Raw genomic sequence first — 49,636 nt, 5'->3', positions numbered from 1 at the left:
ATCATTTTGCGGGGCTAAACGTGTCGCTACCTGTGTTAAAAAATTCTCATTTACGACTGCATGGATGCAGAAGGTAGAGCAATGCAGGAGCAATTGCCGAGAACAACTAAATAGCGAATTTTTTGCCTAGCTATCAACACGTTTTTCCAGCCTCAAAATAGATCACTTAATTAAGCGAATTGGTATTAGTCTTTATTATATCCCTCAATAAATAGCATTAACGTGCTTAACCATATAAAATTCGCGGCAATTAAATATGAGCGAAGCGACATTGTAATGAGTAGAAAGATTGAACTATTAGCCCCAGGCGGTGATGTTAACGCGGTAAAAGCCGCCATTGTAGCCGGTGCTAATGCGGTTTATTGTGGGTTAGATACCTTTAATGCACGTAACCGAGCGTCTAATCTTTCGTTTGATGAGCTTAACGGCGCACTTCGCCTAGCCCATGAATACGGCTGTGAAATATTTTTAACGCTAAATGTAGTTATATTAGAGCACGAAATGGGCGCGCTATTTAAGCTACTTAACCAACTCGTAAATACCACGCTCGATGGCATTATTGTGCAAGATTTAGGGTTGTTCAATATAGTTAAAAAGCACTTTCCTACTTTGCATATTCACGCATCAACTCAGTTAACCACCCATAACGAATCACAGGTTGAGTTTTTAGCGCGCATTGGCGCTACACGTGTAAATTTATCGCGCGAGCTTAACTTAACTGAAATTAAAATATTGACCGACGTAGCGCACAAATGCGACGTACTAACCGAAGTGTTTGTACATGGCGCATTATGTATTGCGTTTTCAGGGCAATGTTATTCAAGCTCAGTAAGTGTGGGTAACTCAGGTAACCGTGGTCGTTGCTCACAAGCATGTCGTGATGAATACGAGCCAACCGCCATGGGTAACAAACATCCGTTAAACTTAAAAGATAATTCAGCCTATTTTGATTTACCGGAGTTGGTAGCCGCTGGTGTTGACTCGTTAAAAGTAGAAGGCCGCATTAAAGGTGCTAACTACGTACATACAGTTATTGATAGCTGGCGCAAACAAATAGATACCTTTGTACAAACAGGTAATTTAATTGAAGACGATTCAAGCTTATACAAAGTATTTAACCGTAATTTTACTAATAAGTTTTTGCAAGGTGACATGACAAAAAACATGTTTACCGACAACCCGCGCGACCATAGCTTTGATCACGCTAACGAAAAGAGTAACGCGATTTCGGTTGTGCAAATTTACGATGCACAACAAGAGCTCGCCGCAGAAAAAAATGACATTGATACGTTAGTTAAAAAGAAGATTGAGTTTTTAGATATTTCAAAACGAGAACTACGCTTTGAGTTTGGGGGCCAATTAAACCAGCCACTTACAGTAACACTGACAATAAACGATAAACACGACAACACACTAGCAGAGCAAAGCGCCCTTCAACCTCTACGCTTTGAAGTTCAATCGCAAATGCCTATGCAAACCGCCGATAAATCGGTTGTTGATATTGCTGCCATTGATAAGCGCTTTAAAACCTTTAGTAATGCCAATTTTGAAATTAAAAATATGGATTACTCAAACTTAGGCAACAACTTAAGCATTCCGTTTAAAGAGCTTGCTCGTATTAAGAAGCAAGTCGCGTTTTTATTAAACGAAGGCAAAGACGTCCTCGCCCCTGTTGAACTGCCAAAACTAGTAAACCACCCTAAAGCCGATAACAAAACAACACTCTCTATTTTAATATCGGACATAAAAGACGTTCATCTATGTGATTTAACAGGTGGCGATGTTTACTTTAAATTACCAGAGAGCTTTAGAACCGATAACGATAAATACATTAATGTATTTTTAGAGCACCCACAGTTAATTCCGTGGTTTCCGGCGGTGTTAATTGGTAAAGATTTTGAAGAAGCGGTACGTTTGCTCGAGGTTGTAAAACCTAAGCTTATTATTAGTAACAACACAGGCGTTGCATTTAAAGCAGTACAAATGGGTATTGACTGGATTGCAGGCCCGTTGTTAAACACCACAAACTCTTATGCGTTACTAACACTACAAGAAGATTTAAACGCAAAAGGCGCGTTTATTTCAAACGAAATAAACAAACCACAAATGCGTAATATTAAACGCCCTAACAATTTTAAAATGATGTACAGCATTTATCATCCAATACTAATGATGACTAGCCGACAATGTTTTTTCCAGCAAACAGTAGGATGTAAAAAACCACGCATTGACGCAAGCTGTATGCTGAGCTGTAAAAAAGAAACCACCGTTACCAATGTTAAAGGTATTAGTTTTGCTATTGATAAACAAAAAGGCGGCTACCCAAGTATTTACAACCATGAGCAATTTTTAAACATGAATATTGTGAGTGACTTTGCCGACAAATTTGACGAGTTTATGATTGATTTAACCGACATTGGTTCAGGCGATAAAGAAAAGCTGGATAAAGCTGTGTTACTTGCGCATTTTCAAGATTTAATTAACGGGAAAACACAAGCGGTTGAACACTTAAATAGCTTGGTTAAAGTACAAACCCGCCAGCAGTATGTTGAAGGCCTAAACAGCTAAGGTAACTAACATGACATTGCCATTATTATATTCATTACAACACTGCCCATACGCAATGCGTGCACGAATGGGTATTTTAATGGCAGAGCAACACGTGTTACTACGCGCTATAAAAACTAAAAATAAACCGCCGCATCTTTTACAAATATCACCAAAAGGCACGGTGCCAGTTTTATTATTACCTAATGGCCAAGTAATAGATGAAAGCCTTGATATTATGCTATGGGCATTAGTGCAAAATGACCCGCATAATTTACTGCATACTCAAAACCCATTAGCACTTGAGCGCATGCTTGAATTAATTAAGTTAAACGACACACAATTTAAACCAGTGCTCGAAAAGTACAAGTTTTACGCTCGCACAAAAGACATGGCACAAATTTACTACCAAAAAGCCTGCGAAGAGTTTATTAAGCAATTCGAAGCAAAACTAACCACGCATAAATACTTAATGGGCAATGAAAAAAGTCTAGCCGATTATGCCCTGCTGCCATTTATTAGACAGTTTGCCCGTGTAGATAAACACTGGTACTTACAAAGTGAATACACGCATGTACGCGCATGGTTAAACGAGTTTTTACACGCCCCTATGTTCACCAAAGTCATGGCCAAATTTGATTTGTATATGGACTGCGGCGAAGAGTTTTTGTACGGCGTTAAAAAGCCTTAACTTAGCCTTTGTTTTATAAGGAATTACATTACTATAACTAGCTGTAAATCTTAGCATTGAATTATTCTCATCATCGGATTTAAGCCCTATATTTACGCTATACTGCCTCCCCATTATTAACAAACGCTATGCATTATGAACTACTCAAACTTTGGCACTAAATTTACACAACCCAACGGCATTACCCAATTAATGGAAGACTTAGGCGGGGCTAAAAACAGTAACAATCCTAATATTGTTATGCTGGGTGGCGGTAACCCCGCATTAGTACCACAAGTAAATGAGGTTTTTTTAAGTGAATTACAAAAACTTGTTGCCAGCAATAAAGTATCGCAAGTATTTGGGCTTTACGATGGCCCAACCGGTAACGACGAGTTTAGAGCAGCATTAGCTGGCCAGCTAAGTAAAGAGTACGCATGGGATATTAGTGCCGATAACGTAGCACTCGGTAATGGCAGTCAAGCTAACTTTTTTGTGCTGTTTAATATGTTGGCAGGCGAAATGCCGGATGGCAGCCATAAAAAGATTTTATTCCCCCTCGCGCCAGAGTATATAGGTTATGCCGATCAAGGTTTATCGGCTGATATGTTTGTTGCCATAAAGCCTGATATCGAAATTTTGAATACAGGCAGCACATCAAAACAGTTTAAATACGTCATTGATTTTAAAGCAGTTGAAAAAACACTAGCAAACGACCGCAGTATAAGCGCGCTGTGCGTATCACGCCCTACTAACCCAACAGGTAATGTAATTACTGACGATGAAGTAAAACACCTTGATTTGCTTGCTAAGCAATATGGTATTCCACTCATTATTGATAACGCATATGGCGATCCGTTCCCAGGTTGTATTTACACCGATGCAAACCTAACGTGGAACTCAAATATTATTTTATGTATGTCACTTTCAAAACTGGGCCTACCGGGTTTACGCAGCGGTATTGTGGTTGCCAATAATGAGATTATTAAAGCAATTGGCCGCGTAAATGGCAGCATGGTGTTATCGCCAAACAGTATTGGCCCAAGCTTAGTGACACGCTTAATTAACGACGACGAACTACTGCCACTGTGCCGTAATGTTGTACTGCCTTTTTATCGTAATAAAGCACACATAGCAATTGAGTTGTTTGACGAAGTATTTGCCGAACTGCCTGTTTATTTGCACAAAGTTGAAGGTGCATTTTTTATGTGGCTGTGGTTTAAAGATGCAAAAATAACAAGCGAGGTGTTGTATCAACAACTTAAAGAGCAAGACGTGTATGTGATCCCAGGTCACAACTTTTTTATCGGCATTGACGACAGCTGGGCGCACAAGCACGAGTGTATCCGTATTAACTATGCTACCGATGCAGATACCCTAAAAAAAGGCTTAGAAGCGATTAAAAGCCTAATAAAGTAAATATAAAGATGCCGATATAAATATCGGCATCAGTCATTTAACTCGCTTATATATTCGTTTGAAATTCATGCAAACGCACTGTATCCCCTTTAAATTTATATACAAGTTGGTATCCTACGTGCCCTTTTTTAACATATGCTTATAAAAAGAAATCGTCAAGGAGCGAATACTGCAGCAAGGCACTTACTGTAAGTGACAGCTTTAACACAACAGGCATCGCGTATAAATATTGGTTTTAAACGTAAGATGTAACTTTAAATAGCAACATGCAATAGCACTATTAAGGTCAATTATGCGATTAGGACCAGGACTACTTGTCACCGCTGCCTTCATTGGACCAGGGACCATTACTACCGCCAGCGTGGCAGGTGCAAACTTTGGTTTTGCACTTATATGGACGTTACTGTTTTCAGTAATTGCCACTATATTATTACAATCCATGGCGGCGCGCCTTGGCGTTACTACCGGGCAAGATTTAGCACAAGCTCTTAGAGCTAATATTCAAACGCCTTTATTTAAATCTTTAGCTATATTTTTAGTTATTAGCGCCATTGGCGTAGGCAGTGCAGCTTATGAAGCGGGTAACTTAAGTGGCGCTAGCATGGGGTTAATTGAAATATTCCCTCAAATTAACTCCCAACTATGGACACCACTTATTGCTTTGTTAAGTGCTGCTTTACTGTATAGCGGCAAACATAAAGTGGTTGAAAACGCGCTAATTTTACTCGTTATTTTAATGAGTTTAGTGTTTATCTCAACACTTGTAATGGCTGCCCCTTCGCTCGCTGATGTATTTGCTGGTTTTATCCCTAGTATGCCTGAAGGTTCTATTACAACTATATTGGCATTAGTCGGTACGACCATTGTGCCGTACAACTTATTTTTACACTCCGGCGTACTCGCTGCCAGACACGACAGTAGCAGCGATATGCAAAAAATGATTAAAGAAACAAATGTTGATACAGGCCTATCAATCACTTTAGGCGGTGTCATCACGTTAGCTATTTTATCTACTGCTTCCGTTGCATTTTATGGTACCGATGCGGGGCAAATTAGTGCGGCTAACATGGCCGTGCAACTAGAGCCATTACTTGGCGACGCCGCTCATTACTTTTTTGCTATTGGCTTGTTTGCAGCAGGTTTAACAAGCGCTATTACAGCGCCACTTGCCGGTGCTTACGCCGTATGTGGCATGTTAGGTTGGTCAAACGATATGGGTAACTTACGCTTTAAAGGCGTTGCTATTATTATTTTATTGTTTGGTACTGCGGTGGCCTCATTAGGTTTAGACCCAGTAGCGGTGATTATATTCGCACAAGCGGCTAACGGGTTATTACTCCCTATTGTTAGCACCTACCTTGTATGGCTGGTTAATCAAAAAGGGGTTATGGGAAACTACACAAATTCTTTGCTGTTAAACCTGGTAACCCTACCCGTTTTAATCCTAATTTTTGGGTTAAGTAGCTACAAACTGATTAGTTTAATTTTTTAATTAATTTCTAAAGGCCATATTTAAAGCCCGCTGTTTATAATAAACAGCGGGCTTTATTTATTAATCACTATATAACGTATAAACCGTACTTATATTCACACATCTAACACGCTTTTTGGTTTTTAGTTACTTTAAATAATTGCGAAAATGTAAAACCACCTACCGCGCCTGCAAGCAGTTGAGCATAAAAACCCCAGCCTCTTGCGCCCGCTATAATATGAATATTCATAATTGATTCAATGGCAATTAACACAATAGCAAATGCCACAATGCCAGCAATAACAAATAACTGAGTAGTGTATTTTTGAACCTTTTTATTAAGCTTTGCGGTAACAAAAAAAGCGATGGCAAGTGCTAGGGCAATAATAGCGCCGTAGGTAGGTAATAGGCCTAACCAATCATCAAGCGTTAAACTAGCCCGATCACTCAAGAGCACCACTACACCTACATTAACTAATTGATTGACAACGTATTGGCTATGAAACAAGCTAGCTAGTGTGAATGTAAGTAACCAAGAAACTAAAAATGAAGGCAATACACGTGTTAAAAACGACATGGTTATCTCAACTTAAAATAAAGCTTTTTTCTTATACTGGCCATGCTAGCAAAGGCTTGCCCGGTAAACAATGTATCTCTTTTTTTACTCTGCTTTCGCTTTGTGCGTTTTCTGTTAATGCAAGCGCTGCGCTACCAAAGGAGCAATACAGTACACAAACACTGGCTACGCAATTACAGTCTCCGTGGAGCATGGTTGAACTACCAAACGGCACATGGTTAATTACAGAGCGTGATGGTCATGTAGTTATAGTTAAGAACAACGTGCAATCAAGAGTAAAATTAAACCTTGAGGGCTTATACGTTGCGGGCCAAGGTGGTTTACTCGACATTGTTTTATCACCAGATTATAACGACTCAAAAGAAGTTATTTTTACTTATGCCCAAGGTGATGCAAGCGCAAACAGGCTGGTTGTTGCCAAAGCCACGTTTAATGGCACTGACTTTTCAAAGCCCAACGTTATTTATAAAGTAGCGACTGATAAAAACACACCGCAACATTACGCAGGACGCGCCCTTGTCTTACCCGACAATACATTATTAGTTTCAACGGGCGATGGGTATGACTTTAGAGAGCAAGCACAAGTTATCACCAGCCAACTTGGTAAAATATTACGTATAAACCTAGATGGCACCATTCCAACAGATAACCCATTTATTTATCATAAAAACCTAAATGCACATGCTGTCTACTCACTTGGTCATCGTAACCCTCAAGGCTTAGTTTATGATTACGATACGCAGCAAATTGTTAGCCACGAGCACGGCCCTGCAGGCGGTGACGAGCTAAACTACTTAACCGCTAGCACTAATTACGGCTGGCCGGTAATCACCTATGGCAAAGATTACTCGCAAGCGCGTATTTCCCCCTTTACCGAATATAAAGGCATGCAAAAACCAAGTGTTAATTGGACTCCATCAATAGCGCCATCAGGCATGGCGTATTACGGCTCTAAACATGCAGCTTTTCCTTCGTTACAGCAACATGTGCTTATCACTACCCTTGTTGATAAAAAGCTCTACAGCGTTAATCTGCTAAGTGGTGAATTTACACAGTCTCACGTATTTCCTAATGCCGCAGGCAGGTTAAGAGATGTGTTTATAACTGATAAGGGTAACGTCGCGGTATTAATGGATGGAAAAAATGCAGAGCTGATGTTAGTGAAGCCAAATTAGTTCACAAAGAGAGTTAAGGCGCTTCGCTTTTAGAGGATAATAGCGGCTTTAGGGAACCGCTTTAATCACTCACAATCAGACAATGGCTCACTAATTGTGAGTGTATGAGTACCAAAATTTAATATAGCTTGGTATTTTCTAAAAAATGGAGAGCCTAATAATCCATATATTGTATTGCCACCACCAGCAGCCTGTACATGGTCTCGGTTTAGTGATAAAAACTGTGTACTTTCATACAACTGGCATGCCAATTCAAATTTTAAAACGTCTAGTGAAAGCTAGGAAGTCCAACGAAAGCTGGTAGTGATCATAAATTCAATGGTGCGAGATAGTGTCATGCGGGATCCTAAAATCGTTTGAAATTAGGAATTGACACCATAGTCACTTGTTATGTGTATATTGCACTCAAGGCCAAGTTCTACAACTTAAAGAGTTACCACCTTTATCAAAACCCCAAGCAATTATGATTTCCGTTTTAGGATCAACATCGTAATAAATAAGACATTTACCGACAAAGTCTTTAATACTGTAATTCGGTAATACTTCTTGCCTGCTAAAATGGTATCTCAAAAAACCAGTATCTAATGTTGTAATATTGGTTAACCCTTCGCCTGCGATTAAATAATCCGATCTTATCAACTCACCAGCATCGGGTGATTTAGAAAGCTTTTGATTATTTATATTCTCACCAATATTCATATTCAGATATCTCTGATAGTCCTTATGACCGACAGTGCAACCCGAAAGGAAAAATAAAAGGAAAATACTAGCAATTATTTTCTTAAATTGTTCAAACACTGGAATATTGCACCATATAGATTTATACACATTACGCCCGCCTAAGCGGCAATTTAATAATGGGCTAAAATATTGAGCGCAGCGACAATAGCCCATTGTTAATTGTCCGAGCGAACTTAAGAGCGAATTGAGGCGCTTGTTATGTGTATTTTAAACTGAACCAAATATTTCTAGTTTATTGGTATCAAGAACAAAAATTGATAAAATCTCAGATTTAACTGAATAAATAAGTTTGCCCCCCTCTTTGAGCACGACTTTACCCAGTAACTGATTGAACAACCACTCCCTAGGCATAGATTCAGCAATAATTGAGGAATGAACCAATGCGTCACATTTATAAAGTTTTTGAACTAGTTGGAAAGTATTCAATTTATGATGACACTCAATTATGCAAGTGACTCCTTTTCGCTTCCAAGTTTTTTCAATATGAACCCATTCGTTTTTGAAGCCAGTGGATTTAAACTGTTCTATGGCATCAAACACTTCTGATTTCGGCAACTCAGCATATTTTTCAGCAACCTCAAAACCATGTTTTAGAATTTTCTCGAAAGCTAAATACTTTTCATCATCTGAGTGAATGAAACACCCTAAATCTTGTGAGATATTAACATGGGCAATTGCAGGATCTTTTCCCAGGCTAAACTCAGTTTCTACTGGTAACTTAGAGCAACTTATAACTAGTCTTGAAAATTTGCTACGAAAGTTAAGTGGGTATAAATGCCTTTCAATGAAATGAACCATAGATCTAGAATTCACAATCACAGTTTTTTGTTCTTCTTCGGTGTACGTGCTATCTAATACTAATTGAATATCCCAAAATCGAGTCATACTCACAACTTTCCCAATACACATAACGCCCGCTTAAGGGGCAGCCAACGCTACTACTAAGCTTCCGCATAACACCGTAATCACAAAAACCAACGCATAGTAAAATACCGCGCGTTGGCTGTCCCTCTTGAAGCGTTTGTTATGTTTTGGGCCAATTGGTACGATTTAGACCATAAACAGCATGATCTACAACTCGGCCATTCAAATTTTCTGCGCAACTGATTATGCCCTCAAGCGAGAAACCTAAACGTTCACATACATTACGACTTGGAATATTTTCGCTCGCTGCTGATATCTGAACCTTTTCCATATCAAATTCAGTAAAAGCCAAGTCGGTCAGTTTTAAAACTGACTTACTCACGATACCTTTACCTTGGTATTCAGAGCTTAACCAGTAGCCAATCTCTACTTTTTTCAGTTGACGGTTAATACTGTTAAAACTGATATTTCCAACCAACTTATCTTGGTAAATCATCCCACAAACTAAGGATTTTCCATCAGCATAATCATGCAATGAACTTTTGATAAAGCTAAGAAAAAACTCTTCATTGCTTGCATGAGGAGGCCAAGCTAACCATTGACTCAAATATTCTCGCTCTCGACTGACAATTTCAAGATAGGCCGAAGCATACTTGGGAGTAACCAAAGCCAGTTTCAGATCGGTATCAACATCCAATGTAAACATGATTTCCTCTTAAAAACATAACGCCGCATTAAGCGGAAAATTATAGTTGGCTAAAATGTTTGAGGAACGAAAAACAGCCAACTGTAAATTTTCCGTTTAAATGCCTTGTTATATGGCTACTTACTCTTATGTTTAATTAAATAAACAATGTATCGATAGCTAAACAGCACAGTAAACACTATTAAGCCGAATTGAAAAGGAACCCACTCCATACCTTTTTCAGCAAGACCAACTAAAATACATATTCGGTATAAAGGTTCCCAAACGATACAAACTAAAGAATAGGTAAAAGCATCTGGTGCTAACAAAATAGCAAATTTTAGTTTCTCTTTAAGTGAAATCAGCATCAATTCTCGATAGACATATAACGCCTCATTCAGAGGCAATAAAATAGTTGGTTAAAATAAGCGAGGCACGAGCAAAAACCAACTGTTTTTTGTCCTGCTGAAATGACTTGTTATATGCCTATATACGAATATGCTTTAACACTCTGTTTTTTAGTATTTTTACTAGCTCAGGTTGCATTCTATCGTAGTTATCGGGAATATCTAAGCACACCAGTTTTTTACCTTTAAGTAAATCTTTAAACTTTTTTGAGGTTTTATTGCGATGTGACTTTTCCATTACGAAGATAATATCCGCCCATTCAACTAGATCACCGCTAAGAGGTGTTTCAGCGTCTGAGTTAGTGCCACAACCAATAGAGTTAATCCCATCATATTGAGAGAATACCTCTTCACCCGTTGGGCTTCTTAATCTATTTTCAGAGCAAACAAATAGTAGATTCACACGATTCCTTTCTTGGCATATAACGCTTTGCTAAGGGGCAATTGACTGTTGGCTAAACTTGCGCGAAGCGCCAAGCCAACTGTTAATTGTCCCAGTGAGTTTACGAACGAACTTGAGCAACTTGTTATAAGCCATTAGTTGCCACTCTTTGCCCGCAATGGATACAAACAATTGAACCAGAAAACCAGCGCCAAACAACTTTATCCCAGCTACCACTTGATGCTGGATGAGGCTTTTTAAAACCTTGAACAGTTAAACATTTATCGCAATGTGGGCAACGGTTAAAAAATGCCAAAACAATATGAATTAAAACTGTGCAAAAGAATGCCCCAAACAAATAAACTAAATGACTAGCACTAGCGTTAGGTTCAGAAAACATTTTCCCATAAGCCAGAGATACAAAGAAAACTATTAAAAGTATCCACGCTGCAAACACGCTTAACACATCAAGTTTTCCAATTATCGATTTCATCACCGAACTTCCTTTGGCTTATAACAACTTTGTATCCGACATTTGTCGCTTTATAAACCGACAAATGTCCAAATATTACAAAGATTCTAATTTAACCAGCTAATAAGGACTTGTAAACAACTAGTTAGCCGATATTTAAGTTTCCTTGATGTAGAAATAGCTCAAAATGGTAGAGATCAGTAATATCGGACAAAAAAGTAATGAGCCATAAAATAGGTGTAAGCGATATTATTAATAAGATAACTTAAATTTTTCTCTAAGCTTTTGCCTTTAACCTAAAAAAAGCCGCTGTTCATTGCAAACAGCGGCTTTCGTCTTAAGATTTACAAGCTTAAAGCTTGCTTAACTTAAACTTGATTTTTATTGTTTACCAATCACTTCAAGTCCACCCATGTATGGGCGTAATACTTCTGGTACTACTACTGTGCCATCGGCTTGTTGGTAGTTTTCTAGTATGGCTACTAGTGTACGGCCAACGGCTAAGCCTGAACCATTTAGTGTATGTAGTAACTCTGGCTTTTTAACACCTTCACGACGAAAACGTGCTTGCATTCTACGCGCCTGAAAGTCAGCCATGTTTGAACATGATGAAATTTCGCGGTATGTATCTTGCGCAGGTAACCATACTTCTAAATCGTATGTTTTAGCTGAGCCAAAGCCCATGTCGCCCATACATAAAATTACTTTACGGTACGGAAGTTCTAATGCTTGTAGTATTTGCTCTGCGTGACCTGTTAACTCTTCAAGCGTTGCCATTGAGTCTTCTGGTTTTACAAGTTGTACAAGTTCAACTTTATCAAACTGGTGTTGACGAATTAAGCCACGCGTATCGCGACCATAACTGCCTGCTTCACTTCTGAAACACGGAGTGTGGGCAACTAAGCGAATTGGTAAATCGCTTTCGTCGTAAATTTCGTCACGGGCGCTGTTTGTAAGTGGTACTTCAGCTGTAGGAATTAAGCTAAAGCCGGCTTGTTGTTCGCCGTCATCGTTTACAAGGCCTAATGTGTGGAATAAATCGCCTGCAAATTTAGGTAATTGGCTGGTGCCATAAAGGCTTGCGCTATTTACTAGGTACGGTACATACATTTCTGTGTAGCCGTTTTTATCAGCGTGTGTATCTAGCATAAATTGCGTTAGTGCACGGTGCATACGCGCTACTTGGCCGCGCATTACAGTAAAGCGTGCGCCACTAATTTTAACGCCCATTTCAAAGTCTAAACCGTTTAGGTCTTGGCCTACATCAACGTGATCTTTAACTTCAAAATCGAATTTTTTAGGCGTGCCCCACGTTAAAATTTCAACGTTGTCGTCTTCGTCTTTACCGGCTGGTACTGACTCGTCTGGCAAGTTTGGAATTGCTAAAGCAATGTCGTTAATTGCGGCTAATACTTCATCTTGCTCTGTTTTAGCGGCATCTAGCTCACTGCCTAAGTTAGCTACTGCATCAAGTAGTGGCTGTGCGTCTTCGCCTTTAGCTTTGGCTTGACCAATTGCTTTTGCGCTTGCATTACGTTGACTTTGAAGTTCTTGCGTTTTTACTTGTAATGTTTTGCGTTTTTCTTCAAGTGCCGTTACCGTCGCTACATCGAGTTCGTAACCGCGCGCCGCTAAACGTGCTGCAGTTTGTTCGATGTCTTGACGTAAAAATTTAGAATCTAACATGTTAGTTTTTTAACCTTTTTGCATTACTAGCTGAAGGCCCAGCCAAGCCATAAAAATACACACCATCACGTTTAAGATGATATTGAGGGCCATTTTAATAAAGTGACCTTGTTGTAATAACAACAACGAGTCCATTGAGAATGTTGAAAAGGTGGTTAATGCACCTAAAAAGCCAATACCGATAAGGGTTTTGGCGGGGCTTGCGGTGATAATTTCTTTATCTATCAAACCGTACAAAATGCCCATTAACAATGAACCCAGAATATTAACCGTCAACGTGCCAAAAGGGAATCCCCTACCGAGGAGTTTTAGCATGCTTTCGCTAATAAAAAACCGTAAACACGCACCTGAGGCTCCGCCAAGGGCGATCATCATATAAAGTTTAATCATTTTCGTACCGTTTAAGTGGGCTTTGCGCATCGCGCTCTTTTAGGTAATCGAGTTTTTGTCTAATTTTTTGCTCAAGTCCGCGCTCGCTCGGTAAGTAATATTCTTTGCCGTCCATTTCTGGTGGTAAGTATTTTTCACCTGCGGCAAATGCGCCTTCTTCATTGTGCGCATAACGATACTCAGCGCCATACCCTAAGTCTTTCATTAAGTTAGTTGGGGCATTACGTAAATGCTCTGGTACTGGGTAACTTGGCTCGTTTTTGGCATCTGCTTTTGCTTGATTAAACGCCATATAAACTGCATTACTTTTAGGTGCGCTGGCTAAATACAGTGTGGCTTGTGCTATTGCACGCTCGCCCTCGCTTGGGCCAACACGTTGAAATATATCCCACGCGTTTAAAGCCACTTCCATCGCACGCGGATCGGCGTTACCAATGTCTTCTGTAGCTATGGCAAGTAAACGCCTTGCTACATACAAAGGGTCGCCACCACCGGCTAAAATTCGGCAATACCAATACAGTGCACCGTCGGGGGAGCTACCTCGTACTGATTTATGAAAGGCCGATATTAAATCGTAAAACTCATCGCCGCCTTTATCATATTTAGCTAAATGCGTGGGTAGCACTTGGCTAAGTACGTGCTCATCTACGTTGTATTGACCGTTTTTCTCGGTTGTTAAGTCAACTGCTTGTTCAAGTAAATTAAGTACTTTACGCGCATCGCCGCCACTTGCTTGGCACAGTGCCTTTTTAGCGTTGTCGGCAATAGTGATGTGTTTTTGGCTTAGCTGCTCGTCTTGTTTAAGTGCGCGCTCTATTACGGTGTATAAGTCGGTATCGGCAAGCGATTTTAAAACATACACGCGTGCACGCGACAATATAGCGTTGTTAAGGGCAAACGATGGGTTTTCTGTGGTTGCACCTACAAATATAAAGGTGCCGTCTTCTATGTGCGGTAAAAAGGCATCTTGTTGGGATTTATTAAAGCGATGAACTTCGTCAACAAACATAAGGGTGCGTTGGCCACGGCTTTCTAGGTTGTCCCGCGCTTGCGTTACGCTGTCGCGTATATCTTTTACGCCTGCAGTTACCGCCGACATTTGAATAAGTGAGGCATCAGCATGGTTGGCAATTATTTGCGCAAGTGTTGTTTTACCAACACCAGGCGGACCCCATAAAATTAAACTATGGCATCGCCCCGCGACAATGGCTTGATGCAGTGGTTTATCAGCACTTAATAAGTGCTGCTGACCAATGTATTCATCAAGCGTTGTAGGGCGCATACGCGCAGCAAGTGGGCGTACATCGGGCCCAAAATTAAAACCTAAATTACTCACCGTTACTCTGATCGTCTATTTCAACACCTTCAGGAGGCGTAAATTCAAAAGTGCTTTGATCAAGCGGCGTATTAACTTGGGCATTGTTAAACGTAAATGACGATAGCTGCCCTGAGTTGTCGGTAACCACTAGTTTAGCAAGCCCTTGCTCGTTACCCGCAAATGCTATATCAAGTTGTTCTACTTGGCTTTCTACGCCTTTATTTGGCGTTACGCTAAAGCCTGTACTTGTTGCAAGTACGCTGTATTTTTCCCACTGTGCTGGGTCTTTTGATGTCAGTAGCACAAATGGTGTTGAGTCGATTAGGCTGCTGGTTTTCATAATTGTTACTTGCTCAGCAAAGCTGTCGAAGTAATATGTTTTATCACCGTTTGATACAAATAACGTATCGTCTGGATTAGTTTGCTGCCAGCGAATCATCATAGGCTGTTGAAGCGCTATTGTGCCCTCGCCTTGCATAACTGCTTGGCCTTCTTTGTCTGTTACTTGTTGTGCAAACTGCGCTTTAAAGCTTTTTAAAGTGGCAAGTCTGTCTTGTAATGCTTGGCTGTCGTCAGCAAAGCTTGGTGCGGCAAGTACGCTGCCTAACACTAATAATAAGGCGTTAACTTTTTTCATGAATTTGCTCCATTAGGTACTAATACATCGCGAGCACCGTTATGACCTGGTGAACTCACGATACCCGATGTTTCCATTTGTTCTACTAAACGTGCTGCGCGGTTATAGCCAACACGTAATTTACGTTGCACTGACGATACCGATACTTTGCCGGTTTCAATTACAAACGACACAGCTTCGTCGTATAACGGATCAGATTCTTCATCTGCATTTTCGCTAGCTTCACCCGGTAATAAAATATCTTCAGTGGCATCGCCATTGAGTATTTCGTCAATGTAATTTGGTTTAGCACGTGCTTTCCAATCGTTTACTACGGCGTGTACTTCGTGGTCGTCTACAAACGCGCCATGCACACGCTCTGGTACGCTAGTGCCTGGCGGTAAATAAAGCATGTCGCCCATGCCTAGTAAGTTTTCTGCGCCTTGTTGGTCAAGTATTGTCCGTGAATCTATTTTGCTCGATACCTGAAACGCCATACGTGTTGGAATATTAGCTTTAATTAAGCCGGTAATTACATCAACTGACGGGCGCTGCGTAGCAAGCACTAAGTGAATCCCTGCCGCACGTGCTTTTTGAGCAATACGTGCAATAAGTTCTTCTACTTTTTTACCTACAATCATCATCATGTCGGCAAATTCGTCTATTACTACAACAATACTTGGTAATTTACCTAGCTCGTCGGGGACTTCTTTCATGCCATCGGTGTCTTTAAATAATGGATCAAGAATTGGGTAACCCGCTTCATTGGCTTCAAGCACTTTTTGGTTGTAACCTTTTAAGTTACGCACACCCAATGCTGACATTAATTTATAACGACGTTCCATTTCGCCTACACACCAACGCAGTGCGTTAGCAGCTTCTTTCATATCGGTAACTACTTCACACAATAAATGCGGAATGCCTTCGTATACTGAAAGCTCAAGCATTTTAGGGTCAATCATGATCATACGTACATCGTCAGGACCCGATTTGTAAAGCAAGCTTACTATCATGACATTAACGCCCACTGATTTACCTGAACCAGTTGTACCGGCTACCAATAAATGTGGCATTTTACCTAAGTCAGCACATACCGGCTGACCAGCAATGTCTTTACCAAGCACCATGGTAAGAGGCGACGGATTTTGCTCAAATTTAGGGGCGTTTATTACTTCTGATAAACGAACTATTTCACGGTGTTTATTTGGAAGCTCAATACCAACATAGGTTTTACCTGGGATAACTTCTACAACACGTACACTAATTGCCGAAAGCGAACGGGCTAAATCTTTAGCTAAGCCTGTAATTTTAGACACTTTAATACCTGGCGCTAAATCTAGCTCAAAACGCGTAACAACGGGGCCTGGGTATACCGCTACTACGGTTGCTTGTACGTTAAAGTCGAGAAGTTTTGTCTCTACTAGGCGCGATACGCTATCAAGCTCTTCTTGCGAAATTGGGTTTTTAGCTTTATCCGGTCTGTCGAGTAAATCGAGCGATGGTAATGGCCCCGGTGGTGGCTCTTGCGTTAATAATTGCTCAAACTTTTCTTTTGCCGTTGGTGGTGGTTGATATTGCGCTTTTGGTTTAGGCATTGGTCTTGCTGGCGATACCACCGTTGTAACTGGTTTTTCAGGCTCCACAACTGGGCTTTGATCAAGCGCATTTAATGCAGCAGCCGTGTCCATTGGTTCGTCATCTATTGCGCTAAAGCCAATTTCTTGATCGAGTATATCGTCAAGTTCATCAAACGGCATAAAGTCATCACTAATTTGTGGTTCACTAAATGGTGTTTGAGGCTTATCTATTGCTTTTTGTTTATCTGCTTTTTTAGCTGATGTAGGCAGCTCTATTTGCTCTTTTATATCGTCTTCAAAATGGGCGTCTGCTTCATCGTTATTATTTACTTTACCTGCAGTGTGTTCTCGGTGCATCCAGCCTTTTGCATACGATACAACATAGCGATAAAGCCTAACCATTAAATCGCCAAGGTAATCTACAAAATCAACCCACGATACTCCCGTCAATAAGGTAAGCCCTGCAAAAAAGAAACACAGCAATAATATAGATGTACCGGTAAAGTTAAACGCAGGCATCATGGCTGATGCAATAACATCGCCCACTACCCCACCCGATGAAAAGTTATAAATATCGTCGAAATTAATACTACTAATAGCGGTAGCTGAGGTAATAAATAAAGCAAAACCAATAACTCGCAGCGCTAAGGTAGTGTAATCAAGCTGTAAAATGCGGTGAGGTTGTTTAAATAGCAAGTAGCCAAATAGCTGAATGGCCGCTGGCACTAAGTAAGCCAACCAACCAAAGGTGAGTAATAAAATGTCGGCTATCCATGCACCGGCTGCTCCTGTGATGTTGCTTACTTCGCTAAAACTAGTTTGCGACCATGCAGCATCTGCTGGATCAAAGCTGATCAAGGCACATAAAATAAATATTGCCGTAAAGGTACTGATAATCAGCCCTGTTTCTAATAGTCTTTGCACACCGTTTAGGCGCATAGTTCCCTATTCCTCTTTATTATTCTATTTTTATTCACACTTACTTAGCAGTGAAATACCTTAGCAGGAAATGCAATTTGTTGCACTTTATCTTAACCTTGATGGCCTGATTATGAACAAGTTTTTATAATTTGAGCTTATATAAGCAAATGACGCAGTTAATATAAATAACCTCAAGTAATATAAGGACGAATAATTACGCCTTCTTCACCTTTTACTTCTTCCATTACTACATAAGTTCGGCTTTCACTTACGTTTGGCAGTTTCAATAGTATGTCGCCTAATACGCCACGGTATTCTGACATATCATTTACGCGCGTTTTAAGTAAAAAATCGAAATTACCCGATACTAAATGACATTCGATAATTTCTTCGTGCTTTTTAACCGCAGCACTAAACTCATCAAATACGTCGGGAGATGTTTTAGTAATCGTTACTTCTACATACACCGATAAACCTTGCCCAAGCTTAGCGGGATCGACCACCGCTTTATAGCCAAGTATATAACCTTCCCGTTCTAGCTTTTTTACTCGCTCCAAGCAGGGTGTGGCGCTTAGGCCAACTCGTCTGGCCAGTTCTACGTTCGACAAACGTCCATCGTGTTGTAATTCCATTAAAATTTTACGGTCAATTCTATCTAATAATTGATGCATAGTACCAACTAGTTTTTTATGCTGTTTATTTTTATTATCTAGATGATAACACTAGATTTGAGTTTAAAAAAGGTGAGACACACGGGCTTATGATGAATATAATAGTGGAAAATGTTAATCCGTTCTTAATAAGGCAAATGATATGATTATTGGTGTTCCTAAAGAAATTAAAAACCATGAATACCGTGTAGGTATGGTTCCTGCAAGTGTTCGTGAATTAGTAAACCACGGTCACCAAGTGATTGTAGAAACTGATGCAGGCATGGGCATTGGTTTTACTAACGAAGATTACACACAAGCGGGTGCTGAAATTTTAGCAACTGCTGCTGATGTTTTTGCTAAAGCAGACATGATTGTAAAAGTAAAAGAGCCGCAAGCTGTTGAACGTGCAATGCTACGTGAAGACCAAATTCTTTTCACTTACTTACACCTTGCACCTGATCTTCCACAAACTGAAGACCTTGTAAAAAGCAAAGCTATTTGTATTGCATACGAAACTGTAACTGACTCACGCGGTGGTTTACCGCTTCTTGCTCCTATGAGCGAAGTTGCTGGTCGTATGTCTATTCAAGCTGGTGCACAAGCGCTAGAAAAATCTAACCACGGTCGTGGCATGCTACTAGGTGGCGTACCAGGCGTTGAAGCTGCTAAAGTTGTTGTAATTGGCGGCGGCATGGTTGGTCGTAGCGCAGCTCAAATGGCTGTTGGCCTTGGTGCTGAAGTTGTCGTTCTTGATCGTAACATCGACGTATTACGTGCACTAGACGCGCAATTTGGTAATAAAGTTAAAGCTATTTACTCAACTGCTGATGCACTAGAAAAACACGTACTAGAAGCTGATTTAGTAATCGGTGGTGTACTGATCCCTGGTGCAGCTGCACCTAAACTAGTAACTGCTGAGCACATTAAAGCAATGAAACCTGGTTCTGCAATTGTTGACGTTGCAATCGACCAAGGTGGCTGTATTGCTACTTCTAAAGCAACGACGCATGCTGATCCAACTTTCATCGTTGATGAAGTTGTTCACTACTGTGTTGCTAACATGCCAGGTGCTGTTCCACGCACATCTACGTTTGCACTTAACAATGCAACATTGCCATTCATCATTAACCTTGCAAACAAAGGTTATAAAAAGGCGCTACTAGATGACGCTCACTTCTTAAAAGGCTTAAACGTAATTAAAGGCCAAGTAACTTACAAAGAAGTAGCTGAAGCGTTCAACATGGAATATGTTGACCCACGCACAGCGGTAGAAAACGCATAATTTAGCGTTTTGTAGTTAAGTTGGTATTAAGTAATGTAGCAACCTAACTACAACCCATAAAAAAGCAGCTAATTAGCTGCTTTTTTTGTATTTAAATTTCAGATTTATATAAACTTATTTAGATAAAACGCTTAATTATAAAATCTACTTTTACGCGCTTAGCTTGCCCTAGTAGTTTTTTAACTGGCTGCGGGTAATCATCCATTGTTTCTAAATCATCTGGGCCTGTTAAACGGCGGCAGTGTTGTAAAATTTCCTGCTTTTCGTTATCAATAGCATCCATAATTGTTTGCTCTGGATCTTCTATTAAAATACCGTTTTCGATATCAAGACCCCATGCACGCGGATTTAAGTTATGCCCGCTCAGTAAATGTTTTGTTCTATCTGAACAAATACCTTTTAAATGAAACGAATTACTTTCATCTTTCCACAGATACACATTTAAATTACCGTTATCGATGTGGCGTTTTTGCGTTTTTACAAACTTATGCAAAATAGTTTCGTATAAATAAGGCAACGCCCCTATTTTACTAAACGGCTCGCTTGGCGGTAAATAAAAGTCATTGGCTGTTTTATCCCCTACCACAATCGTAACTTGCTTGCCTTGCTTTAATAATCGGCGCAGTGATCGCATAAGTGGCGCCGGAAAATTAAAGTATGGCGTATACAACACAAGCTCTTGCTCTGTGGTATCAAATAACGCTTTTATTAAACGATTTAATTCGTTATTACGACGACCAAGCCCTAAAAACAAACGAATACCTAATGCTTGCGTATTTAGTTGCTCTGCTGCGTTGTAACTTGCGACTTTTAAATCACGCATTAATTGCTTTTGATCAAGTTTGAAGTCGTGTAAACGCTTAAGCGGTCGTGTGTCTATGCGTGGCACAGCAACAGAGCTAATTAGCTTAGTCTCAATAAAATCAACCACTGAGTCACACAGCTCGCTCTGCGTTATTAAAAAGTAACGATCGAGTCTGTAACGCTCATTATACTGCAAATACACGTTGTTTATGCTTGCGCCGCTGTAAAGCAAGGTATCGTCAATGACAAAACCCTTTAAATGTAATACGCCAAATAATTCTTTAGCTTTTACAGGTACGCCATAAACTTGTACGTTCGATTTAAACTTTTCTAAATCGTCACAGTATAAACTTGCGTTACCATCAGACTTCTCTGCACCAATTAAACCACGTTGCGCACGATGAAAATCCACCAGCACTTTTACATCAAGCGCAGGGTTCTCTAATGATACTCGATGCAAGGCTTCTAAAATCTCGCGGCCTGCTTCGTCATCCTGTAAATAAAGCGCTGTGATATAAATTCGTTTTTTTGCATTAGCTATCAAACGTAGCAATTGCGTTCGGTAATCTTGCGCATTGGTTAAGACGTTAACGTCTTTTGAAGTCAACCCGAATGCGGGTTTTTCCTGCCAAAATAACATAGTTGCCTATTCGCTTAGGTCACATAATCTATCAGTGACAAATAAAATTAGGTAAAACATAACAAAAAAAATCAAAGGGGTCATGAATTAACGCTGTTTTGTTGCCTGTTAGTCTATTTATTGAGCTACTTAGGTGTTTTAACTGTAAAAGTACTGAGCTCTAGTACACAATACTGCACAGCTTTTCGATTTGCGAAAAAAAATAATCGCGGATTTTGTTTACATCCGCCTTGATTTTCTTAGAATCGAGCGCATTAAAGACCGTATTAAACGTTTAGGAAAAAATAATGACTGAAGCAAAACATTGTAAGCTACTAATTTTAGGCTCTGGCCCAGCTGGTTATACTGCCGCAGTATATGCCGCACGTGCAAATTTAAACCCTGTTTTAATTACAGGCATTCAACAAGGTGGTCAATTAACAACCACGACTGAAGTTGAAAACTGGCCTGGTGATGCACACGGCTTAACGGGTCCTGCATTAATGGATCGTATGAAAGAGCACGCTGAGCGCTTTGAAACTGAAATCATATTCGATCACATCAATAAAGTAGATGTATCTAAGCGCCCTTTCACACTAACTGGCGACCAAGGTACTTACACATGTGATGCGTTAATCATTGCAACAGGTGCTTCTGCTAAATACTTAGGCTTAGAGTCTGAAACTAATTTCCAAGGCCGTGGCGTTTCAGCCTGTGCTACATGTGATGGCTTTTTCTATAAAGGTCAGAAAGTAGCGGTTGTTGGTGGTGGTAATACAGCGGTTGAAGAAGCGCTATACTTATCTAACATTGCTGACGAAGTACATGTTATTCACCGCCGTGATAGTTTCCGTAGTGAAAAAATACTTGCAGACCGCCTTGCTGAAAAAGCAGCTAACGGTAACGTTGTTTTACATTACAACCGTACGCTTGACGAAGTATTAGGCGACCAAATGGGCGTAACTGGCATTCGTATTAAAGATGCACACTCTGATGCAACAGAAGAGCTAGATTTAGCAGGCGTATTTATCGCTATTGGTCATAAGCCAAATACAGATATGTTTGTTGGTCAACTAGAAATGAAAGATGGCTACTTAGTTGTAGAGTCTGGATTGAATGGTAACGCAACTCAAACAAGTGTAGAGGGCGTTTTTGCTGCAGGTGATGTGTCTGATCACATTTACCGTCAAGCAATCACATCAGCGGGTACAGGCTGTATGGCTGCCCTTGATGCAGAACGTTTCTTAGATAATTTATAAGCAATTAAATAAATTATAATAGGGCTGATTATTCAGCCCTTTTTTTATGTCTAAAATATAGTTACACTTTTACGATCAATTATAAAATAAGTACTGTATGAGAAATCAGCTATACCAATTAAGTGAAACCGATATAGCATTCCCCAATCCGGAATACGCATTAGAATCCCCTGATGGCTTGTTAGCAATTGGCGGAGATTTAAGTTTACCTCGCCTAAGTAATGCCTACAAAAGCGGAATATTCCCTTGGTTTAGCGAAGATGAGCCTATTATGTGGTGGTCGCCGAGCGAACGCGGGATTTTTGAACTGGATGATTTTCATATAAGTAAGAGCCTGCGTAAACATTTAAAAAAGCACCCTGTAAAAGTAACCATTAATAATGCCTTTGAGGAGGTAATAGAAGCTTGTCGCGATCAACGCCTTGATACCGATGGCACTTGGATCACCTCTGACATGCTCAACGCTTATGTTAATGCACACAATGCTGGCATTGCCCATAGCTTAGAAGTGTGGAGCAACGGAGAGCTTGCAGGTGGCTTATACGGTATTATGCAAAATGGTGTTTTTTGTGGTGAATCAATGTTTCATCATCAAACCAATTGCTCAAAGCTTGCTATGTGGGCACTGGTAAATTGGCTTAAACGTCATAATGCGCATTTTATTGATTGCCAGTTAGAAAACCCTTATTTAATGACCTTAGGTGCACAAGTAATCCCCCGCTCAACATTTTTGACTAAACTAAAAGCTGCACATAACTATATTATTAATCCTATTATGTGGGAGCCACAAGAACTTGACGCAATCTATGAATGAGCAACTTCCTGCACGTGTTGGTTTAACCCAAGAGTTTGACTGTAGTTATTTACCCAACAGACAAGAGCAACTATTAGTTATTCTTGATCCTAGTTGCTACAGCACAGACAAATTTGAGTCATTATTAGGCTTAGGGTTTCGTCGCAGTGGTAACCAAATATATCGTCCACACTGCCCAATATGCAGTGCATGTAATTCTGTACGTGTATTAGCACAAGACTTTATCCCTTCAAAATCGCAAAAACGTAAACTAAACAAAGCAAAAAACCAGTTTGAAGTGAAATACTCGACGCAAGAACGCCCTGAGTATTATCCGCTCTATAGTAAATACATAACGATGCGCCATCAGGATGGAAGTATGTATCCTCCTGAAAAAGAACAGTTTCAAAGCTTTTTACTTTGCAGTTGGCTCAAAATCACATTTATTGAACTATGGCACCAAGATACTTTAGCCGCAGTTGCCGTAACTGATTGTATGAACAGCTCTATTTCTGCAATTTATACTTTTTTTGACCCCGACTTTGAACACTATAGTTTAGGCTCTGTGATGATATTAGAGCAGCTTAAATTTGCAAAAGAGCAAAATAAGCAATACGTGTACTTAGGCTATCAAATTGACGAATGCGATAAAATGAAGTACAAAACTCAGTTTTTACCAGCTCAAAAACAGCTCAATGATGAGTGGGTGGCTATTTAATTTGCAAATATAGCCCCTGCGCCTTTACTTATTGGAGTATTTTGGGCAAAATCTGCAGCGTTTAACTATTAAAGAGGTGTTACGCTAAACATGGCGAAAGAAGACGTAATCGAAATGCAAGGGACAGTCCTTGATACTTTACCAAATACAATGTTCCGAGTTGAGCTAGAAAATGGTCACGTAGTTGTGGCTCACATTTCAGGCAAAATGCGCAAAAACTATATCCGTATTTTAACCGGCGATAAAGTAACGGTAGAAATGACTCCTTACGATTTATCAAAGGGTCGTATCGTATTCCGTGCTCGCTAAGTAAGTGCGTAAACGAGATTTAGTTTTTGGCTAGTGTTTTACTAGCTTTAAGCGTTTATTAAATGTAATTGATAGACATTGACTAGCAATTACATTTAATAAACAAAAAACCCAGTTTTTACTGGGTTTTTTGTTGCCTATAAAAATGGCAAAAAAATGGCCCGCTATTATTTAGCGGGCCATTTTTATTTAACTTAGTTGTGCAATTAACGTTTTACGCTGGCGTTAAATTGCTCTCGTAATCAAAGCGAATCTTCTTGTCTTTAACCGATACTTTAACTGTACCGCCATCAACAAGTTCACCAAACAGTATTTCATTAGCTAATTGCTTTTTAAGCTCTTCTTGAATAACACGTGCCATTGGTCGTGCACCCATAGCCTTGTCATAACCTTTATCTGCGAGCCATTCACGCGCTTTAGGCGTAAGCTCAAGATTAACCGATTTTTTATCAAGCTGAGCTTGCAGTTCCACAATAAATTTATCAACCACCAGTAAAATAACTTCACGTTCAAGGTGGTTAAACCAAATAATGTTATCTAAACGGTTTCTAAATTCTGGCGAGAAAACTTTATTAATTTCGCCCATTGCATCGTGCGTGTGATCTTGCTCTGTAAAACCAATCGACTTACGCGTAGTTTCTTGTACGCCCGCATTGGTAGTCATTACAACCACTACATTTCTAAAATCAGCTTTACGACCGTTATTATCGGTTAACGTACCGTGATCCATAACTTGTAGTAAAATATTGTAAATATCTGGATGCGCTTTTTCAATCTCATCTAAAAGTACAACCGCATGTGGGTTTTTAATAACCGCCTCGGTTAATAACCCGCCTTGCTCAAAACCAACATATCCTGGTGGAGCACCAATTAGTCGGCTGATTGCGTGGCGCTCTACATACTCAGACATATCAAAACGAATAAACTCAACACCCATACATTTAGCAAGTTGCTTGGTTACTTCTGTTTTACCAACACCTGTTGGGCCTGCAAACAAGAACGAACCCACTGGTTTTTCTTCGCTTGATAAACCTGAGCGAGATAAACGAATAGCCGATGTAAGCGCATCAATAGATTGATCTTGTCCAAACACCAGCATTTTAAGGTTACGGTCTAGATTTTTAAGCGTCTCTTTATCTGTTGAAGAAACATTTTGTGGTGGAATACGTGCCATCTTCGATATTATTAGCTCTATATCAGCCACACCAATGGTTTTTTTACGTTTAGAACTAGGCTGTAAACGTTGGTTAGCGCCCGCTTCATCAATTACATCAATTGCTTTATCTGGCAAGTGGCGCTCATTAATGTATTTAGCACTAAGTTCAGCAGCTGCTTTTAATGCTTTTTGAGTGTAGCGAATACCATGGTGCTCTTCGTAACGCTCTTTTAATCCATTTAAAATTTTAGTGGTATCAGCAACACTTGGTTCAAGTACATCAATTTTTTGAAAACGGCGTACTAATGCACGGTCTTTCTCAAAAATATTTTTATACTCATTGTAAGTGGTTGAACCCATACAGCGTAACTTACCACTTGAAAGAAGTGGTTTAAGTAAGTTTGAAGCGTCCATAACGCCACCAGACGCTGCGCCAGCACCTATTATGGTATGTATTTCATCAATAAATAAAATAGACCCAGGTTGTGCCTGAAGCTCTTTTAATAAGCTTTTAAAGCGTTTTTCAAAATCGCCACGGTATTTAGTACCTGCAAGCAATGCCCCCATATCTAGTGAGTACACAACTGCATCTGCAATTACTTCTGGTACTTGCTCGTTCACAATACGGTACGCTAAACCTTCAGCAATGGCTGTTTTACCAACGCCCGCTTCACCAACAAGTAATGGGTTATTCTTTTTACGACGACACAATACTTGTACCGTGCGCTCTACTTCGCTGTCGCGCCCAATCAATGGGTCAATATTACCTTCACGAGCCTGAGCGTTTAAGTTAGTTGTAAAGCTGTCTAGCTTACTTGCTTCTTCGTTTTGAACTTCTTGCACTTCTTCATGTATATCATCGCTGTCGTCGCCTAGTTCATCATCAGCTTTTGAAATGCCGTGCGAAATAAAGTTAACAATATCTAAGCGCGATACATCATGCTTTTTAAGTAAATAAACAGCTTGGCTCTCTTGCTCTGAAAAAATAGCAACCAGTACATTGACACCCGTCACTTCGTTTTTTCCTGACGATTGCACATGAAACACAGCACGTTGTAATACACGCTGAAAACCAAGCGTTGGCTGAGTTTCACGCTCTTCTTCTAAATCTGGGATGACAGGTGTTGTTTCGTCAATAAATTCTAATAATTCGGTTTTTAAGCCTGAAAGATTAACACCACACGCGTTTAAGGCTTCTCCTGCAGAAGGATTATCTAATAGCGCAAGTAAAAGGTGCTCTACGGTCATAAACTCATGACGGCGAGTGCGCGCTTCACGAAACGCGGCATTTAAAGTGAGTTCTAAGTCTTTGTTTAGCATTGGCAACCCCTTACTGAGATAATAATTTATACCACAACAATCGGATGTTTGATCACCCTAATTGGTATTTATACCAATTGTATTAAATTGGTATTATTCCTGCTCACAACTACAAAGCAGTGGATGCTCGTTATCCCGTGAGTAACGGTTAACTTGTTCAACTTTGGTGTGGGCAACATCGGCGCTGTAAACACCGCAAATACCCTTACCTTTTTCATGAACCTGAAGCATCACATCGGTTGCTCTATCGCTATCCATATTAAAAAACGTCGTTAAAACTTCAATTACGAAGTCCATCGGCGTGTAGTCGTCGTTATTTAAAACAACTTTATATTTTCGCGGCGGCTGTAGCTTTTGCTTTTCACTGTCGCGAACTGTGTCGATAACACCTGAATCTTTCATACCACTCATAATTAAATATAGTCTTGTCTTTGTAACTCAAGCAAACTTGAATAAAAAATAAATAAAATGTTAAAAAATAACTCAAAACACTTGACTGGTTGGCTAAATAAACTACAGTCAAACATAGATTGATTAAACCTTAGTCAGTCTAGCAAATTATACAGTTTAGAATAACTAAATTAGTCAACTTATTGAAGGATGTAGAAGTATGGCTTGTGGTAAAGTTAAATGGTTCAACAACGCCAAAGGTTTTGGTTTCATCGTAGAAGACGGCTGCGAGAATGATATCTTCGCTCATTACTCAACAATTGTAATGGACGGCTATAAAACGCTTAAAGCTGGTCAAGATGTAACATTCGAATTAGAACAAGGGCCTAAAGGCCTACACGCTAAAAATATTGCCCCAGATGGTGACATTATTGAGTGACGATTGTTTTGTTCGACTAAAGCGAGCGACCTTTTAAGATCCTCGCTTAATTCCTTAAGCATACTAACTTATCTCTTCTTCTCTTATTTATTGCCTCTTTTCATTCAAATTCAACCCTTTTCCTTGAATTTATTTTATATACCCCAATGTTCTAAGAGTTGATTGTTTAACTGCTTATTGGGCATGCTCAAACTCTAGCCCTTTTTATTTAAGCTTGTTACACTCTTGGTGCTAAAAATTGCGCATAACACCTTATCGCCTCTTTTATATGTACTAGGCTAAAGGCTGATTTATTTTTGTTAATTTTTTAGCTATAAATACGATTCCAGTTCGTCAGGTGTGACTATTCTGCTTTTATAAAAGAGCAACGCTGAGTACCAACACCTAACAAACTACTCATTACGAGCGTACGTGTTTATTAACTTGTTTAATAATATGTACTCACTCATAAGTAATGATTTTCTTTGCATTGTTGAATAAGACCTTATCGGTCGACTATCTAGGAATGATGATGACATCAAAAATTATCTATACAAAAACGGACGAAGCTCCGGCACTAGCAACTTATTCGTTGCTACCGATCATCCAAGCATATACAAATGCGGCCGGTGTTGAAGTTGAAACTCGCGACATTTCATTAGCAGGTCGTGTAATTGCTAGCTTCCCTGATTATTTAACAGAAGAACAACGCATTGGTGATGCACTTGCTGAACTTGGCGAGCTTGCTAAAACACCAGAAGCAAACATCATCAAATTACCAAACATCAGTGCATCTGTACCACAGCTTCGCGCTGTAATTAAAGAGCTTCAAGCAAAAGGTTACGCTCTTCCAGAATACCCTGTTGAACCTAAAAATGATGAAGAAAAAGCAATTCAAGCGGCTTACGACAAAATTAAAGGCAGTGCAGTAAACCCTGTACTACGTGAAGGTAACTCAGATCGTCGCGCGCCAGGCTCTGTAAAAGAATATGCACGTAACAACCCACATTCAATGGGTGCGTGGAGCAAAGATTCTCAGTCTTACGTTGCAAGTATGAGCGAAGGCGATTTCTTCGGTTCAGAAAAATCAGTAACTGTTGATACAGCCACTGATGTGCGTATTGAACATGTTGCAACTAACGGTGACGTTACTGTTCTTAAACAAAGCACACCTCTTTTAGCTGGCGAAGTTATTGATGCATCAAGCATTAGCGCTTCTAAGCTTCAAGCTTTCTTAGCTGCAGAAATTGACGCTGCTAAAGAAAAAGGTGTTTTGTTCTCGCTTCACATGAAAGCGACAATGATGAAAGTATCTGATCCAATCATCTTCGGTCACGCTGTTAAAGTATTCTACAAAGATGTATTTGCTAAACACGGTGAGCTTTTTGAAGAGCTAGGTGTTGATGTAAATAATGGTTTAGGCGACGTATATTCTAAAATTCAAACATTAGACGATGCTAAGCGCGAAGAAATTGAAGCAGATATTCAAGCTGTTTACGCTAACCGCCCTGCTATTGCTATGGTTGATTCTGACCGTGGTATTACAAACTTACACGTACCAAGTGACGTGATCATCGATGCATCTATGCCTGCAGCAATCCGTTCAAGCGGTCAAATGTGGAATAACGATGGAAAATTACAAGACACTAGCTTTGTAATTCCTGATCGTTGTTACTCAAGTGTTTACCAAGCAACTATCGATTTTTGTAAAGAAAATGGCGCGTTTGATCCAACAACAATGGGTAGCGTTCCAAATGTTGGCCTTATGGCTCAAAAAGCTGAAGAATACGGTTCACACGACAAAACATTTGAAGCAAAAGCGGACGGTTCTATCCGTGTTGTTGATGCAAATGGTAATACATTACTTGAGCACAGTGTTGAGCAAGGCGATATCTGGCGTATGTGTCAGGTTAAAGACGCACCAATTCAAGATTGGGTTAAGCTTGCAGTAAATCGTGCACGCGCAACAGGCGTTCCAGCTATTTTCTGGTTAGACGAAAACCGTGCACATGATGCGCAGCTAATCAAAAAAGTAAATAAATACCTACCAGATCACGATACAGCTGGCCTAGATATTCAAATTTTAGCACCGCTTGAAGCAACATTGTTCTCACTAGCGCGTATTAAAGAAGGTAAAGACACTATTTCTGTAACAGGTAACGTTTTACGTGATTACCTTACAGATTTATTCCCAATTTTAGAGTTGGGTACGAGTGCTAAAATGCTTTCAATTGTTCCACTTATGAACGGTGGTGGCTTATTTGAAACTGGCGCGGGTGGTTCTGCACCTAAGCATGTTCAACAATTCGAAAAAGAAAACCACTTACGTTGGGATTCTTTAGGTGAATTTTTAGCACTTGCTGCATCACTTGAGCACTTAAGCGTAACTGCTGGTAACAACAAGGCACAAGTACTTGCTGATACCCTAGATAAAGCAACAGGCACGTTCCTTGCTGAAAACAAATCGCCTTCACGTAAAGTGAAAGAAATTGATAACCGTGGTTCTCATTTCTTCCTATCTTTATTCTGGGCACAAGAACTTGCTAAGCAAGATGATGACAGTGAACTTAAAGCACAGTTTACTCAAATCGCTAGCGACCTTGAGTCTAATAAAGAGCAAATCGTAAGTGAGCTTAACGATGCGCAAGGCCCTGCAGTTGATTTAGGCGGTTACTTCCAGCCTAACGATGATGCAGCCTTTAAAGCGATGCGTCCAAGCACTACATTTAATGATATTCTTGCTAAATTAGTATAAATACCGGTTTAAATTTAAAAGCCGCTTACTTGCAAAAGTAAGCGGCTTTTTTATGTCTGTATCTTGTAAAAAAGGCCGCTATTTATAAAATAGCGGCCTTTGAATAATTAAATTTATTTATTTAATTAATTATTTAGTATCATACCAATTCGCTTAATTAAGTGATCAGCTTTGAGGCAAGAAAATCTTGTCGATAACAAGGCAAAAATTTCGTTATTTAGTTGCTCTATATCAGAAATTTTTAACGCAGTTACCGTCAGATTTAATCCCTCAAATTGATTAAGTATTATTGCGGGTTGGTATAAGCACGTGGCATTTTTGAATCTGTCGTATAGCGGTCACGCAATTTATCTTGACGAGATTGTGTAGAAACCTCAACGCCATTAATAAACATTTTGCTCACATGGCTGCTTAGCTCAAACGGGTCATTACTCCATATTACCACATCAGCAGCTTTGCCTACTTCAAGGCTACCTGCATTAATGCCAAATACATCAGCAACGTTTGATGTAAGCGCTTTTAACGCACCTTCTTGGCTCATACCATACGACACGGCATTACCAGCATCAAAACGCAGCTGATAAATATTGTGACTTGCATCGCCACCTACCGTTAATAATACTTTAACGCCTGCTTTTTCAAGCACACTAGCATTATCTAAACTCGCATGAAGCGAATCAAAGCTTCCTGGTAAGCTATCCATTGCACTAATAATCACTGGAATATTTGCTTTAGCAACGCGCTCTTTTACTACAACAGCATCTTGCGCACCGTTAAGTACTAGGTTAATACCAAATTGCTCTTTTACTTTAATTAGCTCAATAATATCCGCCGCACGCGAAACGCCAACCACTAATGGCATTTCACCACTGAGTACTTTAGCCATTACTTTATCTTCAGTACTTGGCTTGTCGTCATCTTTTTTCGCTTTTTTACCAGCTTTATTTTTGTGCTCATCAAGCTTATTAATCAGTGTTTGCAAAGTAAAAGCACGTGAGCCTTTACTACGCTCACCTAAGTAAACAATTAAAGCCGCTTGTTTTTGCATGTCGCTGTCAAAACTACCACTTAAATCAACAACACTCGCAAGGCCTGAAAAAATGCTATCGCCGCCATGAGGAGTAATTACATCGCGTGTTACGCCGCCTTTACGAGCGTAAGGAATTAAGCTTGAATGTGCGTTGTAAGCAAGGCTTACATCAAAATCAATACCAGCTTTTTCCTCACCTGCATCGCGAGAGCCTGCAACTGCACTTACTTCAACTAAACCAAGTTGATTAATACTTGCTATAAAGCCAGGGGTTACAATTTGCCCCTTTGCATCAATAATTTGATCAACTTTAATTTCAGTTGGGTTAATCGCTGTGATTTTACCATCTGTCATTACAATGCTTGCCGCTTCTAATACACCTTGATCAGAAGACGTATGCAATGTTGCATTAATAATTGCTAGAGATTGTGCGCTTACAGCACCAGATGCTAATAATCCTGCAGCAACCAGAGAAAGCGAAAACGAACGTGATAAATTTTTCATTCTGGGTGCTCCTTATTGTTGACCTAACATAAAATCACTTGTTGCTTGGTACGCGCTGTCGTTTCTATCGTAAACCTTTGCACCATCAACAAACACTTGTTCAGCTTTAGCATAGACACTAAATGGGCTTTGATTCCAAATAACAACATCGCCCTGCTTACCCGCTTCTAGTGAACCTGTTTTGTCATCAATACCTAGCGATTTAGCAGCGTTAGACGTGATCCATTTAATAGCGTGTTGCTCAGAAATATCAAAACCATTTTCGTTAGCTCGGTACATCACCTTGCCCGCTTCTTGGTTTAAACGCTGAATAGTAGTATCTGAATCTGAGTGAACAACTGCACACGAGTTTTTAACCGCATCAACAATAGCTACGTTTTCTTGAACCATGTCGTAGGCTTCCATTTTAAAGCCCCACCAGTCTGGCCAAAGTGCAGCACACGAACCATTTTGCGCAAGTAAGTCAGCAATTTTATATGCTTCTACACCGTGATGAAAAGTACCTGCGTGGTAACCAAATTCTTTTGACAGGTCAATCATCATTGCCATTTCTTCAGCTTTATAACAATGATTATGAATACGTACTTCGCCTTCAAGCACACCGCGAAGCGTATCGTGTTTAATATCACGTACTGGCGCTTCTGGGTTTAAACCGGCTTCATAATCGGCATCGTATTTATCCCATGCACGTTTGTACTCAGCGGCTTCAGCCCATGCCATACGGTAACCAGCCATATTACCCATACGGGTTGAAGGCAATACACCTTGACGACCATAAACACGTTTAGGGTTTTCACCACACGCCATTTTTAAACCATACGGCGCCTCTGGAAATTTCATCCCTTGCATAGTGTGCGCTGGTACGTTTTTAAGCGTAACGCCGCGTCCACCAAATAAGTTAGCTGAGCCTGGTAAAATTTGTAGAGAAGTAATGCCGCCTTCGCGTGCACGATTAAAGCCTGGATCTTGTGGCCAAACAGAATGCTCAACCCACACTTCTGCAGTGTTAGGGCTGGTCATTTCGTTACCATCTTGATGCGACTCGACCGAAGGACTTGGGTATGCGCCTAAATGTGAATGTACGTCAATAATACCCGGTGTTACCCATTTTCCATGTGCATCAATTGTAATATCAGCAGTCGCTGTTAAGTCTTTACCGACTTGTTGTACTTTACCATCAACAAGTAATACATCAGCCTCATCTAAACGCTCACCAGTACCTGTCAGTACTGTTGCATTTGTAATAAGAGTGCTTGATGTAGAAAGTGGCTGATAAGTACTTGGGTAAGGATTTTTGTTAATTGTTATTTTATCGTCTTGTGGGCCGTTTTCTTGGCAGCCTACAAGTGCAGCAGCTAAGCCAACCGCTAATAAAGAAGGTGCAAATTTTTGCATGTTGTTTGGATCTCCTGTTTTTTTGCTACTTTAGCGAAACCTAAAGGATAAAGCCAAAAAAACAGGTGAAAACGCAGTTAATTAAGATGAATTTCTGTAATTATTTCTTTATATAATTGTTATATAGCTTTTCAAGCGCACCTTCGGTGGTAAGCGAGGGATCTTTACTAATAAAGTGCTTAACCGTACGCGTTACAAAATCAGAGTTTTGCTTATGTAGCTTTGAAAAATCTTTAATAAGTGTATTACCGTCTTTAGCCGCAGTAACTTTGTCATGACGATGACGATACTGGCTCAATGCTTTATTAAAATCGCCTTGGTAGTCTTCAACCAAAATTTTATAAAAGTCGCTTTTTTGAACATTTAAATCGTTAATGCAGTAATTTAACGCCTCTTTAAAGTCGGTAAATATCATGCCTTCTACATCAAACTCTTTTGTTTTTTCGCGCACTGCTACTTTGGCATCTTCTGTGGCATAGCTAAAACCCGTAAAGGCTAAACGCTCAGCGGCTTCTTTGCCTAATTTCATACCCGCTTGAATACTATGGGCAAACTCGTCGCTCATGTCGCCAAGTTCGCTTTCTTCCCACATGTTATAAACGCGCAGTGGTTTAGCATATTTATTTGAGAGCTTTTTTTTAAGTTTGGTAAAGCGCTCATCAATCGTCATCAGTCTTTCGTTATGTAAAAGTGCGTGGCACTCATAACACGCAGGGATTGAGATAAAGTCAGCCTCTTCACCTAAATCAACGATACTTTGTAGCATATGCAGTGGCGGACAATGATCGCGCTCTGTCGCTTCACAGCCACAATAAAAACACTGATTAAAATGCTGCTGATCGCACGCATATGCTTGCTGATAATAACTGGCTAACGTTTTGCTCACCGTTGCTCCTAAAAAAACACGACTAAATTATGGGGGCGATAATAACAGCCTGAAAAAATAAGTTATACCAATTGCATTAAATTAGTGCTCTATTATTTCACTAAGAAAATAGTGCAATAACAGGCACAAATAACAACGTGTAGTTATTCTATACAAATAATTTTTAACGCAGTAAGTACACTATTTAATGCAATAGAATGATTATGTTTTTTATTAGTCGCTAGATTTAAATAACGGCCGCTATTAAACCAAATAAACCACCAAACACACCGCCCCATACTACAAGCCAGCCTAGGTGCTCGCGGATCATGGTCTGAATAATCTCTTTAACCATTTTAGGAGTAAGCTCATCTAAGCGCTCATCAACTAGTTTAAGCACCGTTTTATGTAGGCTTTCTGCGCTATTACCTTGTGAAAGTGTTTGGCTTACTAATGCTTTAAAGTCGTCAGTTTGAGAAATCTCACTAAGCGACAATTGCATTTTTTCAATAAACTTTTCACGCATCGGCTCTATTGCCGCTGTACCGCCAAACATTCCTAGCATACTACCAAACTGAGACTGCTCTATTACCTCTAACAAATTGTCGAATGCAGGGTTTAAATCAACATTGCTAATTATTGGCTCAAAGTCGATATTGGGCTGCGCTTTATTGAGTAAATTATTAATTTTTTGCTCTGAAAAAAACTCCGTTAATATCAGGTTTCGTATAGCGACTTTAAAGCTTTCAAACTTAAGCGCTATAACACCAGAACCATATAAAAACGGGACTTTTTCGAATAACATATGAATAGCTAATAAATTAGTTACCGCGCCAGAAAGTGCAAATAAACCAACAGACAACACAATTGCTTGGTTAAACATAAAACCTACAACAACACATAAACCCGCTAGCAAATTGGTTATTAAACTTTTGTTCATTTTAACTCCACTACAGTAAGTGTAATTTTATTCAATATAGCCGTTAATTTTACAACGTTTAGATTGTTAAATTAATACCTTTTTGCCATAGTTTAAGTATCTGTTTAAAAGGCGAGCAATTGTTATGTGGAAAACAGTAAATGAGCACATCAGCCGAGCCATCAATTTTGACTTTAAGCACACCTACAAACGCCAATTACAAAGTACAAACACCGACAAACTATTTCATATTACCAATGGTACGCATAACTACCTCGTTAAAATAGCACTAAAAAGCGAGCTCGAGCGTTTAGAAAGTGAATTTATTGGCTTAAAGCTTTTGGCGCAAAATAGTAATTTTAAAGTACCTGAATGTATTACAACTGGTGCAAATATAGAGTTTTCGTTTATTGTTTTACAATGGCTCGTTTTAGATAAACAACCCCACGACACGTGGACTAATATGGGGCGTAACCTCGCTAAAATGCATCAAAAACATGACCAAGCTATGTTTGGTTTTGATGTAGATAATTATCTAGCCACAACCATACAGCCAAACCGCTGGCACAAAAAGTGGGATGTATTTTACGCCGAAGAGCGTATAGGGTGGCAATTACAACTACTCGCTGAAAAAGGCATTAACTTTATTGAGCCCGAACGCTTAATTAATACCGTAAAAGAGCAACTACATAGCCATCAAGTACAACCTTCATTACTGCATGGCGATTTTTGGCGTGGCAATATGGGATTTTTAAAAGCAGAACCAACAATATTTAACCCGGCTTGTTATTATGGTGATCGGGAAGTGGATATTGCAATGAGCGAACTATTTGCCCCACTGCCTAAAGACTTTTATAGCGCCTATAACGCGCACTACCCGCTTTCTCAAAATTACGAAAAACGTAAGTTAATATACCAGCTATACCCCATTTTAAATCATGCCAACATCTTTGCCGGTCACTATCTTACTGAAGCTAAACAACATATAGAAAAGCTGGTATTTGAAGGTATAAAATAAATGTCATAAGCTGCATTTGAGCACTATATTTAATGAGTAAGTAGACGTTCATCTGTAAGCGATTAAGTTGAACCTAACTTAATTATTTATAACTGGAGTGATTATGAAAGATTTTTTATCACAACGAATAACGTGCCCACACTGCGGACACCACATACATCTAGACTTAGACGCAAGCAGCGGCGATCAAGACTATATAGAAGATTGCACTGCCTGCTGTAACCCAATTCATTTAAATATGCATATAGACCATGCTAATAATAAATTGGAGCTACACGTAGACAGTGACGACGAACAAATATTTTAACTTAAGCCTGATGGCGTAAGTAGTTCTCTACCGTATTTACAATAGTGTAAGTTTGCTGATCAACTTCAATATTAAACTTGTCACCCACTTGCGCTGCACCAATGTTTGTAATGGCGAGCGTTTCCGGAATTAGGTGTATCCAAAAACCTTGTTCATCAACTTCGCCTACGGTTAAGCTTGCGCCATTTATAGCAACAAAGCCTTTATATAACACATACTTTTTCCACTCTTTTGGCAAGCTTAATTGTATTTTACAGTTATTCTCAAGTTTCACTATTTGAGAGATTTGTGACGTACAATGAATATGCCCAGACACTATATGCCCACCTAGCTCAGTACCAAACGTAACAGAGCGTTCGTAATTTACTAAACTACCTAGCTCAAGCAAGCCTAAATTAGTTAACTTTAGAGTTTCGTCAATCACATCAAAATGCACTTGCGCCACCACATCATGATTACTTAGCTCAACTTGCACAACCGTTAAACAACAGCCATTAATAGCAATACTTGCGCCTAAATCTAAATGCTTAACGTACTCATCGCTCACCGATACAACTAAGCGTAACACACCATCAGCTTGAGTTTTAGAGACCACTGTTGCTTGTGTTTGCACTATTCCTGTAAACATAAAATCACTTAAAATTATTACAAAGTGCTAGTTTAACGTATCAACTCATAAAATCATTCACTACTGTGATTTTTATTTGAAACGCAATAGATTACAATTGCCGCCTGTTTTATTTAATAGCTTTTTTTATGACCTTTTGCAATTGGGAAGCCAAGCGTTTACTTTCCCTAGCCTTACCTGTTTTTTTAGCACAAGTTACACTTATTTTAATGTCGGTAGTCGACACAATTATGGCCGGCCAAGTTAGCCCTACTGACTTAGCTGCACTTTCTATTGCAACAGGAATATGGAACCCATTATTACTTGCTCTGCAAGGTATTTTATTAGCGCTTACTGGTATTATTGCGCAGTTTTCGGGCAGTGATGACCGCAAAGGCATTAGCCACTATTTTCAACAAGCGCTTTATTTAACCGCTATTTTAAGCTTTACAGGTTTTGGTATTGCCCATTTAGCAGATGCCATTATTTTAAAGCTCGATACAACGCCTGCTATTGCAAACCTTGCCATTGACTACATCCATTTTGTGAAATGGGGTGTGTTTGGATTTTTAATTTTTACAGTATACAGAAACGTTACCGAGGGCATGGGGATGACCAAACCCGCCTTTTATATAAGCCTATTAGGTTTAGCCGTTAATATTCCAGTAAATTATATTTTCATAAATGGCTTATTTGGTTTTCCTGCTTATGGCGGCGCGGGCTGTGGTATTGCAACAGCCATTGTTTTATCTGTTATGGCAATAGCACAAGTCACTTACTGCCAAATGAGTAAAAAAGTAGATGCTAAAGGCCTGCTTTCATCATTCGAAAAACCTAATTTCACTACCATTGGTATTATTACTAAGTTAGGTATACCAATTTCACTCGCCACCTTTTTTGAAGTCACTTTATTTGCTTGTATACCGCTATTTATAGCGCATTTAGGTGCAGTAGCTATATCTGGACATCAAATAGCAGCCAGTGTAACTACATTGCTGTTTATGATGCCGCTGAGCCTATCAATCGCTATCAGCATCCGTATAGGTAACTTATACGGCCAAAAGAACATGACTCAATTAAAAGTTGCGGTTTCTACCAGCTATATTTTAGCCATTGCTGTGGCGTTATTTTTAGCGCTTATTACGTTCACCGGTCGTGATTTAATTAGCCAACTGTATACCGACAGCCCCGCTGTTATGGCATTGGCTTCATCAATTATGATTTTAGCGTGTATTTACCAATTACCTGATGCATTGCAAGTTGCAGCAAATGGCATACTTCGTGGGTTAAAATACACCACGCCTATATCGTATATAACGTTTATATCGTATTGGTTAATCGGCTTTTGTTTAGGTTACGTATTGGCAAGAACAGATATAATAGTGCCAGCTATGGGGCCACACGGTTTCTGGGCTGGGATAATAGTGGGACTTAGTGTCGCTGCTATTTTATTAATGCTAACGGTAAAAAAACGTTTAAAATATGAATTTTTTAAAATTGATGCACTCAATCAAAACTAATAAACTCAGCCTTAAAACATTACCAGCTGCAATGTTGGTAATGTGTTTTTTAACGCTTACTGGCTGCAGCAAACCACAAAGTAGTATAAACGCTACTTATATTGAACGCTTAAGTAGCACAGTTGATACAAGCACCACAGAGCCTGCGCCACTCAAGCAACTCCCCTTACTGCAGCCTACCCCAATAACACAAAGCGACCTAACACTAAGTATTGTTGAGCTTGCAGGCATTAGCCAATGTAAGCTAAACGTGCTTATAAGTGAGCACAATAACCAATTAGGAAAAACCGCCAGCGCTGCTGGGCAATTAAAATATCAAATAAACTTTATTAAAAGTGCGCAGGTTTGCTTGAACAGCCTTGATAAAAATAGTCCTAGTTACACAAAAATACTCGCAGCCAAAAACTACAAACAAATACACCTAATGCACTCTTTTAACGCCATGTTATTTAAAGAGCCAGAGCTTAATAAAACATGGCTGTTAACATCAAACGAGCTAAGTAACGATCCCGCTGGCTTCAGTGATACCTTGCAGGCGCTCAAACAACTTGTACTTATTAAGCAGCAAATAAACGCTAAAGAGTTTAGTGAAATTAATAGCGATTCTATTTTTAGTGCACTCGAGCAGCTTAATAAATTTCAATTTAACCAAGCACTCATTCAATCAGCCCGTAAACAGGTAGTGTTAAACAACAACGCCACACAGCTTGTAAAAACACTAAACTTTAATACCCTATGTCCAGAGGGTAAAAATAATAAAAACGCAAAAATCATAAGTAACGTATTTCAAAAATTTTATTTAAAAGATATTCAGCCCTACCAAGCGCAATTAACTGGTTATCTAGAGGCACTACAACCGCTTTATAATGAGCTTTGGTTTAACGAAAGTATCTCAAGTCCTCAAATTAATAACTTAGTCAAAACGGGCTCGACAAGTAACTTACTGAACTTACTAAAAAGCTCAGCTAAAAAACATGTGGTTTGGTGGCAAGGTTTTTATAAAACGTGCGAAATAAGTCCAATATGAATAAAAAAACGGCAAATAAACTCAAAAACAACAAACTTGCTTGATTCACCAACCGCCACGCTATATATTAGCCGCCGTTGTTAAGCAATTAACAGCTACTTAAATAAAGTAATACGACTGTAGCTCAGTTGGTTAGAGCACTACCTTGACATGGTAGGGGTCGGTGGTTCGAATCCACTCAGTCGTACCAACATTTAAGTAAAATAAATAAAAGTACATCTGAAGGAAAAAGCACTACCTACTCTTGATCACCCGGTCCAAGGGTCAGTGGTTCGAATCCACTCAGTCGTACCAACATTTAAAAAAGTATAATTGAAGGAAAAAGCACTACCTACTCTTGATCACCCGGTCCAAAGGTCAGTAGTTCTAATCCACTCAGTCGTACCAACATTTAAGTAAAACCTCAAAAATTGTACGACTGTAGCTCAGTTGGTTAGAGCACTACCTTGACATGGTAGGGGTCGGTGGTTCGAATCCACTCAGTCGTACCAACATTTAAAAAAGTATAATTGAAGGAAAAAGCACTACCTACTCTTGATCACCCGGTCCAAAGGTCAGCAGTTCGAATCCACTCAGTCGTACCAACATTTAAGTAAAATAAATAAATAAAAGTACATCTGAAGGAAAAAGCACTACCTACTCTTGACCACCCGGTCCAAGGGTCAGTAACTCGAATCCATTCAGTCGTACCAACATTAATAAACGTATAATTGAAGGAAAGAGCACTACCTAATCTTGACCACCGGTCCAAGGGGCAGTAACTCGAATCCACTCAGTCGTACCAATTAAACTATACATTTCAAACGGTTAAAAACCTAAATAATCTATCTATATAATTTTTACGCTGAATTTAAATTCTAAGTTTTTATTATTTTTTATTCAAAATTTAGAACTGACTAGAGCCAAATCCAAAAAACCGTCCTAAATATTATGCTTTTCATCGAGTTGTTCCCAAAACAATATCTGAACGCCTAAAGCTATTTTCAGCCATTTATTTTCAGTTAAAATAGACCACTTCTTAGCAAGTGTATAACTTTACAGTAGTTTAGATTGAGCAACAAAAAATTTAAACAATTACCTTTCAACAGTTTGAGGAAGAATCCCTATGTGGTATTACTTACCTTAAACTCATTTACTTGCTTAATGTTTTTATTTAGTTTTAACAATACCTCAATAAGTGTATCAAGCTCTTTTTGTGAAACCCCTTGTAATAACAATCTTTCTCGCTCTAAAGCTACATAGAGAATTTTATCATGTAACTTTTCACCTTTTTCCGTCAGCTTTGCTAATGATGAACGACCATCTTTAGCATTTTTTATAAAGCTAATATGGCCTAACGTTTGTAATTGTTTTAAAGCTCGACTAACAGCGGCTTTATCTAAACCAATGACCTGACAGATGCGATTTGCAGAAATATTTGATTCCACCTTGAGCATTGCTAATACACGCCACTCAATAACGCCTACATTAAAGTTTTTCCGATAGCATACAGATGCACCACTTGAGAGTTTATTAGAAAGAAAATTTACAAGCGCAGGTATATATCGTTCAAGATCTAGCTGCTTAGCACTAGGTTCTTTGGGTTTAGAAGGCATTGGTTTTTCCAATTTTCAGGGTATAAATAAATTTTACTAGGTAAATCTTGAGATTAAAACTATTTATGATCATTGCTTATTACGATCAAAGAGTTTTACATTCATAACGTTAACATTAAGTTAATCTCTACACTCAAATTATAGTTGACACCTCAACTATAATTCAACATTATAAACATAAAGTAACAAACATTAGGAACTTTATGTTTTCAGTAAACGTGCGCAGTAAAAAGGTTGAAACACCTAATATTGTCAGTTTTGAGCTAATACCTATAAATGGGCAAGCTTTACCTAAATTTGATGCGGGTAGCCACATTGATGTGGTACTTAATGATAAAATAACTCGTCAGTACTCACTTATCAGCCACCCTCAATCCGATGAGTTTTATAAAATAGCGGTATTAAAAGATGCCAATTCACGAGGAGGCTCAATTGCACTTCACTCTGATGTGCAAGTCGGTGATACATTATCAATTTCTGATCCTCGCAACCTCTTTGCACTCAATTCAACTCATAATAAAGCACTATTATTCGCAGGCGGTATAGGCATTACTCCGATAATCTCAATGGCAAGAGAGCTTGATATTAACGGCGTTGATTTTGAGCTTCATTATCATGCTAAATCCCCCGTAGAGGCTGCTTTTTATCAAGAATTGCTAGAGTGTTCATTTTCTGAAAAGGTATTTTTTCACTTTTCAACCCAGCCAAAAAAAGATGCCAAAGAACTTATTGGTGAATTTAAAACGAATACGCATTTATACACTTGTGGCCCAGCAGCTTATATGGAATATATTTTTGACAGTGCAAAATCAAATAACTGGAAAGACGAGTACTTACACAAAGAAAATTTTAAAGCTGAACCTAAAGCAGAAGGTACTGAAGATATTCCGTTTAAGCTCATTTTGAGCCGTTCAGGCTTAGAAATTGATGTTTCTGCAGAGCAAACCGCATTAGAAGCAATGGAAGATGCGGGTATTGAGTTAGACGTATCATGCGAAATGGGAATTTGCGGGACATGCGTTACCTCTGTGACATGCGGTATACCCGACCACAGAGATGAATTCTTTACTGCTGATGAAAAGGCAAAAAACGATAGATTCACACCCTGTTGTTCAAGAGCGTTAAGCGACTCTCTAACGCTAGATTTATAGAGAAAATTTTAACACTAGACTTTACACGAGACACTTATGACCACACATACACAAACTAATTCGGACACTAAAACCCCCTTTCCTCTTAACATGTGGTACTTAGCAGCACTAAGCAAAGAGTTAACCGACAAGCCACTAGCTCGCACTTTATTAAACACCCCTATAGTTTTATTTAGAGATGCACAAGGCCATGCTAGCGCACTTGAAGATCGTTGTTGCCATCGCCAACTGCCTTTATCGATGGGAACACTTGAAAAAGAAGGATTAAGATGCGGTTATCATGGTCTATTATTTAATGGCCAAGGCCAATGTCTTGAAGTACCAGGGCAAAAAAAAGTTCCAAGAAAAGCAAAAGTAACGCCTTTTACACTTAAAGAGCAAGATGATTTAATTTGGATTTGGTTTGGTTCAGAGCAAGGCTCAACCCCTGATCAAGACCCACCTCGCTATCTTTATCATTCTGACGAAAAATATGTTTACGATGGTGATGTATATCACTACCAAGCACCATTTCAACTCATACATGACAATTTACTTGATCTTAGCCACTTAGGTTACGTACACCTTAAAACGATTGGTGGTGACGCTAAAAAGCATATGCATGCACAAATGGATGTAGAAGCTATAGGTGATAAAGTGACCGTAAAACGTTACATGCCAAATTCAACCCCGCCACCAACATATACAGCTGCTTATCCATTTAAAGATAAAATAGATCGCTGGCAAGAAATTGAATTCTATCCATCACATTTAAGGATATGGACTGGCGGTATTGACGCAAACAGTGAATCGGTAACTAACCCTAACCGTGGCGGCTTTCATATGCGTGGCTTACATTGCATAACTCCAGAGACAGAAGAAACATGTCATTATTTTTGGACTATATCAACAAACCCAACAACTGATATTGAAAACGTAAAACAAAAAGTAGTAGAACAAACTCGTTACACGTTCAATGAAGACAAAGTGGTTATTGAAGCGCAACACAAATCAATGAAGCACTTTAAAGGGCAACCTATGATTGATATCCATGTTGATACCGGTGCAAATCACGCTAGGCGAATAATTAAGCGCTTATGTGAAGCTTAAAGGCTTGTTTTAATTATATTAACTCAAACTGAGGTATTACTTTTTCAATGGCCTACAAAGTAATACCTCATCATATTGGACCAAAAATACGCTAATTAAAAATTACGTAGATACTTAGTAGACCAGCTTGCTACCTCTGTTGCTATTGGCAATAATAAACACATTAAAAAACCCATGTTCTCAAACACCACCTTTTATTATTTTTATAGTCTATGCGTTTAAGGATCATATTTGTTTAAACTCCCTATTACTACCATCGCGCTTATAATTGTATGCAGCGGATCTATTATCGGACCTCTCGGCATGGCCGGCGTCAACATAGCTATTCCAAATCTTGCAGAGGATTTACAAGCAAGCGCTAAAATGATTGGTTGGATGCCGACCCTTTACCTACTTAGTAGCGTGATATTTATGCTGCCTTGCGGGAAAATAGCCGATAACTATGGTCGAAAACGAGTATATGCATTTGGTTTAGGCCTAAATGCACTAGCATCACTGATGTGTGCTATTGCGTCATCAATTGAATGGGTACTTTTTTGGCGTTTTGTACAAGGCGCTGCAGGTGCCATGATTTTTGGTATTGGTGTTGCAATTATTACTTCTATTACGCCAAATAATAAAAGAGGCATGGCACTGGGCACTTCTGCAGCGTGTGTGTATATAGGCTTAAGTGCAGCCCCTGCAATAGGCGGTTGGCTCACCGAAATATGGGGATGGCGGGCTGTATTTTACTCTCAAATTCCGCTTGTCCTTCTGCTACTACTTGCTATTAAACTTTTTTTACATGGTGAGTGGAAAAACGATAAAAAATCCTCGTTTGACTGGTGGGGTACTGCGCTTTTCTCACTCTTTGCAATATGTTTAGTATTAGGACTCAGTGATTTACCCACTATGACTGGATGGGGTTTAACATTACTTTCGGTAATAAGCTTAGGATTATTTATTATTCACCAAAGTAAAAGCAGGCGACCACTAATCAGAGTACAAATGTTCTTAGAAAGCAGAGTATTTAGCTTATCGCTGTCTACATCGTTTTTAATGTACGCCAGTAATTTTTCATTGGCTTTTTTGTTAAGCTTATATCTGCAATATATTAAAGGGTTAAGTCCTTCTCATGCTGGCCAAATCGTGTTACTGCAAGCGGTTTCTATGGCCATTATGGCACCATTGTCTGGTAAACTTTCAGATAAATTACAGCCACGCATAATAGCTACATTTGGCTGTATAATTGTTATGGTCAGCTTTTTTTTACTATCACTGTTATCTATGGACTCAAGTATCACATACATAAGTGGCTCACTGTTATTGTTAGGTATTGGCTTTGGCTTATTCTCAACACCTAACAATAATGCAATTATGGGTGCTGTAGATAAGAATGAGTTAGGCGTAGCCTCTTCTTCCATGAATTTATCACGAACAATTGGTAATTTATTTGGAATGAGCTTGGTAAATTTAATTGTGCATTATTACTTAGGGGACAGCACGTTTTCAGCGCAACATAGTCATGCTTTAATGAGTACAATTTCACTCGCGTTTAACGTGTCTTTAGGCTTTGTAATTCTAGCAAGCTGTATCTCGGCATTTCGTGGGAAAGCCTAAATTATGCGTTGCTGATACGGGTTACACGTATAAAAGTAATTATAAATCGTTTTATACGTGTAAGTGTATTTATAAATCGAGTGTTATGGACCCTGTTTTTGCTCTTGAACAACACGGCATAATCAACTTGCCTTGTGCTTTTTCTTTGTCTGTTAAAAAAACATCGCGATGTTCCGGATTGCCTTCCACTACACCAGTTTGGCAAGTGCCACAAACTCCTGATTCACACGCAACTGGTATAAATATCCCATTAACCTCTAGCACTTGAGAGATAGACTGCCCTTCGCCTACAGTAAACTGTTTACCTGAGCTAGCAATTTTTATAGTGAATGACGTGTCTTCTGAAATATTTTCAGCAACCACTGGTGCGGCGAAGTACTCTCGATGCAATCTCTCCTCAGACCAACCCAGCAAACGAGCATGATTTAATACATATGTTATAAACTCAGCAGGGCCACATATATACAAGTCAGTATCATGAATATGCTCACTTAGCACCTGTTCTACATCCATACGACCCGATTGCAATTCTTGGCTAAAGTGAAACGCTATTTTATCGCTAAACGACCCTAATTTTAATGCTTCAACAAATGCTGCAGTTTCAGAAGATTTAGCGCAATAGTGAAATGCGAAAGGTGTCCCTAAACTATGTAATGTTTGAGCCATCGTTAATAATGGCGTAACCCCTATTCCACCTGCAATCAGTAATGTATTTTTCTTTGGATTCAGCAATGAAAAGTGATTTTTAGGTTCACTTACTTCGACTCTATCGCCTATTTGTAGGCTATGTACCTCTGCTGATCCACCACGAGATTGAGGATCTTTTAATACTGCAATTTCGTAGTAACGTGGGTCGCACTGTAACCGACATAGAGAATATTGACGAAGCAAACCATTTGGTAGCTTTATATCAATATGTGCACCTGCCTCAAATGGTGGCAAATCCTCATTGTCAGCGCATCCAAGTACGAGCCTAACAACCGCCTTTGCTTCAACGACCACATTTTTAACAATAACTGAAATCATCCTAATTCCCTTTGTTAAAATGTTACTGATTGGAGCGGTAGCTCGTCTGTAGATATATTTTTCGCATTTATTTCTTTATCAATTAAACGCTCAATGATACGTCGCGACTGAACACCACCTGCATCTATATCAAGCTTTAAAAGATCAAATTGCGGGAAATTCTTCAGATTTTGCTGCTGACGCTCTAATACCTCTAAATCTTCTTGGAAAATACTGCCTTGCCCTTCTCTAATTTTATCAGTTAATGTAGCGTCTTGGGCATTAAAGTTACGTGCCATCCCCCAAAAGTACCACATCGTATTTTCAGTCTCAGGAGTAATAAAATCAACCACTGTACTGCTCGCTTTTTTATTTTTTGGTGCATCAAAACCACCATAACCAGCATGTGCTACACCCACATCAATCATTACATGTGATGGCGGCATAAAGCGACAAATTTGCCAACGGTCTACTAGTGTATCCGATGCAAGCCCATTACCCTCCAGAGCAGTTCGCCAAAATGGCGGTGCCATAATATTTTCCATATAACGGCGACAAAAAACTTTATCGCCTTCTACTTCAGTTTGCACCGGAGACTCATCAATTTCTTTTTGGCCTATACTACTAGCATGAACGTACGTTTCATGTGTTAAGTCCATTAGATTATCGATCATTAAACGATAGTCGCATTTTATATGATACAACCCCCCCCCATAGGCCCAAGTATCATCTTCAGCCCAAGGTAAGTGTGGGATAAGATCTGTATTTGCAGCATCTTTATCACCAGGCCAAACCCAGATAAAACCAAAGCGCTCCTCAACTGCAAATGACTTCATACACGGAAATTTCTGCACACGTTGCAGCGGCATTTCTTTTGTTTTACCGTCCTCACCCATTTTTAGACCATGATAGCCGCATACAAGCAAGCCGTCCTCAACATATCCTAAAGATAAAGCTGCGCCACGGTGTGGACAAAAATCTAGCACCGCAGCTACTTTTCCATCCGTCTGACGATAAAAAGCAATACTTTGATCACACACTTTTCGGCCGAGTGGTTTATTGTGATTGATTTCATCACTCATTGCCGCCACATACCATGTATTTTTAATAAAGGTCTGCTTAGCCATACCTTGATCTCCTGTTGTGTTTTTGTTGTCATTGGATCCAATATAAACTAATAATCCAGATAAATAAAACAAACATGCGTAAATTGGATCCATATAATTTTATTTTTTGCACTTTTAGTCACGCTTTAGTTGTAAATTCACACTATTTCAATGACTATATGCAGTGTAGATTCTTAATTGGATCCAGTTTAAAAAGTAATTAAGGTAATTTTTTATGACTAAGTCAGGCCAAAATGCAGTAACCACATTGCGACAAATGATTTTAACTGGAGCACTAAAAACCGGAGAAAGGCTAGTTGAAATTGCCACTTCTGAACGTCTAGGTGTTTCAAGAACGCCTGTAAGAATTGCATTTAGAACACTTGAACAAGAAGGTTTGTTGACCAAACTTCCTAGGCGTGGCTACGAAGTTCGCTCAGTCTCACCAATTGAAATTGAAGGCGCTATTGAAGTAAGAGGAGTATTAGAAGGCCTAGCTGCTCGACAAGCTGCTGAAAACGGCCTTAATGAAGAACAAAAAAATGAAATGCAATCCCTGCTTACTTGTGGTGATTTATTATTTGAAGGGGCCGAGCTAACTGAAGATGACTTAGCAACCTACCATGATATGAACCGCCGTTTTCATCTACTAATTATTGAAGCGTCGGGTAACTTGGCTATCCAGGCTGCACTATCTAAAAATGAGCACCTACCATTTGCATCGGTAAGCGCGCTTGCCATCGACAAAAATAATATGCAAAAAGAGTTTAAACGCTTTGCATTTGCCCATCAGCAACATCACCACGTATTTCATGCAATGCTTTCTCGCCAAGGTGCTCGTGCAGAAGGAATTATGCGTGAGCATGCACAAGCAACACTCGGTTACGATCGAAACTATCACCGAACAGAGCTTAAGAACATACTCACTGTTATTTCGCACGCAAATAAATAACCTGCGCAGGAGTGTTACTCACTCTTACACATTGAATGAGCCATATTCTGTAAGGTATGAAGCTTGCTAATAAAGACGGGCTTTAAATATTAAAACTTATTAAGCCTTTGTGCGCTCACGCGAGACCAACATAGCAATGCCCATACCACCACCAATACAAAGTGTTGCTAACCCTTTTGTTTTATTAGCTCGCTGCATTTGATATATCAGCGAGACTAAAATACGACAACCTGAAGCACCTATGGGGTGGCCTAAAGCTACCGCCCCCCCATTTACATTTAATTTTTTAGGATCAAGCCCTAATTCATTATTTACGTGCAGTGCTTGGGCTGAAAATGCCTCATTAGCTTCAATTAAATCAATATCATGCACTTGCCAGCCCGCTTTTTTACACACAGCCTGCGTGGCCGCTATTGGGCCAGTGCCCATGTAAAGCGGCTCAACACCTTCGCAAGCGGTAGCTTCAATCACAGCTAAAATAGGTAAGTTTAACTTTTTTGCATACTCGTCTGTAGTAACCACCACCATCGCTGCGCCGTCGTTAATAGTCGAACTATTTCCAGCAGTAACTGAACCGTCTTTTTTGAACGCAGGCCTAAGCTTACTAAGGTTTATAATTTGTGTATCAGCTTTTACTGATTCATCAACATCAAAACTCTGGATATCGCCTCCACGTTTTGCAATATAAATAGGGGCAATTTCATCTTTGAATAAACCACTGCTAATAGCATTTGCTGCTTTTTGCTGTGAATGAACTGCAAATTCATCTTGTTCCGCTCTAGAAACAGCAAATTTTTCAGCTATATTTTCAGCTGTAATTCCCATATGTATATTTTCGCGACTATCCCACAAACCATCTTTTATCAGGCTATCAACCAAAGATAAGTCACCTAACTTTTTAGGTACTCTATTATTGGGTAATACGTGCGCCGCCTGAGACATACTTTCTTGCCCACCAGCAACCACCATTTTAGCATCACCGCAAAGAACTGATTGCGCAGCCAATTGCACCGCTTTTAGTCCTGAGCCACATACGTGATTAATAGTAAAAGCAGACACATTAATAGGTAGTCCGGCATTAAGTGCTGTCTGCCTTGCTGGATTTTGGCCACAACCTGCTGTTAGCACCTGCCCTAAAATCACCTCCTCAATGTGTGGCTTTACTTGCGGTGTTTCATCAAGAACGGTTTTAAGTAACTGACTGCCTATTTCAATGGCTGACAGACTTGCCAAACTTTGTCCAAAACCGCCAATTGCAGTTCTTTTTGCAGCAACAATAACAGCCTTCATGCTACCACCTCGGGCAAGTCCATTTCTGGTACATACTCAGGAATAACAAGCTCACCTGCTGTTAACCGTTGAATATCTTCTACCGAGACATTCGGCGCCCTTTCTAACAAATGAAATTTACCGTCTTTAATTTCTATAAAAGCTAAATCAGTTAATACTTTTTTAATACAACCTTTACCTGTTAATGGCAATGTACAATTTGCTAATAACTTTGATTCACCATGCTTTGATGCATGGGTCATAGTGACAATAATGTTATCGGC

General features: G+C 39.4%; 45 protein-coding genes and 2 tRNA genes (1 of these 47 running past the window's edge). 22 read left to right on the top strand and 25 right to left on the bottom strand.

Annotated features, from left to right (window positions below; translation table 11 throughout):
* The first annotated feature begins 276 nt into the window (after positions 1–276).
* From H5159_RS06435 to H5159_RS06420, 4 genes are all read left to right on the top strand, one after another.
* The gene (locus H5159_RS06435) at positions 277–2,568 is read left to right on the top strand and encodes a peptidase U32 family protein (protein ID WP_182780012.1); all 2,292 of its coding nucleotides are present in this window, start codon (positions 277–279) and stop codon (positions 2,566–2,568) included.
* A gap of 10 nt (positions 2,569–2,578) precedes the next feature.
* Positions 2,579–3,238, top strand: a complete 660-nt coding sequence (locus H5159_RS06430; protein WP_182780010.1) for a glutathione S-transferase — start codon at positions 2,579–2,581, stop codon at positions 3,236–3,238.
* Between the two features lie 135 nt (positions 3,239–3,373).
* Positions 3,374–4,636, top strand: coding sequence for a valine--pyruvate transaminase (locus H5159_RS06425; RefSeq protein WP_182780009.1), 1,263 nt, complete (start codon positions 3,374–3,376; stop codon positions 4,634–4,636).
* Between the two features lie 292 nt (positions 4,637–4,928).
* Positions 4,929–6,128 carry an Nramp family divalent metal transporter gene (locus H5159_RS06420; protein ID WP_182715554.1) on the top strand — a complete coding sequence of 400 codons (1,200 nt, stop codon included), beginning with the start codon at positions 4,929–4,931 and terminating at the stop codon, positions 6,126–6,128.
* A 103-nt stretch (positions 6,129–6,231) separates the two neighbouring features.
* On the opposite strand, the gene H5159_RS06415 is transcribed toward H5159_RS06420, so the two are convergent.
* Positions 6,232–6,684 (bottom strand): hypothetical protein, encoded by a 453-nt coding sequence (locus tag H5159_RS06415; RefSeq protein ID WP_182715555.1) that lies wholly within the window; start codon positions 6,682–6,684, stop codon positions 6,232–6,234.
* On the opposite strand from H5159_RS06415, the gene H5159_RS06410 reads away from it, so the two are divergent.
* Positions 6,669–7,859, top strand: a complete 1,191-nt coding sequence (locus H5159_RS06410) for a PQQ-dependent sugar dehydrogenase (RefSeq protein WP_182715556.1) — start codon at positions 6,669–6,671, stop codon at positions 7,857–7,859. The genes H5159_RS06415 and H5159_RS06410 overlap by 16 nt on opposite strands.
* A gap of 405 nt (positions 7,860–8,264) precedes the next feature.
* Here H5159_RS06410 and H5159_RS06405 read toward each other — a convergent pair whose 3' ends face one another.
* The 11 genes from H5159_RS06405 to lrp all read right to left on the bottom strand — a co-directional run bounded on the left by H5159_RS06405 (position 8,265) and on the right by lrp (position 18,589).
* Positions 8,265–8,657 (bottom strand): hypothetical protein, encoded by a 393-nt coding sequence (locus H5159_RS06405; RefSeq protein WP_154903017.1) that lies wholly within the window; start codon positions 8,655–8,657, stop codon positions 8,265–8,267.
* A gap of 150 nt (positions 8,658–8,807) precedes the next feature.
* The gene (locus tag H5159_RS06400) at positions 8,808–9,491 is read right to left on the bottom strand and encodes a hypothetical protein (RefSeq protein WP_182769285.1); all 684 of its coding nucleotides are present in this window, start codon (positions 9,489–9,491) and stop codon (positions 8,808–8,810) included.
* 133 nt (positions 9,492–9,624) lie between these two features.
* On the bottom strand, positions 9,625–10,170 hold the full coding sequence (locus tag H5159_RS06395) for a GNAT family N-acetyltransferase (RefSeq protein WP_013868587.1): 546 nt from the start codon (positions 10,168–10,170) through the stop codon (positions 9,625–9,627).
* A gap of 465 nt (positions 10,171–10,635) precedes the next feature.
* A complete protein-coding gene (locus H5159_RS06390; RefSeq protein WP_182716406.1) occupies positions 10,636–10,959 on the bottom strand; it encodes a low molecular weight protein tyrosine phosphatase family protein in 324 nt (107 codons plus the stop codon).
* 124 nt (positions 10,960–11,083) lie between these two features.
* Entirely contained in the window at positions 11,084–11,431 is a 348-nt protein-coding gene (locus H5159_RS06385) for a hypothetical protein (protein WP_182780007.1), read from the bottom strand.
* Between the two features lie 360 nt (positions 11,432–11,791).
* Positions 11,792–13,096 carry a serine--tRNA ligase gene (gene serS, locus H5159_RS06380; protein WP_002962971.1) on the bottom strand — a complete coding sequence of 435 codons (1,305 nt, stop codon included), beginning with the start codon at positions 13,094–13,096 and terminating at the stop codon, positions 11,792–11,794.
* Between the two features lie 9 nt (positions 13,097–13,105).
* Positions 13,106–13,486, bottom strand: coding sequence for a fluoride efflux transporter CrcB (crcB, locus tag H5159_RS06375; protein ID WP_021032117.1), 381 nt, complete (start codon positions 13,484–13,486; stop codon positions 13,106–13,108).
* Entirely contained in the window at positions 13,479–14,822 is a 1,344-nt protein-coding gene (locus H5159_RS06370) for a replication-associated recombination protein A (RefSeq protein ID WP_182716405.1), read from the bottom strand. The genes crcB and H5159_RS06370 overlap by 8 nt, the downstream gene beginning before the upstream one ends.
* Positions 14,815–15,441 carry an outer membrane lipoprotein chaperone LolA gene (lolA, locus tag H5159_RS06365; protein ID WP_138489158.1) on the bottom strand — a complete coding sequence of 209 codons (627 nt, stop codon included), beginning with the start codon at positions 15,439–15,441 and terminating at the stop codon, positions 14,815–14,817. The genes H5159_RS06370 and lolA overlap by 8 nt, the downstream gene beginning before the upstream one ends.
* The gene (locus H5159_RS06360; RefSeq protein WP_182716404.1) at positions 15,438–17,936 is read right to left on the bottom strand and encodes a DNA translocase FtsK; all 2,499 of its coding nucleotides are present in this window, start codon (positions 17,934–17,936) and stop codon (positions 15,438–15,440) included. Before H5159_RS06360 ends, lolA begins: the two co-directional genes overlap by 4 nt.
* A 173-nt stretch (positions 17,937–18,109) precedes the next feature.
* Positions 18,110–18,589 carry a leucine-responsive transcriptional regulator Lrp gene (gene lrp / locus H5159_RS06355; RefSeq protein ID WP_007582985.1) on the bottom strand — a complete coding sequence of 160 codons (480 nt, stop codon included), beginning with the start codon at positions 18,587–18,589 and terminating at the stop codon, positions 18,110–18,112.
* Positions 18,590–18,731: 142 nt separating this feature from the next.
* Here lrp and ald point away from each other — a divergent pair, with 142 nt between their 5' ends.
* Positions 18,732–19,853: an alanine dehydrogenase gene (ald, locus tag H5159_RS06350; protein ID WP_002962982.1), complete on the top strand. Its 1,122-nt coding sequence runs from the start codon at positions 18,732–18,734 to the stop codon at positions 19,851–19,853.
* A gap of 118 nt (positions 19,854–19,971) precedes the next feature.
* Here the strand turns inward: ald and pssA are convergent, their stop codons facing one another.
* Positions 19,972–21,297, bottom strand: a complete 1,326-nt coding sequence (gene pssA, locus H5159_RS06345) for a CDP-diacylglycerol--serine O-phosphatidyltransferase (RefSeq protein ID WP_182780005.1) — start codon at positions 21,295–21,297, stop codon at positions 19,972–19,974.
* A 287-nt stretch (positions 21,298–21,584) separates the two neighbouring features.
* On the opposite strand from pssA, the gene trxB reads away from it, so the two are divergent.
* The 4 genes from trxB (at position 21,585) to infA (ending at position 24,355) form a co-directional block, all read left to right on the top strand.
* Positions 21,585–22,535, top strand: a complete 951-nt coding sequence (trxB, locus tag H5159_RS06340) for a thioredoxin-disulfide reductase (protein WP_165723628.1) — start codon at positions 21,585–21,587, stop codon at positions 22,533–22,535.
* A 97-nt stretch (positions 22,536–22,632) separates the two neighbouring features.
* Positions 22,633–23,349, top strand: a complete 717-nt coding sequence (aat, locus tag H5159_RS06335; protein ID WP_024595507.1) for a leucyl/phenylalanyl-tRNA--protein transferase — start codon at positions 22,633–22,635, stop codon at positions 23,347–23,349.
* Positions 23,342–24,046: an arginyltransferase gene (locus H5159_RS06330; protein ID WP_024606094.1), complete on the top strand. Its 705-nt coding sequence runs from the start codon at positions 23,342–23,344 to the stop codon at positions 24,044–24,046. Before aat ends, H5159_RS06330 begins: the two co-directional genes overlap by 8 nt.
* 90 nt (positions 24,047–24,136) lie before the next feature.
* Positions 24,137–24,355: a translation initiation factor IF-1 gene (infA, locus tag H5159_RS06325; RefSeq protein WP_002962494.1), complete on the top strand. Its 219-nt coding sequence runs from the start codon at positions 24,137–24,139 to the stop codon at positions 24,353–24,355.
* A 214-nt stretch (positions 24,356–24,569) separates the two neighbouring features.
* Here infA and clpA read toward each other — a convergent pair whose 3' ends face one another.
* Both clpA and clpS read right to left on the bottom strand, forming a co-directional pair.
* The gene (gene clpA, locus H5159_RS06320; RefSeq protein ID WP_024595509.1) at positions 24,570–26,831 is read right to left on the bottom strand and encodes an ATP-dependent Clp protease ATP-binding subunit ClpA; all 2,262 of its coding nucleotides are present in this window, start codon (positions 26,829–26,831) and stop codon (positions 24,570–24,572) included.
* A gap of 93 nt (positions 26,832–26,924) precedes the next feature.
* Positions 26,925–27,233 (bottom strand): ATP-dependent Clp protease adapter ClpS, encoded by a 309-nt coding sequence (gene clpS, locus H5159_RS06315; RefSeq protein ID WP_002962498.1) that lies wholly within the window; start codon positions 27,231–27,233, stop codon positions 26,925–26,927.
* A 208-nt stretch (positions 27,234–27,441) separates the two neighbouring features.
* Here clpS and cspD point away from each other — a divergent pair, with 208 nt between their 5' ends.
* Positions 27,442–27,660, top strand: a complete 219-nt coding sequence (gene cspD / locus H5159_RS06310; protein ID WP_002962500.1) for a cold shock domain-containing protein CspD — start codon at positions 27,442–27,444, stop codon at positions 27,658–27,660.
* Between the two features lie 511 nt (positions 27,661–28,171).
* On the top strand, positions 28,172–30,394 hold the full coding sequence (locus tag H5159_RS06305) for an NADP-dependent isocitrate dehydrogenase (protein WP_182711173.1): 2,223 nt from the start codon (positions 28,172–28,174) through the stop codon (positions 30,392–30,394).
* A gap of 286 nt (positions 30,395–30,680) precedes the next feature.
* Here H5159_RS06305 and H5159_RS06300 read toward each other — a convergent pair whose 3' ends face one another.
* The 4 genes from H5159_RS06300 to H5159_RS06285 all read right to left on the bottom strand — a co-directional run bounded on the left by H5159_RS06300 (position 30,681) and on the right by H5159_RS06285 (position 35,128).
* On the bottom strand, positions 30,681–31,928 hold the full coding sequence (locus H5159_RS06300; protein WP_182694075.1) for an amidohydrolase family protein: 1,248 nt from the start codon (positions 31,926–31,928) through the stop codon (positions 30,681–30,683).
* A 12-nt stretch (positions 31,929–31,940) separates the two neighbouring features.
* The gene (locus H5159_RS06295) at positions 31,941–33,323 is read right to left on the bottom strand and encodes an amidohydrolase (RefSeq protein WP_154903009.1); all 1,383 of its coding nucleotides are present in this window, start codon (positions 33,321–33,323) and stop codon (positions 31,941–31,943) included.
* A 100-nt stretch (positions 33,324–33,423) separates the two neighbouring features.
* The gene (locus tag H5159_RS06290) at positions 33,424–34,209 is read right to left on the bottom strand and encodes a hypothetical protein (RefSeq protein WP_002962505.1); all 786 of its coding nucleotides are present in this window, start codon (positions 34,207–34,209) and stop codon (positions 33,424–33,426) included.
* A 226-nt stretch (positions 34,210–34,435) separates the two neighbouring features.
* Positions 34,436–35,128 (bottom strand): hypothetical protein, encoded by a 693-nt coding sequence (locus H5159_RS06285; RefSeq protein ID WP_024603971.1) that lies wholly within the window; start codon positions 35,126–35,128, stop codon positions 34,436–34,438.
* A gap of 124 nt (positions 35,129–35,252) precedes the next feature.
* Between H5159_RS06285 and H5159_RS06280 the strand changes: the two genes are divergently transcribed.
* Both H5159_RS06280 and H5159_RS06275 read left to right on the top strand, forming a co-directional pair.
* Entirely contained in the window at positions 35,253–36,125 is an 873-nt protein-coding gene (locus tag H5159_RS06280; RefSeq protein WP_182734016.1) for a fructosamine kinase family protein, read from the top strand.
* Positions 36,126–36,228: 103 nt separating this feature from the next.
* Positions 36,229–36,432 (top strand): CPXCG motif-containing cysteine-rich protein, encoded by a 204-nt coding sequence (locus H5159_RS06275; RefSeq protein WP_002962509.1) that lies wholly within the window; start codon positions 36,229–36,231, stop codon positions 36,430–36,432.
* Between the two features lies 1 nt (position 36,433).
* Here H5159_RS06275 and H5159_RS06270 read toward each other — a convergent pair whose 3' ends face one another.
* Complete coding sequence (locus H5159_RS06270) at positions 36,434–37,060, bottom strand: riboflavin synthase subunit alpha (protein ID WP_182673399.1); 627 nt, start codon at positions 37,058–37,060, stop codon at positions 36,434–36,436.
* A 128-nt stretch (positions 37,061–37,188) separates the two neighbouring features.
* Here H5159_RS06270 and H5159_RS06265 point away from each other — a divergent pair, with 128 nt between their 5' ends.
* The 4 genes from H5159_RS06265 (at position 37,189) to H5159_RS06250 (ending at position 40,077) form a co-directional block, all read left to right on the top strand.
* Positions 37,189–38,559, top strand: a complete 1,371-nt coding sequence (locus H5159_RS06265; RefSeq protein WP_182780003.1) for an MATE family efflux transporter — start codon at positions 37,189–37,191, stop codon at positions 38,557–38,559.
* Positions 38,522–39,586 (top strand): DUF3080 domain-containing protein, encoded by a 1,065-nt coding sequence (locus tag H5159_RS06260; protein WP_259399095.1) that lies wholly within the window; start codon positions 38,522–38,524, stop codon positions 39,584–39,586. The genes H5159_RS06265 and H5159_RS06260 overlap by 38 nt, the downstream gene beginning before the upstream one ends.
* 113 nt (positions 39,587–39,699) lie before the next feature.
* Positions 39,700–39,776: transfer RNA gene (locus tag H5159_RS06255), tRNA-Val, on the top strand.
* A gap of 224 nt (positions 39,777–40,000) precedes the next feature.
* Positions 40,001–40,077 (top strand) — tRNA-Val (locus tag H5159_RS06250).
* A 612-nt stretch (positions 40,078–40,689) separates the two neighbouring features.
* On the opposite strand, the gene H5159_RS06245 is transcribed toward H5159_RS06250, so the two are convergent.
* On the bottom strand, positions 40,690–41,193 hold the full coding sequence (locus H5159_RS06245; protein ID WP_220486909.1) for a MarR family winged helix-turn-helix transcriptional regulator: 504 nt from the start codon (positions 41,191–41,193) through the stop codon (positions 40,690–40,692).
* A 191-nt stretch (positions 41,194–41,384) separates the two neighbouring features.
* Between H5159_RS06245 and H5159_RS06240 the strand changes: the two genes are divergently transcribed.
* The 3 genes from H5159_RS06240 to H5159_RS06230 all read left to right on the top strand — a co-directional run bounded on the left by H5159_RS06240 (position 41,385) and on the right by H5159_RS06230 (position 45,020).
* Complete coding sequence (locus tag H5159_RS06240) at positions 41,385–42,332, top strand: PDR/VanB family oxidoreductase (RefSeq protein WP_182769751.1); 948 nt, start codon at positions 41,385–41,387, stop codon at positions 42,330–42,332.
* Positions 42,333–42,368: 36 nt separating this feature from the next.
* Positions 42,369–43,421 (top strand): aromatic ring-hydroxylating dioxygenase subunit alpha, encoded by a 1,053-nt coding sequence (locus H5159_RS06235; protein WP_182780001.1) that lies wholly within the window; start codon positions 42,369–42,371, stop codon positions 43,419–43,421.
* A gap of 246 nt (positions 43,422–43,667) precedes the next feature.
* Positions 43,668–45,020, top strand: coding sequence for an MFS transporter (locus H5159_RS06230; RefSeq protein ID WP_371541811.1), 1,353 nt, complete (start codon positions 43,668–43,670; stop codon positions 45,018–45,020).
* A gap of 69 nt (positions 45,021–45,089) precedes the next feature.
* On the opposite strand, the gene H5159_RS06225 is transcribed toward H5159_RS06230, so the two are convergent.
* Together H5159_RS06225 and H5159_RS06220 are read right to left on the bottom strand one after the other, a co-directional pair.
* Positions 45,090–46,046 carry a PDR/VanB family oxidoreductase gene (locus tag H5159_RS06225; protein WP_182695749.1) on the bottom strand — a complete coding sequence of 319 codons (957 nt, stop codon included), beginning with the start codon at positions 46,044–46,046 and terminating at the stop codon, positions 45,090–45,092.
* Positions 46,047–46,060: 14 nt separating this feature from the next.
* A complete protein-coding gene (locus H5159_RS06220; RefSeq protein WP_182779999.1) occupies positions 46,061–47,152 on the bottom strand; it encodes an aromatic ring-hydroxylating dioxygenase subunit alpha in 1,092 nt (363 codons plus the stop codon).
* 214 nt (positions 47,153–47,366) lie between these two features.
* On the opposite strand from H5159_RS06220, the gene H5159_RS06215 reads away from it, so the two are divergent.
* Positions 47,367–48,083, top strand: coding sequence for a GntR family transcriptional regulator (locus H5159_RS06215; RefSeq protein ID WP_182724896.1), 717 nt, complete (start codon positions 47,367–47,369; stop codon positions 48,081–48,083).
* 99 nt (positions 48,084–48,182) lie between these two features.
* On the opposite strand, the gene H5159_RS06210 is transcribed toward H5159_RS06215, so the two are convergent.
* Together H5159_RS06210 and H5159_RS06205 are read right to left on the bottom strand one after the other, a co-directional pair.
* Entirely contained in the window at positions 48,183–49,373 is a 1,191-nt protein-coding gene (locus tag H5159_RS06210) for an acetyl-CoA C-acetyltransferase (protein WP_182779998.1), read from the bottom strand.
* Positions 49,370–49,636, bottom strand: the 3' end of a protein-coding gene (locus H5159_RS06205) for a 3-oxoacid CoA-transferase subunit B (protein ID WP_182779996.1). 405 nt of this gene lie beyond the right edge of the window; only the last 267 of its 672 coding nucleotides appear in the window; its start codon lies beyond the right edge, outside the window — the gene reads right to left on this strand; it ends in the stop codon at positions 49,370–49,372. The genes H5159_RS06210 and H5159_RS06205 overlap by 4 nt, the downstream gene beginning before the upstream one ends.

Source organism: Pseudoalteromonas sp. SG43-1, from assembly GCF_014164415.1.
In the GTDB taxonomy this organism is placed as follows: Bacteria; Pseudomonadota; Gammaproteobacteria; order Enterobacterales; family Alteromonadaceae; genus Pseudoalteromonas; species Pseudoalteromonas distincta.
Note: the sequence above shows the minus strand (reverse complement) of the source record. Positions and strands in the feature narration are given on the sequence as shown.

What these genes read in the sequence shown, in the direction of transcription:
- clpS (WP_002962498.1), bottom strand. Translation starts at nt 27,233, where the DNA reads ATGAAAGATTCAGGTGTTATCGACACAGTTCGCGACAGTGAAAAGCAA.
- trxB (WP_165723628.1), top strand. Translation starts at nt 21,585, where the DNA reads ATGACTGAAGCAAAACATTGTAAGCTACTAATTTTAGGCTCTGGCCCA.
- H5159_RS06305 (WP_182711173.1), top strand. Translation starts at nt 28,172, where the DNA reads ATGACATCAAAAATTATCTATACAAAAACGGACGAAGCTCCGGCACTA.
- H5159_RS06420 (WP_182715554.1), top strand. Translation starts at nt 4,929, where the DNA reads ATGCGATTAGGACCAGGACTACTTGTCACCGCTGCCTTCATTGGACCA.
- H5159_RS06430 (WP_182780010.1), top strand. Translation starts at nt 2,579, where the DNA reads ATGACATTGCCATTATTATATTCATTACAACACTGCCCATACGCAATG.
- clpA (WP_024595509.1), bottom strand. Translation starts at nt 26,831, where the DNA reads ATGCTAAACAAAGACTTAGAACTCACTTTAAATGCCGCGTTTCGTGAA.
- H5159_RS06235 (WP_182780001.1), top strand. Translation starts at nt 42,369, where the DNA reads ATGACCACACATACACAAACTAATTCGGACACTAAAACCCCCTTTCCT.
- H5159_RS06295 (WP_154903009.1), bottom strand. Translation starts at nt 33,323, where the DNA reads ATGCAAAAATTTGCACCTTCTTTATTAGCGGTTGGCTTAGCTGCTGCA.
- ald (WP_002962982.1), top strand. Translation starts at nt 18,732, where the DNA reads ATGATTATTGGTGTTCCTAAAGAAATTAAAAACCATGAATACCGTGTA.
- cspD (WP_002962500.1), top strand. Translation starts at nt 27,442, where the DNA reads ATGGCTTGTGGTAAAGTTAAATGGTTCAACAACGCCAAAGGTTTTGGT.
- H5159_RS06280 (WP_182734016.1), top strand. Translation starts at nt 35,253, where the DNA reads ATGTGGAAAACAGTAAATGAGCACATCAGCCGAGCCATCAATTTTGAC.
- H5159_RS06385 (WP_182780007.1), bottom strand. Translation starts at nt 11,431, where the DNA reads ATGAAATCGATAATTGGAAAACTTGATGTGTTAAGCGTGTTTGCAGCG.
- H5159_RS06425 (WP_182780009.1), top strand. Translation starts at nt 3,374, where the DNA reads ATGAACTACTCAAACTTTGGCACTAAATTTACACAACCCAACGGCATT.
- H5159_RS06215 (WP_182724896.1), top strand. Translation starts at nt 47,367, where the DNA reads ATGACTAAGTCAGGCCAAAATGCAGTAACCACATTGCGACAAATGATT.
- H5159_RS06415 (WP_182715555.1), bottom strand. Translation starts at nt 6,684, where the DNA reads ATGTCGTTTTTAACACGTGTATTGCCTTCATTTTTAGTTTCTTGGTTA.
- H5159_RS06275 (WP_002962509.1), top strand. Translation starts at nt 36,229, where the DNA reads ATGAAAGATTTTTTATCACAACGAATAACGTGCCCACACTGCGGACAC.
- aat (WP_024595507.1), top strand. Translation starts at nt 22,633, where the DNA reads ATGAGAAATCAGCTATACCAATTAAGTGAAACCGATATAGCATTCCCC.
- H5159_RS06240 (WP_182769751.1), top strand. Translation starts at nt 41,385, where the DNA reads ATGTTTTCAGTAAACGTGCGCAGTAAAAAGGTTGAAACACCTAATATT.
- H5159_RS06225 (WP_182695749.1), bottom strand. Translation starts at nt 46,046, where the DNA reads ATGATTTCAGTTATTGTTAAAAATGTGGTCGTTGAAGCAAAGGCGGTT.
- H5159_RS06435 (WP_182780012.1), top strand. Translation starts at nt 277, where the DNA reads ATGAGTAGAAAGATTGAACTATTAGCCCCAGGCGGTGATGTTAACGCG.
- crcB (WP_021032117.1), bottom strand. Translation starts at nt 13,486, where the DNA reads ATGATTAAACTTTATATGATGATCGCCCTTGGCGGAGCCTCAGGTGCG.
- H5159_RS06330 (WP_024606094.1), top strand. Translation starts at nt 23,342, where the DNA reads ATGAATGAGCAACTTCCTGCACGTGTTGGTTTAACCCAAGAGTTTGAC.
- H5159_RS06395 (WP_013868587.1), bottom strand. Translation starts at nt 10,170, where the DNA reads ATGTTTACATTGGATGTTGATACCGATCTGAAACTGGCTTTGGTTACT.
- pssA (WP_182780005.1), bottom strand. Translation starts at nt 21,297, where the DNA reads ATGTTATTTTGGCAGGAAAAACCCGCATTCGGGTTGACTTCAAAAGAC.
- H5159_RS06300 (WP_182694075.1), bottom strand. Translation starts at nt 31,928, where the DNA reads ATGAAAAATTTATCACGTTCGTTTTCGCTTTCTCTGGTTGCTGCAGGA.
- H5159_RS06260 (WP_259399095.1), top strand. Translation starts at nt 38,522, where the DNA reads ATGAATTTTTTAAAATTGATGCACTCAATCAAAACTAATAAACTCAGC.
- lrp (WP_007582985.1), bottom strand. Translation starts at nt 18,589, where the DNA reads ATGCATCAATTATTAGATAGAATTGACCGTAAAATTTTAATGGAATTA.
- serS (WP_002962971.1), bottom strand. Translation starts at nt 13,096, where the DNA reads ATGTTAGATTCTAAATTTTTACGTCAAGACATCGAACAAACTGCAGCA.
- infA (WP_002962494.1), top strand. Translation starts at nt 24,137, where the DNA reads ATGGCGAAAGAAGACGTAATCGAAATGCAAGGGACAGTCCTTGATACT.
- H5159_RS06265 (WP_182780003.1), top strand. Translation starts at nt 37,189, where the DNA reads ATGACCTTTTGCAATTGGGAAGCCAAGCGTTTACTTTCCCTAGCCTTA.
- lolA (WP_138489158.1), bottom strand. Translation starts at nt 15,441, where the DNA reads ATGAAAAAAGTTAACGCCTTATTATTAGTGTTAGGCAGCGTACTTGCC.
- H5159_RS06270 (WP_182673399.1), bottom strand. Translation starts at nt 37,060, where the DNA reads ATGTTTACAGGAATAGTGCAAACACAAGCAACAGTGGTCTCTAAAACT.
- H5159_RS06210 (WP_182779998.1), bottom strand. Translation starts at nt 49,373, where the DNA reads ATGAAGGCTGTTATTGTTGCTGCAAAAAGAACTGCAATTGGCGGTTTT.
- H5159_RS06285 (WP_024603971.1), bottom strand. Translation starts at nt 35,128, where the DNA reads ATGAACAAAAGTTTAATAACCAATTTGCTAGCGGGTTTATGTGTTGTT.
- H5159_RS06220 (WP_182779999.1), bottom strand. Translation starts at nt 47,152, where the DNA reads ATGGCTAAGCAGACCTTTATTAAAAATACATGGTATGTGGCGGCAATG.
- H5159_RS06360 (WP_182716404.1), bottom strand. Translation starts at nt 17,936, where the DNA reads ATGCGCCTAAACGGTGTGCAAAGACTATTAGAAACAGGGCTGATTATC.